Below are 54,755 nucleotides of genomic sequence, written 5' to 3'. Positions count from 1 at the left end.
TCAACTCTTACTATTATACAGGCTTTTTAAACTTTGTCAACACCTTTTTTAAACTTTTTTTATTTTTTTGCATGAATTCCTAATGAGTACGGATGTCAAACTCTTTAAACACAATGCGTAAGTCCTTTAGCACTCTTTGACGCCCTCGGAAGCGTTCATCTCTTAAGACGCGTTCTAGTTCTTCTTGTTTCTCTTTACTTTGTTTGTTTCTATAATCTCTTAGTGTTTCATGAAAGAGATAATAATCATCTAGCCACAGACCGCCCTCACTTATACGATGACTTATATCACCCACTTCTTCATAAAGTTCTTTATTATATCTTCGTTTGTAGCTTTCTTGTTTACGGATATAGTCTAAAATTCGATTTCGAAACTTGGTTTTGAAATATTTCCTTAAACGTGGAATATCGTCTACTAGTCCTTCTTCTCTACTAATCAATTCATGTAAGCAAATCATACCCTCTTGGTTCCAATCCGATAGCTCCCACAAATGAAGGTAATATTCATTTCTACACTTGTATACAATTCCTTGGACTTCTTCATACATTTTTTTAAGCATAATCTTCCCCTTTCTAGATACAGTCTAACAGATTCAGAAACACTTTTGGCACATTTCATCCATTCTGCACCCTTTAGCTCCTCAACTGCACAAAAAGAGAGGTCTTGCCTCTCTTTGGGTCATAATTCTGCGATTTGGTTTAGGTTTACTTCTGCAACTGTGTCATTACCAAACATAGAGATAATCATTTTTACTTTGTTATTATCAATTTCTGTAATCTTACCAGTGTAGTCTGCAAAAGCACCATCAATAATACGTACAGTTTGACCAACCTCAACATCGAAATCAAATTCTTGAACAGTTTGTCCCATAGATATCAAAATGTCACGAATTTCTTGTTCCAATAATGGAGTTGGTTTTGATCTGTTCCCGTGTGATCCGACAAATCCTGTAACATTTGGTGTGTTTCGAACAACAAACCAAGCTTCATCTGTCATGACCATTTCTACAAGAACATAACCTGGAAAGCGATTTTCTTCTACTTCTTTTCTCTTTCCATTTTTTTCAACTTGCACTGTTTGTGTTGGAATTTCAACACGTAGAATATTATCCAACATATTGTAGGTTTGTGCACGTTGTAATAGATTTTCTTTTACCTTATTTTCATAACCAGAATAAGTTTGTAAAACAAACCATCCTTTATCAAAACTATCCATGATATTTCCTTTCATAAATAGAAGATTTCTAGTGTAAATAACTCCACTAGCCTTCTAAAAAATGTTAATAAATCGAATCAAACCTGAAACAATCAACTGGTCAAAAATGTAAATAATTACTACAAAGAAAGCTGTGTATTCCATGATAGAACGAAAATCTCTCCAGCTTTCCTTGCGAGTTGGCCATGTTGTGTCTTTAAGAAGTCTAAAAATATCTCCAATAAAACGCATCGCTCTCTCCTATCTCGTTTCTCTGTGTGTAGTGTACTTACCACAATGCTTACAAAATTTATTTACTTCTAGTCGTGTAGGCTTGGGGTTTCCACTAATCTTGATTGAATAGTTTCTCGAACCACAAACCGCACAAGCTAGGCTTGCTTTTTTTAGTGCCATAACGCCTCCATCCTATCTATTATAACAAGAAAGCTAGGCTTTGACAAGCATCTTAGCGAAATAGATTGACTACCGAATCCCATATCGTTTGAGCCTTTTCCTTAATCTTAGCATCCGAGATAGCCCGACTAGCCTCATCTACTAGACTTTGCGCACGTCCTCGAATATCAGACAAATTATCATCTGTCTGGCTATTATCATTGGTTTGTACTTGTCTTTTTGTGTTAGCTGGTGCAATTCCATTTTTCTTATATGCATTTTCAACTGTAAAGGTACTTCCTGGGGTATAAGGTAAAATGGTATTTGCAATATTTCTGAAGACATGGGCTGCACCGTTTGAAGTAGATCCTGCTAGATAGTGATTTTCATCAGTGGTCGGAAAACCAAGCCAGTGACTAATCACCACATCCGGAGTATAACCAATTACCCACTGGTCACTTGTGTATTCTGGATTAAAAACTGCTTCGGTTGTACCAGTTTTCCCTGCCATGACATAATCTGCAGGCGATGAACTAATACCAGTACCGTTGGTGAAAGTCCCCAACATCATACTGGTCATCTTATCAGCTACAGACTTATCAATCACCCGTTTTTGTGAATTTTTATGGCTCGCAATAACCTGACCACTAGCATTTTCAATTCTACTAATAAAATGAGCTTCCGGCATTAAACCTTCATTTGCAAAGGCAGCATATGCTTGAGCCATTTGAAGAGGATTGGTTTCGACACCACTTCCCAAGGCGACACCAAGAACACGGTCTACCTTTTCCATGTTGAGTCCAAATTTTTCGCCTGCCTCAAAAGCCTTATCAACACCCAAATCATTAACAGTAGCAACAGCAGGTAGATTAAGCGATTCTGCCAAGGCTTGATACATAGGAACTTCTCGACTCGTTTTGATTCCTGCATAGTTATCTACCTTATAGCTGTTATACTGCATGGTATGGTTATCCAAGAGCTTATTCAAAGCCCAACCTGCCTCAACTGCTGGCGTATAAACAACTAAAGGCTTAATTGTAGAACCAGGGCTACGTTTTGATTGGGTTGCATAGTTGAAATTCCGGAATCCAGTTTTATCATTGTCAGCAACTTGACCGACAACTCCACGAACTCCCCCTGTTTTCGGTTCGAGAGCGACACTTCCTGATTGAGCAAATGTTCCATCCTCTGCCCTCGGAAATAGCACTTTATTTTCATAGACAACCTGCATATTTGCTTGGTAGTTTTGGTCCAGCTCTGTGTAAATGCGGTAGCCATTATTGACAATTTCTTCCTCTGTTAGATTATACTTGGAAACGGCTTCGTTAACCACCGCATCAAAGTAAGAAGGATAGCGGTAATCAGAGATTTTTCCTTCATACTTATCGTGCAATTGCGAAGTCATATCAACTTCTGCAGCTTCGGTTTCTTGGTTTTTATCAATATATCCTGCTGCAACCATATTTTGTAAGACAGTGTCGCGACGATTAGTCGAATCTTGTACGGAATTCAAAGGATTATACAATTCCGGTCCTTTGAGCATCCCTGCCAGAGTCGCAGCTTGATCCAGACTCACCTCTGATGCAGAAACTCCAAAGTATTTCTTACTCGCATCTTCTACACCCCACACACCATTTCCAAAATAAGCGTTGTTAAGGTACATGGTTAGAATTTGATCCTTACTATATTTTTTGGTTAATTCTAAAGCAAGGAAAAATTCTTTCGCTTTTCTCTCAACGGTTTGATCCTGTGACAAATAGGCGTTTTTAGCTAGCTGCTGGGTAATAGTAGATCCACCACCTGAACGTCCAGCAGTGACAATCGCCAAGAAGAAACGACCATAGTTAATCCCGTCATTTTTATAGAAAGAGCGGTCTTCTGTCGCAATAACGGCATTCTGCAAATTTTTACTGATATCAGTCAATTCAACGTAGGTTCCCTTTTGACCAGACAAGGCACCAGCCTCTTTTTCTTCACGGTCAAAAATGATAGTCCGAGTTTTCAAGGCGTTTTGCAAATCGTTAACATTGGTTGACTTAGCTACAGCAAACAAATAGGTTCCAACTAGCAAGCCTGCACTCAAACCTAGTATAAGGACAATCTTTGTTAGATGATAGCGACGCCAGAATTTTCGAATTGGACCTACTTGGGCTAATTTTTTTCGATCACTACGAGAGCGACGTAAGCTAGTAGAATCAGAGTCCTCTGATTCACTTGTTTCTTTTTTAAAAAGAGAAAGAAACTTCTCAAATAATTTATCTAATTTCATGCGTTTATTTTATCATCTTCATCATAGGAAGACAAGAATTTAGCTATTTCCTATCCAAATAAGGCTTTTTTTGTTACAATATCTGTATGAAATTCACTTTTACTTTACCAGACTCTCTACCTCAAATGACGGTAAAGCAATTACTTGAGGAACAACTCCTCATCCCTAGAAAAATCCGTCATTTTTTGAGAATCAAGAAACACATTTTGATTAATCAGCGAGAAGTTCATTGGAACGAGACGGTGAAGCCTGGAGATGTTTGCCAATTGACTTTTGACGAAGAAGATTATCCCGAAAAAGAAATTCCTTGGGGCAACCCAAACCTCATTCAGGAAGTTTATCAAGATCAACACTTAATTATTGTCAACAAACCAGAGGGGATGAAAACGCATGGTAATCAGCCAAGCGAAATCGCCCTTCTTAACCATGTCAGTGCCTATGTTGGCCAAACCTGCTATGTCGTTCATCGTCTGGACATGGAAACCAGTGGTTTGGTTCTCTTTGCCAAAAATCCTTTTATCCTGCCTATTCTCAATCGCTTACTGGAGAAAAAAGAGATTTCTAGGGAATACTGGGCACTAGTTGATGGAAATATCAGCAGCAAAGAGCTTGTTTTCAGGGACAAAATCGGACGTGATCGCCATGACCGCAGAAAACGAGTAGTTGATACAAAAAATGGGCAATATGCTGAAACAAATGTAAGCAGATTAAAGCAATTCCCAAACAAAACTTCCTTGGTTCGTTGCAAACTAAAGACCGGGCGAACCCATCAGATTCGTGTGCACCTTTCGCATCATAACTTCCCTATTTTAGGCGACCCTCTCTATAATAGTAAAGGAAAATCAAATCGACTTATGCTTCATGCCTTTCGACTTTCCTTTACCCATCCACTTACATTAGAAAAATTAAGCTTCACTGCCCTTTCAGATACTTTCGAAAGAGAAATAAAAAAGAATGGATGATTGTGTCATCCATTTTTAAATATTTAAAAAGCAAGACCAGAGGCCTTGCTTTTCTATCGACTCAAGAATTATTTAGCGATTTTTGCGAAGTATTCAAGAGTACGAACAAGTTGTGCAGTGTATGACATTTCGTTGTCGTACCATGATACAACTTTAACCAATTGTTTACCGTCAACGTCAAGAACTTTAGTTTGAGTTGCGTCAAACAATGAACCGTAAGACATACCTAGGATATCTGAAGATACGATTGGATCTTCAGTGTATCCGTATGATTCGTTTGAAGCTGCTTTCATAGCTGCGTTCACTTCGTCAACAGTAACGTTCTTTTCAAGAACTGCTACCAACTCAGTTACAGAACCTGCTGGAACAGGAACACGTTGAGCAGCTCCGTCCAATTTACCGTTCAATTCTGGGATTACAAGACCGATAGCTTTTGCAGCACCAGTTGAGTTAGGAACAATGTTTACAGCACCAGCGCGAGCACGGCGAAGGTCACCACCACGGTGTGGTCCGTCAAGGATCATTTGGTCACCAGTGTAAGCGTGGATAGTAGTCATCAATCCTTCTACAACACCAAAGTTATCTTGAAGAGCTTTAGCCATAGGAGCCAAGCAGTTTGTAGTACATGAAGCACCTGAGATAACTGTTTCAGTACCGTCAAGAACGTCGTGGTTAGTGTTGAATACAACTGTTTTAACGTCGTTTCCACCAGGAGCAGTGATAACAACTTTTTTAGCTCCACCAGCGTGCAAGTGTTTTTCAGCAGCTGCTTTCTTAGCAAAGAAACCAGTAGCTTCAAGAACGATTTCTACACCGTCGTTAGCCCAGTCGATTTGTTCTGGATCACGTTCAGCAGAAACTTTGATGAATTTACCGTTAACTTCAAATCCGCCTTCTTTAACTTCAACAGTACCGTCGAAACGACCTTGAGTTGTGTCGTATTTCAACAAGTGTGCAAGCATGACTGGATCTGTAAGGTCGTTGATACGAGTAACTTCAACACCTTCTACGTTTTGGATACGACGGAAAGCAAGACGACCGATACGTCCGAAACCGTTAATACCAACTTTAACTACCATTAGTGATTTCCTCCTTATGAAAATCATGAAATTTTTATTGTGAAAAGAGTAACTTGAATCACTACAAATCACCTTTCAACAAACCTATTATATAACTATTTGAGTTGAATTGCAAGTACGGGCATTGTTTTTCTATGTTAGTTTCTTTTTTAAACTGTAAATCAAGGAATCCCTTACTATTCATATCGTAGCGATTCTACAGGATCCATTTTACTAATTTTACGCGCTGGGAAGTAGGCTGAGACATAACCAAGTAATAGAGCGAAAACTAGAGTTCCTAAAACAGATAAAAGATTTAATTCAAAAACCTTAGTGATGGATGGGTAAAAGTGACTTACAATCGCATTCGCCAAACTTCCCACCCCTTGTGCAACCAAAAATGCCAGCAGCAAGGCGATTCCTACAATCCAGATAGCCTCGTAAATAAAAATTCCTTTGACATCACGATTCTGATAACCAACTGCCTTCATGACACCTATTTCCTTAGAACGTTGCATGATATTGATGTAAATGATGATACCAATCATGACCGCTGCTACTACAATAGCTTGTGATGAAAGTACAATCAACAATCCCTGAATGACACGAATAAAAGTAATCACAATATCAAGAACCTTCTGTTGAGAAAGAACAGTATACTTCTTGTTTTTCTGCAATTCTTCTGTTATCGCTTTTGTTTGTGATGGATCTTTGAGTTCCAAGATAAAATAAGATACAGCTTTTGTAAATCCAGCCTCTTTCAAAATCGTTTCCATTTGATGAGACGGCATGAAACTGTTGCTGTCCTCCAAGTCATCTTCATCATTGATTACACGTACAATCTTTGTTTGAAATTGAGCAGTCTTGCTAGCTTCAGCATCATTTTCTACAATGCTGGCTGAGACTGATTTGCCAATAATATCACTAGCTGTCAGATTGTTTCCTGTCTGTTCATTCCAATTTTTTAGTAAACTGCTTGGAATCGTCAATCCCTGTTCATTTGAATCAGTATAGAGGGAACCGGCTAATACTTTGTCCACTTCATTACTACTAACAGAGATACTTGTATCCTCATAGAGACTCACCACTTGAGCATAAGAAGGCATCGTTTGACTCAGATCCATTTCTTGACCATCTATAGTAATATTTGACATGATCATCCCAAAAGGACTCTCCAAATATTTAATAGTTTCTTTGCCAACTGTATCCGTGATATAGTTCTTATCATCTTGGTTCAAAAAGCCTCGTCCAACATTTTTTGTGTTTAAAGCAATCTGAACTTGTGAAGGGATTTGACCTCCATTCGTATTTTCATCAATCATCGAAATCAAAGCATTTCCCAAGCCAAAAGAAATTAAGACTCCTACAAAACCGATTGAGGTTGCTATCGCAATCAATAGGTTACGCCACTTTCTTTCCAGAAAGTTATTTAAAGAAAGTTTGAATTTATTTTTCAATGATAATCCTTTATTTTTTGACTTCTTCAACGACTTCACCATCCTTCATTTTGATAATCACATCTGCATATTCAGCAACCTCTGGATTATGGGTTACAATCAATACTGTTTTCCCTGTTTGGGCTAATTTTTTAAACACTTCCAATACCATTTCTTGGGATTGAGAATCCAGCGAACCCGTTGGCTCATCGGCTACAATCATATCTGGTTGATTTACCAAGGCACGCGCGATTGCTACACGTTGCTTTTGCCCGCCAGAAAGCTGTTTAACATTTTTAGCCATAAAAGGCTCCATGCCCAAGTTACTTAATTGCTCCTTTGCAATCATTGTCATCTCCCTGTCAGATAAATCTTTGACATAGAGAGGTAGCTTGACATTGTCCAAGACAGACTGATGAGGAATAAGGTTAAAGTTTTGAAACACAAATCCAATCTTGTTTTTACGAAATTGAGTTAGTTCAATCTCTGATAAGTCACGGAGGGATTCCCCTTTAAATTCTAAAACTCCTTCATATTGTCTATCTAGACCACTGATGATGTTTAGTAGACTGGTTTTGCCACAGCCTGACGGACCATAAATCGCTGTAATTTTACCTTTTGCAATCTGCAGGTTTATATTTCTTAGAGCCTGCTCTTGATGTTTACCGTCCAAAGTGTAAAACTTTGAAATATTTTTAATGGATAAAATGGACATTCTTTCCCCCTTATTTAAAACTGTTATCGTCATACATCATAATTATAGAAAAGCCTTCAAGCGACATCAGCACTGATTGCCACTATGAACCTACTGCTTAGAATTTTTTCTCTATTGCCTAGTTTGCTTCTGGATGTATATCAAGTAATACTCTTCGAAAATCTCTTCAAACCACGTCAACGTCGCCTTGCCGTACTCAAGTACAGCCTGCGGCTAGTTTCCTAATTTGCTCTTTGATTTTCATTGAGTATAAAATTCATTGTAACAAAAAAGCGACATTTCCCCAATGACAGAAATGTCACTCCTATAAATCATTTAATAATACCTTTCTAAGTCTTCGCTCCATTCCTTATCTAAACTAACGAGTAACTTCTCATTACCAAACATCCTCGCCATCATTTTTGCTTCTTCATACTTTTGTTTGGCTGTATCATAATCGGTATGAATATAATATTTCCACTCCACCATCAAGACAATCGGTTGCTTTTGGAAATCTCGTGTTTTTTGCCCTATTTTATTTAAGGTCTCGACTGCCCTCTTAAAATAATGAAGCAACCCCATAATCTCTATACAAGTTAAAGAAGCTAACAAGGAGTCTCTAAGTAAGTCCAAACAATCGAACTCTATCTTATCAACCTGAGAACTTAATTTGTCATGAAAATAAAGAATTGTTTCATGCTCAGACTTTTTTATCTCACCCTCGTTTAAACCATCCATTAACTGACAAAGAAAATACAGTCTCAGTTTCAACAAGTCCTCGGCTTTATATACATCTCTGGATAGTAAATCTTGAAGACCGTCTTCAATCACACCACTTCCGTATAAGGAATTACTAGTCGCTCTCACTGCATCTATAGCTTGAAGACAATCCACTAGCACTTTCTCATCACGGGGCAGGTCATCATAAAAACACTCAAAAATCTCATCAAAATATTCTTCCTTTTGTTCCTGCAACTCCTCGTCTCCATAGTCAGGATGATGTAAAAGAAAGTACTTTAATTCTTGGTAACGCTTGGGTAATTCCTTATAATCTGGCATCAAGACGTAGGACGGAATTTCTAATCGTTCTGCAATATATTCTAGTGTTTTTATCGTCGGGCGAAATTCTCCTTTTTCAATCCGCACCAACTGACGCACTGATAATTCAGACTCATCCCCGCAAAAAACTGGACGACTAAGTCCTTTCTCCTCTCTTAAAAGTCGCACTTTATCCCCTAACTCATTTATCTTGTTCATTTGCCCCTCGCATGATTATTAAAGATTTGATTTTCAAATAAATATATGCGATGATTATACCATTTTTCAAATAGAATTACAAAAAAAGAGACAGGATTTCTCCCGCCTCTAGGCTGATAACAATTATTTACGGCGTCCTGGTCTTTCTTTGTAGCCATAGTAAGAATCTTCGATGATTTCTTGCATATGGTCAACCATTGGAAGACGTGGGTTAGCTGGCGAACATTGATCTTCATAAGCAAGGAAGGCCAATTCACGAGAATGTTCTTTCCATTCTTTTTCATCAATTCCTTGTGCTTTGAAGTTCATTTGGATACCTACGCGCTCACCAAGTTCGTAAACAGCTTTTGCATAAGATTCCACACCTTCTTCTGGAGTAGAAGCTGGAAGGCCAAGCATGCGTGCGATATCTTGGTATTTTTCATCTGCACGGTAGTAGTTATACTTAGGCCATGTTGCTGTCTTAGCTGGACGTGTACCGTTATAGCGGATGACGTATGGAAGCAAGATTGCATTTGTACGACCGTGGATTGTGTGGAATTGCGCACCAATCTTATGGGCCATTGAGTGAGAAATACCTAGGAAGGCATTGGCAAAGGCCATACCAGCGATTGTTGAAGCGTTATGCATTTTCTCGCGTGAATGGAAGTCTGCATTCTTAACTGAGCTTTCAAGGTTTTCAAATACAAGCTTGATGGCTTGAAGTGCAAGACCGTCAGTGTAGTCGCTAGCCATTTGTGATACATAAGCTTCAGTCGCGTGAGTCAATACGTCCATACCAGTGTCCGCAGCAACAAATCCAGGCACTGTCAATACCAAAGCAGGGTCTACAATTGCCACAGTTGGTGTCAATGAGTAGTCCGCGATTGGGTATTTACGGTTGTTTGCTTTATCAGAGATAACGGCAAATGGTGTTACTTCAGATCCTGTACCAGATGTAGTTGGGATTGCGATGAATTTAGTCTTCTTACCAAGCAATGGGAACTTGAAGGCACGTTTACGGATATCCATGAATTTTTGAACAAGGTCACGGAAGTCCACTTCTGGTTGTTCGTAGAAGAGCCACATTACTTTAGCAGCATCCATTGGAGATCCACCACCGAGAGCGATGATTGTATCTGGTTTGAAGGCACGCATAATCTCAGTACCACGGTTTACAGTTGTGATATCTGGATCTGGTTCTACATCAGCAAAGATTTGGTAAACAACCTTATTGCGACGAAGGTCAAGTTGTTCGATGATACGATCAAGGAAACCAAGCTCTACCATGGCATGGTCAGTAACGATCATGACACGTTCAACGTCACGACATTTTTGAAGGTATTGAATTGAATCACGTTCAAAGTATGTTTTTGAAGGAAGTTTCATCCATTGCATGTTATTTCTCCGTCTTCCGACTTTTTTGATATTCAAGAGGTTAATGGCACTAACGTTATCCCCAACTGAGTTGCGTCCGTAAGAACCACATCCGAGTGTCAATGATGGCAAGAAGGCATTGTAAACGTCCCCGATACCACCGAAAGTAGAAGGTGAGTTACAGATAACACGAATAGCTTTAACAGCTTTACCAAATTCTTTAGTTAATTCCTCGTCAGCTGTGTGGATAGCTGCTGAGTGTCCAAGACCGTTAAATTCAACCATTTGACGAGCTTTGGTAATACCATCTTCACGGCTTTCAGATTTCAAAACTGCGATAACTGGTGACAATTTTTCACGAGTCAATGGCTCATTTTCACCAACTTCTTTACATTCTGCAGCAAGAATGTTTGTTCCTTCTGGAACTGTAAATCCTGCTTGTTCTGCAATCCAAGTTGCTGGTTTACCAACGATGTCAGCGTTCAATTTCGCACCAGCACAGTTTTTGCTGTTTGCTTTCACGCCGAAGCAGAACTCTTCAAGAAGAGCCTTTTCTTTCTTGTTTACAAAGTAAGTGTGATAAGATTTGAACTCTGCTACAAATTCATCGTAAATTTCTTTATCAATGATAACCGCTTGCTCTGAGGCACAGACCATACCGTTATCAAATGATTTAGACATGACGATATCGTGTGCAGCTTGGCGGATGTTAGCTGATTTTTCAACATAAGCTGGAACGTTACCGGCACCTACCCCAAGAGCTGGTTTACCACATGAGTAAGCCGCCTTAACCATGGCATTACCACCAGTTGCAAGGATTGTCGCAACACCTTCGTGGTTCATAAGAGCACTAGTTGCTTCCATAGATGGTTCAGTGATCCACTGTACGCAGTTTTCAGGAGCTCCTGCTTTAATCGCAGCATCACGAACGATTTGAGCTGCATGAGCTGATGATTCTTGTGCTGATGGGTGGAAGGCAAAGACGATTGGGTTACGTGTCTTCAATGAAATCAATGATTTGAATATTGCTGTTGATGTTGGGTTTGTTGTAGGAGTGATACCACAAACAACACCAACTGGTTCAGCGATAAGGGTCAAACCTGTTACATCGTCTTCTTCGATAACGCCAACTGTCTTAGTGTGACGCATGTTGTTTACTACGTGTTCACAAGCAAACAAGTTCTTAGTTGCTTTATCTTCAAATACACCACGTCCTGTTTCTTCAAAGGCATGTAAAGCCAATTCTCCGTGGGCATCCAAAGCCGCTACTGAAGCTTTAGCTACGATGTAGTCAACTTGCTCTTGATTCAATTTACGCATTTCTTCAAGGGCAACTAGAGCTTTTTGCACCAATCCATCGACATGCTTTTCAGCAGCGAGTTTCTTTTCCTCTGGTGTCACAGTTTTTTTATCAGCCATATTTTCCTCCATAGCTTTCAAGGATTTAACCCTTTGTTAATTTTTTCACAAGTTTATTATAACGTATTATTTCAACTTTGTAAACAGTTTCATAAACATTTCACAAAGAATTTTTAGTTCCTTGTGAAATTTTTCTCATTTTCTTTTCTTATCAGGTTTTTTCTTCAAAGTTTGTGAAACTTATTTCAAATATTTTTTTATTTCACAAACTTATTTGGAAGAGGGACTTGGAAAGAAAGGGATTTACAGGTAAGCGCTTACTTTGCATTCCTAATAATACCTCCTTTGATAAGGAGGCTTTATTTTTGTTGAAAAACGCCTTGTTTAAAAGTCCCTTCATAAACGACTTCTTGTTCTGTTGTTAGTTTTCCTTTTCCTTCAGCTTGACCATTTACAAAATCCCCTTCGTAGGTCCAGCCTTCTTTGGATTGAAAGGTACCTTTTCCGTTGAAGGCTCCATTGCTGAAACCACCTGTATATTGGTCTCCATTTTGGAAGGTAATGGTTCCTTGACCATTCATTTTACCTCGGACAAGACTGCCGTCATAAACAATCGTTCCATTATCGAGTTTTAAGATGCCTTTTCCGGGAATATTTAGAAAAAAGACGAGTACAGCACAGAAAACAATGGTAACTACTGCTATAATCTCTAAACGTGGACGAGTCAGATAGACACGATACTTGTCGTAAAAATTCTTAAGATTTTCCACCTTCACTCTCCTTTTCTAAACGTTCTAACCAAGCTCGACAACCCTCTTGAACACGTCGATAAGTTTCCTCAAAATCTCCTGTATACCAAGGGTCTGGAACACTTTCAGATGCAAATGAGTAAATCTTATCTTGACAGTCTGCCGGACACATCTGACGTAAGTCCGAAACATTTGAAGCGTCCATTCCGATAATGTAATCAAAGGCTTCAAAATCTTCTTTAGTAATCTGAAGAGATGTCTTGCTCTTGTCATAAGGAATCTCATACTGTTGAAAAATTCCCTGAGTGCCCTTATGAATCGGATTGCCATGTTCCCAAGAGGACGTCGCTCGACTTTGGATTTCGTAACTATCTGTCATTGATTTCATAACAAACTCTGCCATAGGGCTGCGGCAAATATTTCCCAAACAGACAAAGACTAGTTTTTTCATCCCATTTCCTTTCTTTTATAGAAAAACGGGAGTTAGTGATCCCGTCTTATTTTTCAATTGCACCTTCGAGTGAAGCAGTTTCTTTCAGTGGTAATACGGTCTTGATTGCAGCTAGCTCAAAAGTCAAGTAAACTCCATCTACATCAAGAACAATCGTTTTCTTCTCCGTATCTACTTCATCGACCGTTCCGTAAAGTCCGCCGATTGTAATAACTTCATAGCCTTTTTGTAGTTTATTCAAGCTTTCCATACGTTTTTGTGCTTGTTTCTTTTGAGAGCGTTGCGTAAAGAACATCAAGCCCACCATAGCCACAAGAATGATTAAAAATGTATATTGTGATTCCATTATATTCTCCTTTGTCTTTTACATAGGACTACTATATCAAATTTCAGCTACTTTTACAAGATTGTACCTTGCTTTTCTAGTAAGAAAAACCAGAGCTTGCGCCCTGATTTTTAGGATTATTTCAAGTTTTGAACAACTTTTACAAGGTTTTCTACAGTAAAGCCATATTCTGCCAATACTTTTGGTGCTGGGGCAGAGGCTCCGAAGGTATCAATACCTAGAACGGCACCATCAAGACCAACATATTTGTACCAGTTTTGAGTTGCACCCATTTCGACTGCAACACGACGGCGGACTGCATTTGGAAGAATTTCTTCCTTGTATGCTGCATCTTGTTTATCAAAGACATCTGTAGATGGCATGCTGACTACGCGGACTTTTGCACCTTGACTAGCCAATTCTTTGGCAGCTGAGACAGCTAGATTAACCTCTGAACCTGTCGCAATCAAGATGGTATCAAAGTCTGCTGCAGTTTCATAAACAACATAGGCACCTTTTGCAACCTTGTCAAAGTCTGTTCCTTCTTCGACAGTCAAGTTTTGACGTGTCAAGACAAGGGCAGTTGGGGTTTTCTCACTTGTCACGGCAAGGTACCAAGCTGCTTGAGTTTCACGCGCATCTGCTGGACGGAAAACATTTAGATTTGGCATGGCACGAAGACCTGCTAAGTGCTCAACGGGTTCGTGCGTTGGGCCATCTTCCCCTACCGCAATAGAATCGTGGGTAAAGACATAAGTCACAGGAAGACCTTGCAAGGCTGACAAACGGACAGCTGCCTTCACATAGTCAGAGAAGACGAAGAAAGTACCACCGTATACACGAAGTCCACCGTGAAGAGCCATCCCGTTCAAGATCGTTCCCATTGCAAATTCACGAACACCAAACTGAATATTACGGTTCAAGCGATTAGCATCGTCTTGAAGTCCATCAGTCTTGATATAAGTCATGTTTGAGTGAGCAAGGTCAGCTGATCCACCCAAGAAAGTTGGCAACTTAGCAGCTACAACATTCAAGGCATCTTGGCTCGAGTTACGAGTTGCTTGAGAGAAGCCATTTTCTAAGGCTGGGAAGTCTGCTGGAGTCACGTCAACTGGATCATGTCCATCGATGATAGCTTCTACTTCTGCAGCCAATTCTGGATGAGCTTCTTTATAGTCAGCAACTAGTTTTGTCCAAGCTTGATAAGCTGATGCGCCACGGTCTGAAACATGTTCTTTGAAATCAGCATATACTTGATCTGGAATTTCAAATGGTTCGTAGTCCCAACCAAGGGCTTGACGAGTTGCTGCAGTTTCATCTGCTCCAAGAGGGGCACCGTGTACAGCATTAGTTCCTTGTTTGTTTGGAGAACCGTATCCAATAACCGTCTTCACTTCAATCAAAGATGGTTTACCTGAAGCTTTAGCTGTTTCGATAGCAGCATGGATTGCTTCCAAGTCTGTTCCATCTTCAACCAAGGCTGTATGCCAACCGTAGGCATTATAACGGTCACGAACACTTTCTGTAAAGGAATCCTTTGTCTCACCATCTAAGTTGATGTCATTTGAATCATAAAGAACAACCAATTTATCAAGTTTTTGCAAACCTGCGTATGAAGCCGCCTCGCTTGAGACACCTTCCATCAAGTCTCCGTCTCCACAGATAACATAAGTATAGTGGTCAAAGATATTGTAGCCTTCGCGATTGTATTTGGCTGCCAAGAAACGTTCTGCTTGGGCAAAACCAGTAGCAGTTGAGATTCCTTGTCCTAGAGGTCCAGTAGTAGCATCAATCCCTGCTGTATGGCCAAATTCTGGGTGACCTGGTGTTTTAGAACCCCATTGGCGGAAGCTCTTGATTTCATCCATGCTGACATCTTCAAAACCAGAAAGGTGCAGAAGAGCATAAAGGAGCATTGAACCATGGCCTGCTGAAAGAATAAAGCGGTCGCGGTTAATCCAGTTTGGTTGGGATGGATTGATACGAAGTTGTTTTGTAAAGAGGCTATAAGCCATTGGAGCCGCTCCCATAACAACACCTGGGTGACCTGAGTTGGCTTTGTTGATGGCGTCAATACCTAGGAAACGAATTGCATTAACAGATAGATTTGACATAGAATTTCCTTTCTATTTGAGGTGATTATTGGATCACACATTCTATTTTACTATTATATGAAAATTATCCGTATCATGCAACATACGGATAACCTCCAAAGAATATTTTTATATTATAGCAAAGCTTTAAATTGAATGTTAGAGTCTTGTTCAAAACAATCATCAAAACCACGTGGATGATGGTATTCTACTAAGTGTTGATCTTGAGGATAAGTGTACTTACCGCCGACTTCCCAGATAAATGGATGGAAATCGTATTGCAAGCGATCTTTTCTCATTTTCCAAAGTTCTAGAATCTCATTAGTAGAAGCCATGAAGTTAGACCAGATATCATAGTGAACTGGGATAATGACTTTGGTACGCAGATTTTCTGCCATACGAAGAAGGTCGATAGATGTCATTTTATCTTGGATACCTACCGGATTTTCACCATAGTTATTCAAAGCAACATCAATTTTAAAGTCTTTACCATGTTTTGCAAAATAGTTTGAGAAGTGAGAATCTGCACCATGATAGATGGTTCCACCTGGTGTTTCAAAGATATAGTTAACAGCCTTTTGAGCCATTTCTTCATCTGTAACAGCTAAGCCAGCAAGTTCACCGCCTGTCTCATCAGCACCGTTCACTGGAAGAGTTACCAAGCAAGTACGGTCAAATGATTCTACTGCATGAATCTTCATATCTTTTAATTCGATAGTGTCACCTGGTTTAACAACGATGATACGTTCTTTTGGAACACCCCATCCTTCCCAGATTCGTCCACAGTGGTAAGGACCGATAAACTTAACATGCTCTAACTTAGGATTGTTGAGAATTGCTGCAGCTGTGTATGGGTCGATATGATCACTATGGAAGTGTGAAACTAAGTAATAGTCTAGTTCGTTGATAGCAAATGGATCGATAACCATTGGCTGAACACGCAAGTTTGGTTGCAACTTACGAACACCTGCCATATTTGCCATTTGGTGCCCACGAACCATATCTTTCACTTTTTTGGTTGATTTTCCACGGTTTGACCAAAGGTCCATGACAACGTTAGCACCACCTGGTGTCTTAATCCAAGTACCACAGTTGCCTAGCCACCACATGGCAAAGTTGCCTTCAGGTACGACTTCTTCTTCGATTTCTTCGTTCAACCATGTTCCCCACTCTGGGAAAGTAGCTAAAATCCATGACTCTCTTGTAATTTCTTTGACGTTTGGCATATGTTGCCTCCTTTGGATATAATTGTTATCTTTGAGATTAGTATACCACCCTTCAAAATACTAAAAAAGACCAAGAAAAACACAGGTTTGTGTTCATCATTGGACTGTCCTTCAAATATCTTCCAAAAAAGCTTGAACTACTATTTCTTGATTTATAAGTGTTTGAACCTCTTCTTGGAACTTACTAGCCAACTTGCTGTCTACAATATAAGACGAAATAAGACTGGAAAGATTTTCACTGAAACTTTTGCTCTCATTACGAAATATATTGTGTTTAAGATAGTCTAGCATTTTCAAAATATCTTCTGCTTCAAGGATAGGATTAACTCTTAAAATTGGAAATCTGCTATCCAAATCATCATTAGTAGTAATCACTACATCAACTTGTGCAATATCTTCCACACTCTTAAATTGTTCTGTTGTAAATACAGTGCCAATTTGCTCATTTGGAAAATAAAGTTTGCATTGTTTCAGCAAAAGTCTCGAAACCGCAACACCTTCATCACAAACGAGATAAACTTTTTTCATATTTTTTTGAGACGATGGTGTATACTTTAAAAATCCTCCAATATGAATCGTCAAATAGGCAATATCATCGTCTGTTAGCCGAATAAACCATGCTCCTTCTAAAATTTCCGCAGATTTTCTAGTGACTAAAAATAATTCTCCATACTTGGATCGAATTTGTTTTGTTAGAGGATTTTTAGAAAAAATACCGTAAGTCTTTCTAAATAACAAGGCTTTACAGTGGATCATCAAATTTCTTAACAAATCATCCTTGTTCTCAATCTCCATTCGGATTTGTGATTCAAAATACCAGATGAATTCTTCTAAAGCAAGTTTTAACTGCCGAAAATCATCACTTTCTGCATGAATATCCAAATCTTTACGATAGGAGAGGAGAAGAACAGCTACAAGAGAAACTTCAAGTTCTGACAAAGAAATTTCAAACTTTTGAAACAACCGTTCTCCTAATTTCTTAGACACCTGATACTCTATTCTTTTTCTTATCAAAGAAAATTCTTTCTCTATATCCTGATGTCTTTCTTGATACTGTTCAACATTATGACAGCTTAACAGCAAATAAGGTAGAACCTGCAACATAAAAGTTACTTCATGATGATTTATTTTCTTCCCTAAATCTTGTTCAACTAAAGGAACCTGTTCCTTAAAAAATTGGTTCATTTCAACAGAAAGCAAACACTCACCATCTAACCTCTCTTTCATCTTATCTTCTAAAATAGATACAAAAGTGGCATTTTCTTCCATAAAAATATGATATAGAAGCGATTGAAGATACTGAATTTTATTAAGAGGGTGGGCATGAAGATGGTATCCCTGTGACTTGCTCACTTGCAAGGTCACCTGATATTGTTCCAAAGTTAGTTGATAACGAATACTATTCAAATCATTGAGAACAGTATTCCTAGACACCTCTGTTAACTCCATCAATTTTTCAATCGTAATACGTTCTTTAGAAATACCTATCCATAGTAACATTATCATCATACGTTCATGCGCACTCATGATATAATCGTACGAATCTACTTCCGATAATAGTTCACAACAAGCATCTCTCTGCTCTTCCGTTAAGTGAATACCAATTCGTGGAATACTAATGATGTGAAGCGCCTCGTCACCAAGAGTAGCATTGATTTTGTCAATGTGATAATAAATTTTCCTTCTTGACTCTTTCAAATCTTTCGAAATCGCCATAATCGTTTTGGGCGTTTCTTGATCCATCAAATATTGAAGCAAATCACAACTTGCCTTATCCAGTACCATATTTCATACTCCTCTATCAATCAACTGCCTTGAAAACAACTTTATAATAGTATCACATTCACTAACGCATTTCAATTATCAACAGTAGTCTCTTAATAACGAATACTTACAATTACAAAAGCGAGGCTTGGATCGAAAGGTCCTAGCCTCTTTTCAATTCAATTTCTTATTTCTTTTGACCGTAATAAGCATTTGGTCCATGCTTACGTTGGTAGTGTTTTTCTAGAATGTACTGGGGAGCAGGTTCAACTCTTGGATTGATTTGTTCTGTAAAGCGATTCATCTTTGATACTTCCTCTAATACGACAGAGTGATAAACAGCATTCTCTGGATTTTTGCCCCAGGTGAATGGACCGTGATTGCGTACAACAATACCTGGTACTTCAACAGGATTGAGACCACGACGCTCAAATTCTTCTACGATAACCAAGCCAGTATCTTTTTCATAGGCCACTTCTACTTCGTCCTTGGTCAAACTACGGGCGCAAGGGATTGAACCGTAGAAATAATCTGCATGGGTTGTTCCGTAGAAAGGAATATCGCGTCCAGCTTGAGCCCAACCAACTGCTTCTGTCGAATGGGTGTGGACCACACTACCAATTTCTGACCAAGCCTTATATAACTGCACATGAGTTGGAAGATCAGAAGATGGTCTTAAATCCCCTTCTAGGACCTTACCATCTAGATCAGTCACCACCATGTTTTCAGGTGTCAATTCGTCATAGTCTACGCCTGATGGTTTGATAACAATGACACCTAGTTCGCGATTAACTTCAGATACATTACCCCAGGTAAATTTGACAAGTCCATGTTTCGGTAATGATTGATTGGCATCACAGACTCGTTTACGCATAGCATTGATTACTTGATTCATCTTACATCAAACCTGCTTTCTTAATTAGTGGATAGAGAAAAGCTTGGGCCTCTTGAATGGCTGCGCGTGTTTCTTCTACAGTTTCACAATTTTCAGACCACATTTCGATTAGGAAAGGACCATTATAATTGGTTTGCTTTAAAATATCGAAAGCTTCTTCCCATTTGACACAACCTTGCCCAAAAGGTACATCTCGGAACTGCCCCTTTGAACTTTCTGTCACTGCATAAGTATCCTTGAGATGGAGAGCTGCGATAGCATGGTGACCTAGATAGAACTCACTATAGACATCATTATGCCATGCAGACACATTCCCAATATCTGGATATACAAAAAGGTAGGGAGAGTCAACATCCTTTTCTACAGCCAAGTATTTTTCGATACTATTGATAAAAGGATCATCCATAATTTCAATAGCAAGTACCACCTGAGCTTCTTCAGCCCAGTCACAGGCTTTTCTCAAATTTTTGATAAAACGTTGGCGTGTCTGGGGTGACTTTTCCTCATAGTAAACGTCGTAACCAGCTAATTGAATCGTACGAACTCCCAAATCCTGAGCTAATTCGATACATTTTTTCATGAGTTCCAGAGATTTTTCCTCTAGAACTGGATCATTTGATCCCAATGGGTAACGACGATGTCCTGAAAAACAGATAGAAGGAATACGAACACCAGTTTCATAAATCGCTTTGACAACTTCCAAGCGCTCTTCCTTGCTCCAGTCCAGTCTTGCTAAACGCTCGTCACGTTCATCAATAGACATCTCGACAAAATCAAAGCCTAACTCCTTGGCAAAATTTAAACGTTCTAGCCAAGTAAAGTGTGTCGGGGTTGCCTTTTCATAAATTCCAATTGGACGTGCCATGGTTTACCCCCAAATTCGTCTGATTTCATCCTTGAAGGCACGCGCTGCTCCTGCTGGATCCGCAGCTTCTGTAATTCCACGACCTGCGATAAAGGTAAAGACATCAACGCCTTCAAAGAGTTTGAGAGTATCTACATCTAGACCACCTGTTACAGAAACTCGGAAGCCCATGTCAATGAGTTTTTTAACCTTATTAAGGTCTTTTTCACCCCAAGTTTCACCAGCAAGAAGGGCATCACGAGATTGGTGATAGATAGCTTGTGAGATACCTGCATCTAGCCAAAGCTGAGCTTGTTCAAAAGTCCAATCGCCATAAAGCTCGATCTGGATTTCGCCTCGTTCTCCTCGTTCAGTCTTGATAGCCTTTAGAGCTGCTTCCATAGTAGGGATGGTTGCACAACAGATACAAGTCATCCAGTCTGCTCCACGAACTGCATTATTTTTAGCAACTGTTCCACCAGCATCAGCACATTTTGTGTCTGCCACAATAATCTTATCTGGGAAAAGGCTACGCAAGACTTCAACCAGTTCACTTCCAACTTGAAGCAAGCAAACAGTTCCAGCTTCGATAATATCTACTTCCTGACCAACAGAAACAGCTGCTTTAATCGCTCCTTGCAAGTCTGAATGATCTAATGCAACTTGTAAATTAGGTATTCTTTTTGTCATTTCTTTATTCCTCTTTCTAACTTTCCAAATCCAATCCTTCGAGATAAGGGCTATCCTTAGATTCTTCAATCATAGCCAAGACATCTTCTTTAGTCTGGCAAGCCTGTAAACGTGCAATAGAATCTTCTAATTCAAACAGGGCAATGATTTGTGGAATGGCTACACTTGTGTGAATTTTTGAGCTTGTTGCTGCTAGTGCCAACAAAACAGATACCTCTTTCCCATCTGAAAATACAACAGGATTTTGTAAGGTGATCAATGAAAAGGCATCTCTTTGCACTCCAGCTTCAGGTCTAGCATGGGGCATAGCCATACCTGGCATTAAGATATAGTATGGGCCATACTCTTCAGTCGATTCGATAATAGCATCGTAATACTCTGGCAAAATTGCTCCACTTTCAATCAAGGGATCTACTGCTACCTTGACTGCTTCTTTCCAGTCTTTAGCTTCTAAACCTAGTCGGATCGAGTCATTGTCAATTAAAGCTTGTTTTAAATTCATATCTGCCTCCTTTATTTAAAGAGGGAGAAGGACAGAAACGATGACTCTCAGTTTCTATCCAGCCCCCTCCAACCTTTTACTGTAGTGCTTGACTGAGTTTTTCAGTGATTTCTTTATCATCCATCAAGTTGTCAAGCCCAATTAACTTCCCATTAGTTCGCCCTTCCAATTCTTGGATCAAATGAAGAGAAGCGATTACGATGTCATATCCTGCTGCTAAACCTTTAGCTTCACCGACACTGCATGAATTGACTGTAAAATCTGTTTGATTAAGCTTACGGAGAGCATTTTCAACCTTCATCTTGATAACCATTGATGAACCCATTCCATTTCCGCACGCTGCTAATACTTTAACCATTTTATTTCTCCTTTTCTAGATACTAAGCTTCTTCTTGAACTGCACCGTTGTAATATTTCTCTTTATCTTTTGCTTTGGCAAATTGAAGTTGAGGAATAACAAGCAAGAAGAGACATACAAGTACATAACCGACAATACCGAGATATTTGAAAATGTATCCAAATCCAAGCCATGGGAATTCAAAGTCAATATTCCCATGATAACCACCGTAAGATGCTAAGTCGAGAAGGGCTACACATAGAGCTCCTAGAGCAACTTGGAGGACGCCTGAGATGAAGGATAGGATAACAGCTGCTTTCCATCCGCCACGCTTATCAGCGTAGACTGCAATTGCTGCATTATCAAAGAATACTGGTACAAATCCTGTAATAATAAGGATAGGGTTTTTAAAGACGATGAGCAAGACAATTGTAATCAATTGACCAATCAAACCAAAGGCAAATCCAGACAAGACAGCGTTTGGAGATCCAAATCCATAAGAAGCTGCAACGTCGACCGCTGGGAATGAACCTGGCAATAATTTGTTTGAAATACCTTGGAAGGCATTTGTCAACTCAGATACGAACATGCGGACACCTTGCATCAAAACGAACAAGTAAACTGAGAAGGTAAAGGCTGTTTGGATAATGTACATAAAGAAATCTTGTTTAGCAGGATTGAATAGAGTTCCTGAAGTGATGACTTCTTTATTAGACATAATGTCTGGACCCAAGATTAAAAGAATGGCTCCGAAGAATACGAGCATCAAGGTAGCAGATGCAACAACTGTATCGTGGAAGATTGAGAGGAACTTAGGTAATTTAAGATTGTCTAAACTTTCTTCTTTCTTACCAAAGCGTCCTGCTACTTTATCTACAAACCAGATTGCAAATTGCTGTTGGTGACCAATCGCAAATCCGCCACCACCAGTCAAGCGTTGAGTTGCCTCAACAGTCATATTTGAACTAACTGCCCAGTAAAGTCCACAGATGATACCAATCGCTGCTGTACCGTAAGCATTGCGCAATTGTGGTACTAAGAATAGAACCATAAGAGATACTGTTGCAGCTTGTTGTACCATGATGTGACCAGTAATAAAGAGGGTTCTTACCTTCGTAATCTTTCGAAGAGCTACGAGCAAGATATTTATTCCGAAACCAATCAATAGAGCTGTAGTTGCAGTTCCAACAAAATCTGGAAACTCTGCTGCAATTTTGTTGTTTGCTGCAGCAAGTCCAAAGTAAGGGTCGATAACCGCTGCACCAATTTGGAATTTGTAGTTAAGGGCTGCTAAGATCGGACGGAAGGTTGTAACCAAACCACCCGCACCCACATTGAGCAACATATACCCTACTGTTGCTTTAACAAACCCTGAGAAAACGTCGTGGGCAGGTTTTTTCAAAAGTGCGTATCCTATCAACACCAATAAACCTACGAAAAATGCGGGATTCTGCAAAATATTGCTAGAAAACCAATTTAGAACACTTGAAATGACTTCCATAATTGTTCTCCTTTTGAATTGTTTTTGTAGGTTTATTATATAATTTGAAAGCGCAAACAAAAAGACCAAGAATTACACAGCGGACTGTTCACTCTTGGACTGTATGATTTATGATATTTTAATGATTAGCTTAGTTTCTCGTAGCTAGATAAAATGGAAGAATTTTATCATAAGATTTCAGTAGGGCTTCTACGATTTCTTCTTCAGATGAATTCTCTGTTATAGGGACATCTATTTTAACTAACACTTTTCGGACTTCCTGATTGGATAGTTTATTTCTTAAAATTTGACGATTTTCTTCGTTCGCATCCCACCGTTGACTTTGACCATCAGAGTAGGCTAGATAATAAATCCCTTCTACCACTGGAACTTCTAGGACCTTGGCCTGCTTGCCTAAAGTTTGCTCATCTTTTTTGCGCTCGATAAAACTAACTTCTAGTGAGACACCAAAATCAGAGGGTACTCCATACAAACGAAGAGCCAACATAGGTTCTGTCACTTTCCCCTCACGCTGTATATAAGCCCAGAAGTGTGGTCGCAAGCGCTGCGCTTGGTTCATCCACTGGCTAGTCTGTTGGAGTTGCCATTCTGGATGACTGGTTTGAAATGCTTTAGTCAGTTCTGTAAAAGCCTTTCGAGCCTCTTGGCCTTTATGACGGAATTCCAGCATTTTCTCTCGTTCTTCCCCAGCTTTATCTGGATTACGGTACTGCAAACCTGCAAAGTCTAGATAGTCTCTTATCTTATTAAACATACGCTTAACCTCTTCTAACTAGCAAAAAATCAGGAGGACCCTGATTTTACTTATTCTGTATCTACAACGACATAGCGATTGGGCTCATCACCTTCAGAGTAACTGGTCACGCCATCCATACGTGAAATAATACGATGAATAATCTTGCGTTCGCTATTCGACATTGGATCTGTCTGATGACTGCGACCTTCTTCTAAAACACGAGTCGCCAATTTTTGCGCATAGGTCTGCAAGACTTCTGCACGGTGTTCGACATAATCATTGACATTGATTGTAATGTAGAAGGTTCTTGAATAGCGATTATAAAGATAATTTTGAGCCAACAGTTGCAAAGCCTTCAAAACTTTACCATGGTAGCCAATAATACGACCTGGTTCGTTGGTGTCAATTTGCAAATTGATACTACGACGGTTATAATCATTTGAAAGTGTAGCTTCAACATCCATGTCATCAATAATTGTTTGAACATAAGTCGTTACTTCCGTAGCTACTTGTTCAATATCAAAGCTCGGTTCAACCTTCAAGCCCAAGTCTTCTAGTTCTTGACTTTCAGTTTGCTCGGCTTGGTTTTCAATAATAGGAGTTTCTACTTCTTCGAGAGCAGTTTCTTCAAGTTGTAATTCATTTAAAATCTCAATGTGACCAGTTTCTTCTAAGATAGTGCTGGCATGTCTTTCATGTTTTAAGATTTCAGCCTTGACTTCATCAGAAATACCTTGGCCTCCCTCTTCAATCTTTTTAATTGCTTCTACAACATGCCCCAAATCAACCGTTGCTTCACTGACTGTTTTAACAGGCTCATTCAAATCATTAATTTGCTTCGGAACTCCCTTTACAGCTTGTTGGTTTGCTTTTACAACTGTCGTTTCACTAATAGTATCGATATCCACTTGGGCTGGTTTTTTACCAAATAAACCAAGAAATCCTTTTTTCTCACGAGAAATGACTTTGATATGAGCCTTCATTCTTGGAATATCTAATTCTTTCAATCCTTTCTGGATTGCTTCTTCAACAGTTGAACCTGTAAATACTACCATTACCAGATTCCTCCTTATTATTTCGTTTTCTGAGCCTTTTTCTTGGCTTTTCTTTTTCTATTTTCCAAATCTTTCTGTGCCTGTACTACGGCCTCGCGCTCTGCGATAATCTTGAATGGATTGTTCAAGAAATAGGTTTGCAAGACTTGATAAGCATTGGACACTGCCCAGTAGAGAGCAACTCCGCTCGGAGCATAAACCCCAAAGATAAAAATCAAGACTGGAATCCCGTACATCATCGCAGTCGTAGCTCCATTACGCTCAGACAAGGCTTTATTAGATAACCAAGTACTTAAAAAGGTGAATACTGCTGCTAAAATCGGAAGAACAAGGGTTGTATCCACATCACCAAGGTTAATCCATAAGAAATGACCTGTCTTCAAAAAGTCAACTCTTGATAGGGCTTGGAACAAGGCCAAAATAACCGGCATCTGAATCAAAATCGGCCAAAGAGAATCTGACTGTCTGACACCCATTTCTTTAAAGACTTTACGCATTTCTTGCTCTAGCTTGGTTCTGCTTTCCATATCTCGACCCGGATATTGTTCTCGAAGCGCCTTAATGTGTGGCTGAGCTTCCTGCATTTTTCTAGAAGCCACCATTTGCACTTGGAAGACTGGCAAGAGAACTGTACGAATCAAGATCGTAAAGAGAATAATCCCCACTCCGATACTGATATCAAACGATAAAAAGCGAATAATTTCCGCAAAGAAGTAAACAAATTTACTCCAAAAATCAGCCGAATTGGCTGTAATATCGCTAGTTGTCCCATTTGTTGCACAGGCTGTCATGATCAATAGAGACAGTCCTAGCAAACTAGTCAACTGTAATTTCTTTTTCACTCCCATTTCCTTCCTGGTAAATCTTTGATAATTTTAATACGTGGAGTAGATTTTTCTCCATCTCTGCGTATCCCAAGGTTTCGACCCCTTTTCGAGCAATGACAACAAAATCGACATCTTCTACCAGATTCCCTTTTGCATTCTGGATAATATGTCGAATCCGTCGCTTGATTTGATTTCTAGTGACGGCATTCCCCAGTTTTTTGCTAACTGATAGACCTACTCGAAAATGGTTTTTCTGGTTTTCTAATTGGTAGACAACAAATTTGCGATTAGCAAAACTTGTCCCCTCCTTGAAAATCGCCTTAAAATCTTTCTCTCTTTTTACACGAAAGTTTTTCTTCAAAACTCAACTCCATCTATTAAATTACTACTATTATACCATATTTTTCAAAAAAGCCAATCATAGCAAGGTTTTGGACATTTCCATCAGAAAAAGAAGCTGGAAAAATCTCTTTTCCAACTCCTTGTCCTAAATATTTTTTCTAGTTTTACTTATTTTTTCAAGCGTTCAACGTCACGGGCAATGACCAATTCTTCATCTGTTGGAATAACCAATACACGGATCTTCGCTGCCTCTGTTGAGATGTCTCCTGTCACACCAAAGACGTTCTTTTCTGGGTCAACATCACAGCCAAACCAAGAGATACCTGAGATAACATCTTCACGTACGTTTGCTGCATTTTCACCAATACCTGCTGTGAAGATAATAGCATCTGCTCCATTTAAGACTGCAAGGTATTGACCGATATGTTTTTGGATACGATCAACATACATTTCATAGGCTAAAGTGGCATCATGATCCCCTTCTTCCATAGCAGCAATCACATCACGCATATCACTAGATTTACCTGAAACCCCCATCAGTCCTGATTCACGATTAAGGACGCGACTAATGTCTTCAGGCGTGTTAAAGTCCTCTGTATATTGCATTAAGTAAGGAATGATAGCTGGGTCAATATCTCCTGTACGAGTTCCCATCATCACACCACCAAGTGGAGTGAATCCCATTGAAGTATCGACAGATTGACCACCCTTAACAGCTGTAATAGAAGCACCATTACCGATATGGCAAGTAATCAATTTCAAGTCTTCTAATGGACGTCCCAAGAGTTTTGCAGCTTCTCCTGCTACAAACTGGTGGCTTGTACCGTGAGCACCATATTTACGAACCTTGTTTTCTGTGTAATATTTTGTTGGTAGAGGGTAGCGATAAGCTTTCTCTGGCATAGTTGTGTGGAATGAAGTATCAAAAACAACTACACTGGTAATGTCTGGCAACAATTCCTTGAAGGCACGAACACCTGCTGCATTGGCTGGATTGTGGAGAGGAGCCAACAAGCTCAACTCTTCAACTTTTTCTAAAACATCCCCCTCAACAACTGTTGATTCTTTGAAATATTCTCCACCGGCAACAACACGGTGTCCAACACCTGTAATCTCATCATAAGCCTTGATAATGTCGAAACGAATCAAGTCATCCAATAAGATTTTAACAGCTTGTGTGTGATTTTCGATATCCAAAATTTGTTGTTCAGAACGACCGTCAAATTTTACAGTTGAAATTGAATCTTTCAAACCGATACGTTCAATCAAACCTTTGGCTAACACTTTTTCCTCTGGCATTAAGTATAATTGCCATTTCAAACTTGAACTTCCTGCATTGATTGCAATTGTTTTTGTCATAACAAGACTCCTCTTTTAAGCGTTTTCATCTATTATAACAAAATCTATTTTATATTTCAGTACCTTGAGTCCATTTTTGAAAATTTTCTTTAAATTTCATTAAAACACTTGCATCTTGCAAGCTAGCAAGTGGATAAATAAAAGGCTCTACTGCTATTTCATTTTTCTTCTGTAGGATAAAAATAGTCTTAGATTGTTTAGCACTGGCAAAAAGATTTTCAGGCAAACTAATCATAGCAACCAGACTTGCCTCCTCTTTCAACCATCCTTTCAACAAGTCACTTTGAGGACTGGTCAACAAATCACTCGGAGCTAGAAAAATAGCATATCCGTCTGACTTGAGGTACTTAAGTCCTTGTTCCATGAGCAAGTGATGGGCGTAGGTATGTTCTTGACTAGAAGCAACTTGATGACGCGACGCAACGGCATCATCAGGATAATAGCCGACCGGCAAGTCGCTGATGACCACATCGCTTTCTTTGAGCATTTGTGGACGAACGGCATCTCCTTGGACAAAGCCAGCCTGCAAACCAATTACATCTGCCATGCTAGCTGCCAAATCAATCAGCAAATCATCCACTTCCATTCCCAAGTAATCCACCTTTTTAGTAAGCGAGGTCAAGAAAGTAGCGCCCAGAATTCCCATCCCAGAACCCATTTCGAGGATCGTAATCTCCTTCTCTGTAAACAACTCCTCCACAATAAACACCAAAAGTAAAGCAATAGCATCTGGTGTAAACTGGTGATTGGCCTGCAGGGGCTCTGTCTGCCCAGCCTTCATCAAGAGAAACTGGTAGGTCTTGAGCCATTCTTCTTTGAGAAGCGCTAAGCGTTTAAGAGCCTGATTGTTCTCCTTGACCTGATTTAGCTCAGTCTCGCCATCCAGATAGATGCTATTTTGCTCCACTAAGGCGTCATAAAAGTTGGTCGCCAAATCATTTTGGATGACTTGGACATTCTCTAGTAAATAGGTATAAGCTTGTTCAATTTTTTCAAAATCCATATTCCTATCTTATCAAATTTCCCTTCTTTTTTCCATCCTTATAGAAAAATCACTCCCTGACTAGGTAAGTGATTTTTGGGCTACTGTTAAAAAGAGTTCTGCGTAATTTCCTTGAAACAGGTCTTCAGCGCTATAGAGGATCTGACTATGTACAGATGAAAAACCATGCTCAATTAGCTGTTTTTCCAGTTCAGCTAAATCAAATCCATGATGATTAGCTTCTGTCTTGGTAAAATCAGCAAGTAGGAGTTGTCCATCTTCCTTCAAATGTTGATGAAACAGTGAGAGAGCTTCATCCAAATCAGGCATATGGTGAAGAACTCGACAAACAACAACGAGATCAAACTCTTGCTCCAAGGGTTTTTCCAGTAAATCTTGCTCCAAAAACTGGATATTCTTGATGTCTTGCTGCTCCGCTTTCAAACGAGCTTGCTCCAGCATTTTCTCCGAAATATCCACCAATGTTACAGACTTGGCCTGCTTGGCTAGAGGCAAGGCTAATAGCCCCGTCCCTCCACCGAAATCCAAAATTTCTTTGTCTGATAGAAGATCAATCTGTTTCTCGACTGCTTGACAAACCAAGTTTGCAAGGAAGATATTTTTAGGTGAATCAAAAGTTTCTGCTTTGTGGTTAAAATCATGTTTCATATCTTTAGTTTAGCACAAAGTAGCTTGATTGGCTAGAAATTCTCTTTCTTTTCAGGCTTCTCTTCTGATTTTTTCTTCTCCACTTTTTCGCTTGAATCGGTCGCTACCTCTTCCTTTTTATCTCTTTTCTCTTCTTTAATTTTGACGGAAGGAAAGATAAATTCATATTGGCTCTTAGGCGTACGAACCGTCGTCACCAAGTTTGTTTTCTTATTTTGATAACTCACCTGACCCAGATTAAAGGCCTGTTCCCCACTTTCTTGCTCAACCTTATCTTTGATTCGCTTGGCCATGGCAAAAGCAACCAACTTTTCTTTATTTAAAGCATAGTCTTGATAGTGGGCGACTTGTCGGTTCAAGTAAAATTGTAACAAAAGACTAAAGATGGCTGCCATAGTGACTGCATAGATGAGAACACCTGCCTTAACTTTTTTCTTTTTCCACACGATAGATAAATTCCCTTTCTAAGCCTTTTTGGAACTGGAAACGAAAGCGAACCACTTGATTGTCCTCTGTAATCTGTGCGGATTTGAGGCCATAAACCATCGGCTGATAACCCCGTCCACTGGCATCTGTTTTACGAAAATCGTCTGACTTGGACTTACCGATAGCGATGTCCTTGCCATCTTGCTTCATATAAATGCGATTGCCTTCCACTTTTTCAAACTGCGAACAGTCTAATTCTGCCTCCAACTGGTCCACAAACAAGAGCCACTCTTTTTGCTCGCTTTGTTGCTGGTAGCGAACTTCTGAAATGAGGAGCTGACTCATGGCTTGAAAGAGAAGTAAACTTCCACTGATGACAACCAGGGCAATCAGGGATTCTAACAGGGTAAAAGCCTTGACCTTATGGCTCTTTGATAGCCAACAACTGTTCTGAACCATGATAAACCTCCAATCCCTTTTCACTAGAAAACACCTGAATCTCAACTCCATTTATGTTTACCTGATTTTGACCTGTCTGCAAGGCCATCTTAGCTACCCTCAAGACTTCTTCCTTTTGCAAGATTTTTGCTTCTTCTTGCCTATTCTTTTGAATTTGTCCCAAAAGGAGGGTCGCAATGCTGGCAAAGATAGCTAGAGCGACTACTGCTTCCAGTAAAATCACTGCCCTAATTTTTTGTTTCCTTAATGCGTTTAATTTTTCCATTTCCTAAATATAATTGATAGCGAATCGCTCCTTTACTGGTCTGAAATTCAACCTTAGCCAGGGACGAATTGCCCCCAGCTCGGTCAAATGTGATGCTTTGGCCTGATGGTGCCTGAATTCCTTTAGGAACTATCAACTTTTGACTGCCATTGCTAATGGTCTGCCCATCTAAGTTCAGACTAGTCTTTTGCTGACTGGCTACACTGCGTTTTTGAGTTTCCCGATAGAGTTCTTCAAACTCCATAAAGAAAATCTGTTCCTCTACCGCCGCAAAAGTGGACTGGACAGAGCCTGACAAGCCCAAGGCAAGGATACTCACAAGTCCCAAAACCAAGAGACTTTCAAGCATGGTAAAGGCCTTAATCATTGACTTTACGATTTGCCCCTCCATTTTTTGTATAGTATTCATTATAGGCTTTAGCCTGTTCAGGAGTAATACGCCCATCTGCTTGTAACTTACTTAGGCTAGCATCTTCATTTTTTTCTAAGCTATAAAGCTCTGCCTGGCTTTCCACCACCTTAACAACAGCAGCTTTTCCTTTGTCGTTGACTGCTTCTTTTTGCTTGGTCAGATTAGGTACAAAGAGTAAGAGAAGCACACTGATGATGAGTAAGACCACCAACATTTCCACAAGTGTAAAAGCCTTCACTTTCGCTTTTTTCAAGAATGTCATCATTTTTTTCATGTTAAAAATTTACCTCCATATTTTGATACATGGGCATGAGCATTGCCGCATAAAGTAAAACGATAATCAGAGCCACAAAGATAAAAACCAGTGGCTGCACCAGATTCATGGTGCGGTTGACTCGGGTAAAAAAGGCTTCCCAAGTTTTTTCAGCATAGATTTCCAACTCACTACCCAGCTTGGACTTGACTTCTCCATACTCGATAATGAGACTCAACTCCTTTTTAAAGAAAGGATAGGTTGCTATGGTTTGAGAAAATTCCCAGCCATTTTGTAGGGATTGAGCTAAGTCTTGACCGATTTCTTTAAAGAACTGGGAACCTTGTTCCTGCATGATTTGAAAAATCTGCGTCAGCTCCATCCCCTGTGAAATCATATTACCCCACTCACGCGCATAATAAGCTGTCAGATAGGTCTGAACAAAAATTCCAAAGAAGGGAAGGCGTGCTAAGATAGAAAAAACTCGCATCTTAGAACTTCTTTTATAAAAAGTGAGTGCTAAAAGTGCAAGTAGAGAAACAAATCCTACCATGCCTAGAAAAATTTGTGGCAGATTGCCGATAATTTGGGTGGCAATATTACTACTATCCAGTTGTGGTAGTAGATAGTTCCGTAGCCCCAGCATGATTAAGAGAAGAAATCCCAGTAAAATCAAGGGATAGGTCGCTACTTCAATTAATTTTTTCTTGACCTTGGCTAGATTGTCCAGATACTCTTCTATCTTTCCCAAACTCAGGTGGAGATTTCCATGGACTTCCGCTAGGGATAACTGAGTGACAATGGCACTTGAAAATCCCAAACTAGCCATCATTTCTGAGAATGATTTCCCCTGAGACAAGCCCGTGCGCATCTGGGTCACGCACTGCTTATCCAACAAAGCACTCCTATCTAAAAAGGAGATGGTCTCCACCAGATGAAAACCGCTGGAAAAGAGATTGTTAAACAAGGTGATGATATTTTTTTGCTTAGCTGTAGCTAATTTTTTCCGTTTCAGCTTGAAGGCTTGTGATATGTCCATCTTTAAGAAGCTGGTCAATCTGTTCATTCCAGCTAGTTGGCTGGTGTTCTTGATAGTCTTTGTTTGCAAAGTCAACGATTCCTCCTCCCCCGATTAATCTCTGATAGCAGACTCCCTGCAGAACGACTGCCAATTCCTCCTCACTCACACCCAACTCCAACAGGCGCTCATAAACACCTCGAATACTCTTGGCGTGAATGGTTGAAAAGACTGTCGCACCTGTCAAACTAGCTCTGACCACTGCACGCGCCGTCTCGCTGTCACGAATTTCTCCGATAATCAAGAGATCTGGTCGATGACGCAAGGAAAGTTTGATTAGATTTTCATAGGTTAGGCCGATTGCTTCGTTCAACTGCAACTGAAGCATATCGTCCTGCTTGATTTCGACAGGATCTTCGATGGACATGACTTGCTGTCCTTTAAAGAGGGACTTGGCCAATTCGTGCATCAAGGTCGTCTTGCCACTTCCGACTGGACCAGCAAAAAGATAGAGTCCCCGTTGCCTGTACTGCTTGCCTAATTCTTCAATATCCTGAAACCAAAAATGCAAGTCCTGCTCCTCATCGTGCAACAAACGGATAACCAAACTCTCATGCCCCCGATAATCGCCTACAGTAGATAAACGTAGAGACGCCATCTTCTGGTCATAGGCATAATCACAGGAACCAAGTTGACTACGTCGCTTTTCTCCAACATTCATACCAGCTACAAACTTAAAGTGACTGATGACGGCCGCAAACTTTTCAAAATCATAACAACCAATTTTACAGCGCTCGTCTCCTACCCTCATATGAAGCTCATAGGCGTCTAACTTGGGGACAAAATAAATGTCTTGCGCTCCTTTTTTCCGGGCTGAACGAATGATTTCTTGTGCAATTTCTTGAACCATACTTACCTCCTCACCTATACTATTCGCAAAGATTTGGAAAAATAAAAAAAGCAACTCCAAAAAAGTTACTTTTTCTCTATTTTAATTTTATACGGCAAGAACGGTGCCTTTCCTTACCTGTTTGTTTTTCATAGCCTGGGCGTAGTTTTTCATCTGGGATAACCTGCTCATCCTGTAAAAGAGCCAAAGAATGGTATTGTTGTAAATACTCGTCACATTCATCGCACCAGCGTTGGTCTTCTGGATCCCAAAAAATGGTCATCAAGTCACTTCTGCTTTTATAAAGAGGGGATTCTTGTTCTAATTTAAACCAGCAAGTTTTGTAGTATTTGAGAGCATCATAATACTGGTCAAATTTCTTACTAGCTACAATATCTTCTTCCCAACCTTCTAAGAACCACCAGGGTTCGAAATCTCCGTACATTTCTATAACACGATACATATTCATTCATTCCTTTGTACCGTATATTATAACCAATTCCGCTAAACAAGGAAAGAAATATGCTCATTTCTTAATTTCTTGATAAAAAATCCAGCCATCTGATGGATGACTGAATTTCTATTTGCTTGTGTTCCAAAATCTTTTTACTACCTAGGCTTCAGAAATATCGTTTTCGATGATGACCTTAATTGCATGGTGGTCTGCTGCCTTACTGAAGACTTCATAGGCTTTTTCAATTTCACTGAGTTTGAAATAATGAGTTACCAATTTTTCTGGTTCAATCTTATGACTTTCAAGTGCTTTCAACAATTGTGGAGTTGTATTTGTAGATACCAAACCAGTTGTTACATTGATGTTGCGAATCCAAAGTTTATCCAAATCGAATTCGACTGGTTTACCATGTACACCACAGTTGGCAACTGTTCCGTCTATACCGATAATCTTTTGACAGAAATCAAATGTTGCAGGAATACCAACAGCTTCGATAGCGACATCTACACCACGGCCATCTGTCAAATCATAAATTTCTTTAATCGCTTTTTCAGGGTCTGAAGAATTAACCTTGTGAGTCGCACCAAATGATAAAGCAGTTTCCAAGCGGTTATCGTCTAAGTCCACCATAATCAATTTGGCTGGTGAGTAGAACTGAGCTGTCAAGAGAGCAGCCAATCCAACTGGACCTGAACCAATAATGGCTACGCTACAACCAGGTTCTACTTTTCCTTTCAAGACACCAATTTCATACCCAGTAGGCAGAATGTCTGATAGCATAACCAAGGCTTCATCTGACAAGTCTTCTGGAGTGTGGTAAAGAGTGTTATCTGCATGAGGGACACGTAGATACTCAGCCTGCATACCATCAATCAAGTGACCAAAAATCCAGCCCCCTTCGTCTTCACAGTGGGCATAAATTCCTTTTTTACAGTAGTAGCATTTACCACAGGCACAGACACAAGAAATCAAGACCTTATCGCCTTTTTTGAAGTTAGAAACTCCTTCCCCAACTTCTTCCACAATCCCAATCCCTTCGTGACCAAGAATGGTACCACTTTGGCAAGCAGGGACATCCCCTTTGATAATATGGAGGTCTGTTCCACAAATAGTGGTTTTTACGATACGCACAATAGCGTCTGTTGGCTTGCGAATAACTGGTTTGTCTACATCAACAAAAGAAGCAAGTCCTGGTTTAACATAAGTATAGGCTTTCATAAAGCAATCCTCCGTTTTTTATTTGTACTATTTATAATATAATTGTAAGCCTTTTCATTTGTTTATTCAAGTTTTTTTGTGATTTTTTTAGTTTTTTTATTTACCAGTAAAGCAATATAGATAAAAAAGCAGAAGCTAATCTCTAACTTCTGCTTTCTCTCTTATGCTTGATAACGTTTCACACCATCTAGGTAAGTTGCTACCAATTCCAAATCTTTATCTAATACGATAAAGTCCGCATCATAACCTTCACGGATTTGACCACAGACATCATCAATGTGAACAGATTTAGCTGGGTTAAGGCTGGCCATCATGACCGCTTCATGCGGATTCGCAATACCCCATTCGACTACATTTCTCATACCATCTTTAAGTTTGAGGATAGAACCTGCCAAATTACCAGTAGATTTGAGACGTGCAGTTCCATTTGCTACTACAACTGGGAATTCTCCCAACATGTAGTCTCCATCTTCCAAACCACCTGCTGTCATACAGTCTGTGATAAGGGCAATATTTTCAGTTCCCTTTTGCTTAAGTAAAATCTCACAAGCTTTTGGATCTACGTGATAACCATCACAAATCAATTCTGCGTAAGTATGTGGGAGCTCATACATAGCTCCTACCATACCTAGTTCGCGGTGTGTTAAACCACGCATCCCATTATAGGCATGTACCCATACACTAGCTCCAGCATCAACTGCCTTCTTAGCTTGTTCAAATGTCGCATCTGAGTGTCCAAGTGCAACTGTCACACCTTCACCTGTAATAGTACGTACAAAATCTTCCACCCCATCACGTTCTGGTGCAATAGCGATCTTATTTAGCATCCCTTTTGCAGCATCCTGCCAAGAATGAAACTCCTCAACACCCGGGTCTCTCATATAAGTTGGATTTTGTGCCCCCTTAAAAGTTTCTGTGAAATATGGACCTTCATAATAAATCCCACGAATCTTAGCACCACTTGCTTCTTTATAATGGTTTCCAAGATTTTCAGTGACTGCAAGCAATTGCTCATAAGTGGCTGTTAAAGTTGTGGGCAAGAAACTGGTAACACCGGTACTAAGAAGTCCTTCACTCATAGTATGCAATGTACCTTCAATGTTGTTGTCCATCACATCTACACCTGCATATCCATGAATATGAGTATCCACAAGACCTGGTGCAATGCTATAACCAGTATAGTCAAGAACCTCTGCTCCTTCAGGAATTTGATCCACATGTTTCCCAAATTTGCCATCAACAAGTTCTAAGTACCCACCGCGACGAATGCCAAATGGATAGAAAAACTGATCCGCTTTAACGTAATTAGGCATAATAATGACCTCCTTAAAAGATTGATTCTACAATTTATTATGTCAATTACATTATAAACCTTTCTTTTTTATTTGTAAATGGTATAGACCTATTTTCCGGAGATATTTTAAAAGAGCTGGATTTCTCCAACTCTTTTCTCTGTAATACAGGTTATTTTGATTTGACTGGCTTGTCTTGAGCCGTCTGCAAAGCTGTGGCAATCGTATCTGCATACAATTTAGCTCCTGCTTCAATAGTGCTAGTGTCACTTCCGAAATGGACTTGGTCTGTTCCTGCCCAGATTTCTGGATGTTCTTTCGCAACTTGATTCCAATCAGCAACTGTGATATAAGGTGTCTTCTCTGCCAATTCTCTCATATAGGCAGCCGCCTTCTCAACGATTGCATAGGTCTCTTTTGTCTTATCCCCCTCATAAGGAGTCACCAAAACCATATGGTGGCCCTTAGGAAGATTTTTCACGATACTATCCCAATCTTCCTTGTAATTTTCAGGATTATTTACCCCTGTTGCAATGACCACCATCTTAGGTAAAAATTTATTCTGGCTATTATTTAGCATGATTTCATTGGCGGTCTTGGTTGTTCTGCTGACTTGTGCGTTAATCTGTGCTCCAGGAAGGGCTGTCTGCAGGGCTGTATTTGCCCTTAAGGCCACCGAGTCACCAATTAACATAGTGCCATCAGCAATCCCCAAACTATTTGCATCTGCCCGTTCTGTCATCATCTTGGTCTGGCTAATATTTGTTGCAGCTTGCTTCAAACCATTGACAGTTAAGTCTGTCTCAAACGCTCCCACTTGTGGTGCCAACAAAGTCACTAAGAGGACAATGAAAGCCAAGATTCCTGTACTTGTCGCAAGAATTGCGTGAATATAAGGCAGGGGACGAAGAGTTTGTAAAACAGGTGTGTTCTTGCCTGCAATCCACGGCTCCAACACATAAAATGATAGGCTGGCGAATCCATAAGAAAAAATCAAAGTCAGTAACACAGCAAAAAGATTTGAGGTCAACTGTGAGAAAATAATGTAGAAAGGCCAATGGAAGAGATAAACTGCATAGCTAGTATCTGCTAAAAAGCTAATAATCTTTGGCTCCTGTATATGAGGAGTCTTTTCATGTAAGACACGCGCCGCCAGAATCATAGCAAGAGCTGCAAGACTGGCAAGCAAGAAGCCAATAAGATAGGCAAAGAAATAGGTAAATTTGACAAAGAAGGTCAAAATGAGTAAGAAGCCAACCCCCCCTGCAAAAATCAACAGAGTCTTTCGTAAATCCCAGATTTTATCCAACAGCTTGACGAGGGAGGTCGTCTGACGAACGCCTACAATCGTTGCTAGGATACTTCCCAAAAAGAATGGATAGACATGAGTTAAACTGGAGAAGTAAACAGAGGAATAAGAGGTCACTAGAAAACTACCAATAAACATGGAGAAGAAGCTGATCAAGAAGGCAGCAGCAGATAAGAGAAAGACCATCCCCTTCAACTGACCATTTGATTTAGCTTGTTTGGATAAGAACCAAACTGCCAATCCCCAAAGAATATAGTAGTGAACCTCAACTGCCAAACTCCAATTATGAACAAACAAATGAGGAATGAACTGAGATTCATAACTCCCACCTGTTAGCAGTTCATAGAAGTTGGTCATGAAGCCTAAGACACCTGCAATCTGACCCCCAATTCCAGCCACATAATCTTGCCGAACCAAGAAAGTAAAAGGCATGGTCACCAAGATCATCAAAACCACAGGTGGCACAATCCGATAAAAGCGTCTTCTAAAAAATCCTATCAAATCAATCTCATTGTTCTTAGAAAATTCTTCAATGAGTAGAGCTGTAATCAGGAAACCTGAAAATGTGAAAAAGACATCTACCCCGAAAAATCCTCCAGGAAAGATCGTCTGAAAGAAGTGATACAAGAGTACCAAAAGTAAACCTATAATCCTAATCAAGGAAAACCATTTAATGCGCATACGAGTCTATTCTTCCTTTCATTGTACACTTTATTCTATCAAAAAAGAAGAAAAATCCCAAGAGAAAACTTAGGATTTTTAGCTTATATCAATTCCATTTTAGAAATTGCGTCCTGACTTATTATAGCCATATTTTTCCACAAAATACTCACGAAATTCCAAGAGATTGTCAGCCATGATGGCTTGTCGCACTTGCTTCATCAGGTTGAGTAAGAAGTAAAGATTGTGGTAGCTAGTCAAGCGGATACCAAAGGTTTCATCGGCCTTGAGCAGGTGACGAAGGTAGGCGCGTGTATAGTTCTTACATGTGTAGCAATCACACTCAGGATCCAGTGGCGTAAAGTCCTCAGCAAACTGGGCATTCTTGACAACCAAACGCCCCTGACTGGTCATACAAGTTCCGTTACGAGCAATACGAGTCGGCAGGACGCAGTCAAACATATCCACCCCACGAATCACACCATCAATCAAGCTATCTGGTGCTCCGACCCCCATCAAATAGCGAGGTTTATTTTCAGGTAGCAATTGAGTTGTAAAGTCCAAGACTGCATTCATCTCTTCATGGGTTTCTCCCACTGCCAAACCACCGATAGAGTAGCCTGGAAAATCCATGCTGACAAGGTCATGAGCCGATTGGCGGCGAAGATCTTCAAATCCTGCCCCCTGCACAATCCCAAACAATCCTTGGTCATGCGGACGACGATGAGCCTTCAAACCACGCTCAGCCCAACGACTGGTACGCTCGATTGATTTCTTAACGTAGTCATAAGGCTGATAAAACTGAGGACATTCGTCAAAGGACATCATGATGTCTGAACCCAAATTATTCTGAATAGAGATGGCTTTTTCTGGCGATAGGAACATCTTAGAACCATTGAGATGGTTTTTAAAGGTTACTCCTTCTTCTGTGATATTGCGACTATCTGCTAGAGAATAAACCTGAAAACCACCACTATCTGTCAAGATAGGCTGGTCCCAATTCATGAACTTGTGGAGACCACCTGCGCGAGCAATGAGTTCATCTCCAGGGCGAAGCCAGAGATGATAGGTGTTTGATAGGATAATCCCTGAACCCATCTCCTTCAATTCTTCAGGTGACTGAGTTTTGACAGTGGCTTGAGTCCCAACTGGCATAAACATAGGCGTCGGGAAGGTGCCGTGAGGAGTGATGATTTCTCCCAGACGAGCTCCTGTGTGTTTTTCTTTCTTAATCAAACGATATTTGATTGGTGAATCTGACATTTTTTACCTCCGAAGCTGGGAAAAACAGTCCCAGTTCATACTTTGTGCCCAAGGGCATACTGTATGATTTTATCAAAAAAAGCCGGAACTGTCACGAACTATGGTATAATGAGAGAATGAAATACCCAAAAATTGATTTAAAAACCATTCGTCTGCAAGCCAGACAATTTCAGGCTGAAAATCCCCGCCTCTTTCTCGTCTATCTCTTACCTAGCATGCTGGTCATCTTGTCTGGCTTTCTTAATCCCTTAGAGCGCATCAACAAGAGTGTTTTAGAACAACCCTTTTTAAGCGTGTTTGGTCATATATTCCAAGCTTACCTTTTTCCACTATTAGTCTCCTTTATCGGAACAATACTTCTAACCAGTTCAGTTTATACAACGCTGAAACTCATCAAGAATCCAGATACAGAACTATCCGTCAAAAATAGTCTGGCTCTATTTGACGAAGAGCACTTTTCACAAACCTTTTTGACTCTTCTTCTCAAACGTTTCTATCTCTTTTTATGGGGCATTCCTAGTTTGCTTGGAATTTACTTCCTTTTTTACAGTAGCTTTTTAGCCAAGAAATTCGTTGCCCTTCACCCTGAGTTTCCCAATCTGGATCTCACGTCAGTTGAAACGGAACGCTTCCTCATGACCTTTGGTCTTTACTTTCTAGCAAGTATCCTCTTGATGGTTGTAGGAAATAGTCTCTATATTCCACAATACTATGCCTATTCGCAGGTAGAATTTCTCCTCTGTGACACCCTAGACTTAGGACAAGCCAAACCAGGACAAATCCTAAAAACCAGCCGTTTCTTAATGAAAGGCTACAAGTTTCAACGCTTTGTCCTAGACTTACAACTCCTTCCTTGGTATTTCCTCAATTGGATTACCTTTGGAATTGCTAGTTTCTCACTCCTACCCTACATTCAAATCAATAAAATGATTTTTTACCGAGCAGTACTGGCTCGAAAACGTCCAAAAGCTTGAAGGTAACCCCTCAAGCCGCTTTTTTCTATCAATGAGTTTCTCCGCCTACCAACTTGAGGTCCTGATCTCCATGTTCTATCATGGCGCCGATTGCCGCTTCTATCCCTCGCCTAATATCCACTAAACTCATAGCTGGAGTAGTCGGTCGATTCACCACCTGTTCCATCATATAAGGAATATGCATAAAACCTGCCTTAACATGTGGAAATTTCTTTTCTACCAAATAGAGGGCCTGATACATCAAATGATTGCAGACAAAAGTACCTGCCGTATTGGAAACAGAGGCCGGCAATCCCTCTTTTTTTATAGCTTGAACCATCGCTTTAATCGGCAAACTACTAAAGTAGGCCGAAGCACCATCTGGGCGAATGGGAAGGTCAATCGGTTGATTGCCATCATTATCAGGAATGCGTGCATCGTCTTGGTTAATGGCCACTCGTTCAGGCGTCAAGCTAGTTCTTCCACCCGCTTGCCCGATACAAAGGACAAAATCAGGTTGATAACGACTCATCTCTTCTTCCAACACTTGGGCCGATTTGTGAAAGACTGTTGGCACTCCTAGCCAACGGACCTCAGCGCCATGGATTTCAGCTGGTAAACCTTTAACGGCCTCTAAAGCTGGATTAACCTTTTCCCCTCCAAAGGGCTCAAAACCTGTCACCAATACTTTCATTTCTAACTCCTTACAACCAATTCCATGAAACTCTTTTTCCGACAATAAAACAAGTATAACATATTTCCCTTATTCTGGAGTAAAAAGGACTAGAGAGACTAAGATTGATCTTTAAACTTATTTAAAGAGAAAAATACTAATCAAGGCCAAAATAGCTGGCCCTCCTTGATTTAAAATAATTTTTTTATCTGCTGTGAGAGAGCCATAAGCCGCCGCCCCAATCACAAATAAAACAAAAATAGTCACAATTTCTAAATTCTGTGAGAAATAAATCCCATACAGGAGAAAGACTCCTAGCAGAACATTATAAATCCCTTGATTTTTAAACAATGAACTTACTGACCGACGAGCCAGTTCTTCCTTTTCCATGTTAAAGACACGACTAGTCGCATCTGATTGCGTTGCAATACTTTCCAAATAAAAAATGTAAAAATGCTCCAAAGCAACAACCGTTGCTAAAATGATTGTCATAATTGACATCTATTTCTTCTTAAATTTCTATATTTTCAATACCTAAAACCAATTTATTTAATAAACGGCTGAGATCTGTTCTCTCAGAATCTGTTAAGATACTTTCCATCGCTTCCTTAACCTTGATATGCTGCAGAGGCGGATTCATCACTAACTGCTCCTTGGCATACTTCGTAGCCTCTACCAACACTTCTCGCTGATTGTCAGGATTGCGATGACGCTCCACCAAACCTTCCTTTTCCAAAATCTTGAAATGTCGTGTCAAGGCAGCCTGATCAATCTGCAAACGCTCCTGAACTGCCATTTGATTACAGGGAGAATTCTCCAGTAAAAACAGTAAAATCTGATACCGTGTCAAACTAATACCAAGTCTTTTTTCAAACAATTGCGTACTCGCTTGCTCAGACAAGCGGAGTTGATACAGTAAATCTTGAATCTCTAACATTTCTTTCCTCTTTTTCTTGATTTATCAATAGTTGACTAATCAATTATAATACGAAGTAAAATAAATTGCAAGAATGTTGCTTCAATCATTACAAAATGGTAACTTTCATTCAAATTGACAAAGAAAAAACGAACGAGACTTGCTCCCTATCACGAAAGCTAGATCTCATTCGTCAAAATGATATTACCAAGTCTGGTTTATCCATTCATTGAAACGTGAACATGGTCATAGTGGTTTTCTGTCACACTACCACGGTCTGGCATTGGATTCCAAGTATTAGCTGGTCCATATTTGCTATCGAATGGAGCATAGAAACGTTGTTTCCAGATGATGTAACTAATTCCACGGCTAGCCATATTTTGAATAGCGTATTCTGCAATCTTATCCCCTAGTTCTGAGCTTTCTGGTACCATAAAGTCGATAGCCAAACCTTTTCCGTGATCTCCGCTGTCTCCTGGACGGTAACCACTAAAGGATGTGATGCCAAACAAGTTGGCGATTTCTTCTTTAAAGGCAGCTGTTTGTGGTTGGAGGCCTGCATTTTCAGATTTCGCTACCGCAAGTCCAGCATAATCGGGCGCAGCTGGAGCTGCGTAAGTTGTTGAAACTGTTTTCTTCTCTTCTGGTTGATAAGTAGAAACTGCTGGTGTAGCTTCACTTGATGCTACTTCTTTTACTTCTTCTAAACTTGTTGCAGTTGTTTCTATTGCTTTTTCTTCTACTGGAGTTGTAGTTGTTTCCACTGTTGACTCAGCCTGAGGGCTTGCTTGAGTTTCATCTTTCTCAGCTGGAGTCGTTGCCTGAGGAGTTGCTTCTTCAACTGGACTGCTTGTTTTGACTGTTTGCTCCGTTGACGTAGAAGTGTTTGTAGATGATGCCACTTCTTCTGCAGTAGTCACTGTCTCTGTAACTTCTGAACTGGATGCTACTTCTTTTGTACTTGTAGTTTCTACCGCTTTTGGAGCTTCTGCAATTGGTTGAGAAAGATCTGCAACTTGAACAGTTTGATCATCAACGGTTACTTGATTGGTTGTCAAATCTGCTGTCGCAGTTGTCACTTCCTCACTAGAGTCTGCTTGAGGAGTTTGAATTTCAACTTCCGTTACTTCTTCTGCTTCATTGACAGTCGTTGTCAAAACAGTTTCTGGGAAAATCAAGTCCATATTGGTGATTTTATTCAAATTCGCAAGAACTGTGACATCTACACCCAAGGCTTCTGCAATGGTGCTCAAAGTATCACCATATTGAACGGTATAACTTGTTTTGTTATCCGTTTTAGTCAAATCATTTTGGATTTGCTCAACACTACGTGCAGTCCAAAGAACTTCTTCTGCTTGGGTTGCCAATACTGGAGCAAATGACAAGGCTACTGTTGAGGCTAATAATATTCTTTTCTTCATTCTTTCAAATTCCTTTCAAATGAGTACCTGACTATGATAACACAAAAAATGCAGAAAAAAAGCCCTCTCGGGCCTATTTAACAGAACTGTCCATTCCTTGTAACAAACTCGGTTACTTGAAATAGTTTGTTAGGTCTCTGTCACAAAACTGACACAATCTTATCGTTACTTACTCTCAAAAATATGAGGCATGTCTGTTAGTACTTGAATCCTATGATTGCCTCCATAAGACGACTCTAAAAAGTTGAGACTTTGAATCCCACTATTCTGGGCAAATTCCACATCCAGAGCCCGATCCCCTATATAATAGGTCTTCTCAGAATCCAACTGATACTTGTCTAACAGATAGGTAGCCGCTTCTGAACTAGGTTTACGCGCAAAGCCACTCTGATTGGTTAAAATCTCCGTAAAATAGGACTCCAAACCCAAATCTCTGAGAATGGTAAAAGCATTATCTCCTTTATGAGTGTAAACAAACTGCTGAATTCCTGATTCATCTGCCCAAGCTAGCACCTCACGCGCACCTGGCATCAAAACTACCTGAGCATTCTTCTCAGCCAGACTCTGGGCACGCACCTGATTTAGCACTTCCACATCTAGCTTTCGCTCTTCTGCCACCTGCACAAGCAAATCCTGCACCGAATACTTGAGGATAAACTCTCTCACCTTCTCCCTATCATAAGGAATAACAAACTGACCAAAAGTCTCCTCAATCCCTGATAAAATTGCTTCGTAAGAGTCCAATAAAGTCCCGTCTAAATCCCAAATAAAAGCTGTTTTTTGCATTTCCTATCCTTTCAAGCTCATATAACGCTGGTAACGGTAACGTAGAAATAACCAACGAAAACCATTATCCAAAAGGGTTCCGGCCCAAATACCGGGCAAGCCCCAACCAAGCACAATCCCCATCAGATATCCTGTTCCAATGCGGATACACCACATTCCTATACTTGTCGCATAAAAGGGAAGTCGAGCATTGCCCAAACCCTGCCAGACTGCTGTATAGATGACTGTTCCTATCGTCATAGGAGTACCAAGTAATGAAAAAAGTGTCACTAAAACACTAGCCTCCACCGCTAGAGGATCAGTCGTATAGAGATGAGTTAATGGTACACCCAAGGCATAGATACTAAAGGTCAAAGGCAACATGAGAATCAGAGAAAGCCAAAAGGTTTGCTTGCTCAAACTAGCGACTCTTTTCCAATCATCTTCTCCAACCGCTCGAGCCACTTGCATGACTGTTGCTGTAGCCACACCAAAGGCAGGCATATAGTTAAACTGGGTCAAGACTTCTCCGATTGCATTTCCAGCCACCGCCTCCGTTCCAAAAGAAACAACCAAGGCAATGATCACGACATCTCCAGCCCGCATCATGAGACGTTCTCCAGCTGCTGGTAAAGCCAAGGTCAACAATTCCTTATCTAAACCAAAAGTTGGCTTCGCATAAGGCAGTTTTAATTGTGACCACAAAATCACAAGACCTACCAAACGAGACAGAATAGTCCCCAAAGCAACACCAGCTATCCCCATATCCAGGATAAAAATAGCTAGACTGGAAAAGAGAATATTCAAGGCATTGGATAAAAAACTAACATAGAGAGGCAAACGTGGATTATGCGTTGCACGAATCAAAGTTCCCAGACTAGTCATTAAACCTAAGAGAACAATCGATCCGCCTACCAAAGATAGATAGAGTCCGCCACTCTCAGCTACATCCCTCTCCGTTCCCAAAAGTCCAATCATCTCTTGCCCAGCGAAGATGGACAAAGCTCCTAAAAGGAAACTTAATAATAAGGTAATCTTCAACGCCTCAGTCACATGGTAGGCTAGCTTAGACTGATTCTTCTCCCCTAAACTCTTTGAAATAACACTGGAAATAGCAGCTCCCAGAGCTATGAAAATCGCCTGATAAATCGTGATAATATTGCCAGCTACTGATACACCCGAAATAGCTATCAAACCCAAGTGAGCAACCAGATAACTGTCCACCATACCCATGAGCATCTGCAAAAAGTTTTCGCCCATAGCTGGCAAGGCAATATTAAGAATGTCTTTATTTTTCTTAAACAATCCTTCCTCCTGATGAAAAGAAACTCAGTTGGTTTCCCAACCGAGTTTACTCTCTCTGTCTTAAAGTCCTAGATAAGCCTCAACCGCTACTTGCATGTCTGTTGCTGCAACAGTTGTCTTATGACGAACAGGAGCTGTCTCAAGCCCATCAACTGCTGGTGGCACTGCAACGCCTGAGATTTCATGTAATTGAGCCAAGGCTTCAAAGTCAGTCAAGCCAACTTTCCCTGTTACAGCTTCTACTGCAACTACTGGGAACTTGTATGGACTAGCTGTTGAAGCAATCACTGTCTTAGTCGCATCGCCAGTAGCAGCTTGGTATTTTCTATAAACTGCTGAGGCAACCGCCGTATGGGGATCCTCGATATAAGAATCTGACTCATAAACACGCTTGATTTCTGCTGCTGTTTCTTCCTCAGTCGCATATTCAGCTGCAAAGAGGTCAAGAATCTCTGCATCAAAGTCTGTCAACTCATATTGTCCTTGCGTGTTCAAGGCATTCATAAGTTCAGCTGTCTTAACCGCATCATTTCCTAAAAGATGGAAAATCAAGCGCTCCAAGTTTGAAGATACCAAAATATCCATAGATGGACTAGTTGTTACTTTAAACTCACGTTTCTTATCATAGACACGAGTTTTAAAGAAGTCTGTCAAAACATTGTTGTCATTTGAAGCACAGATCAATTTACCAACTGGGAGACCGATTTGTTTGGCATAAAAGGCAGCCAAAATATTTCCAAAGTTTCCTGTTGGTACTGTGAAATTGACCTTATCACCAGCCACAATCTCACCAGTCTTGACCAACTGAGCGTAAGCATACACATAGTAGACAATCTGTGGCACCAAACGACCAATGTTCATAGAGTTAGCAGATGAAAATTGCAACTTGTTGGCCGCTAATCTTTCACGAAGAGCCACGTCGTTAAACATGTGCTTCACATTTGTTTGCGCATCGTCAAAGTTACCATCAATAGCAATAACATGAGTATTGTCGCCAGTCTGAGTGGTCATTTGCAACTCTTGTACCTTACTGACACCATCCTTTGGATAAAAGACGATAATCTCAGTACCAGGTACATCCGCAAATCCCGCCATAGCAGCTTTTCCAGTATCACCAGATGTCGCTGTCAAGATAACAATCTTGTTCTCCAAACCATGTTTCTTAGCAGCAGTCGTCATAAAGTATGGCAAAATAGACAAGGCCATATCCTTAAAGGCAATCGTTGAACCATGGAACAGTTCCAAGTTGTATTGGCCGTCTAATTTCACCAAAGGCGCGATAGCTGGAGTATCAAACTTGCTATCGTAGGCATTGTTGATACAGTAGTCCAACTCCTCAGCTGTAAAGTCATCTAAAAATGCTGACAAAACTATCTTAGCAACTTCCTGGTAAGAAGCATCTTTCAATTTGTCAAAGTCCAAATCTATCTTTGGATAAGTAAGCGGTGTAAACAAACCGCCGTCCGTCGCCAAACCTTGCAAAATAGCTTGGCTAGCAGTTACTGTATTATTGGCATCACGCGTTGATTGATAAACTAATGTCATTACTCTCTATCCTTTATCTATAGTCTCATCCATTATATCATGATTTTTCAGAAAATTCTCCCTTTATAAGAAAAATTATAGGCTCAATTCTTCTTTCAAAGGCTGTAAATAAGTCGTTTCTTGCTTATTTCTCATCACTAGCCCTTCCTCAGCTAGCAGGAGTAAGTCTTTGGAAAATTCAATAATCGCAGTTTTCTCCTCATATGTTAGCTTTTTCTTAGAAAATTGTCGCCTTAAAGACTTATAATTTCTTCCAAATGCTTTAAAGAAAGGTGCGATTTCTAAGTAAGATTCAAGTTTCTCTAAATTAACTAATAATCCCAAGTGAAAAGCTGCAGAAGCAAAAGTTCTATCAAAAGGCTGAGTACACACACTACGAAACTCAACTGTTCCGCGAGTCGTTAAGTCTTGGTACTGATAACTACGATGGGTTTCAAAATCCTTCTCTTGAGGATAAATCAGAACCACATCCCCATTAAGTGCATATGCTTGGATTTCAGGTGTAGCCAAATAGGCCCTTGCCTGAATCGGATAAAAATAAAAGGTTTGTTCATCACGTTCCGCAGTAAAAATTGCAGAATGATCTAGATAATCAAAAAAATCATCCTCATCTTTAAAGAGGCTAGCATTGACACCAACATTCTCTGGATAGATACCATGCATCGATTCTTCCCAGAAAATATCCCTTGAAATTTTGGTATCCCAATCCGCACCTGAAAACTCAGAATTGGCAAATAAATAAGCCTTAACTGCTTCAATTTGGGTAAAAGCATTCATCACACGTAAGTAATTGGATTTTGAAACATCCAGCTGAACCTGACTCCCGCAGATAAAAGCACCATATTCAGGGAAATGATGCAAGTCTGATTTAGTCACATTTCTACTCAAATTCAAATAGTCCATCAGCATGCGATACCGTGGATAAGCCACTGGACAATTCTCATTTTTATCCCAGTTAGGATGAATACCGCAGCCAACGATAGCATGATTTGATTCAGCTAACTTTTTCTGGATCACTACCATATAATTGTTAAAACGATTTTCGACCTCTTGAATTGTTTCAGCCTTACCAAATGCAAACTCAATCGTTGTATAGGAAACTTCAAATAAAATAGCATCCTGACTTATCGGATCCACTAACTGGATCGGATTGCCAAAATCATCTACCTTTTCTACAGTGAAATCCAGAGCGGAAAGTAAATAATGAAATAAATCTTTTATAACTTCAACATCTGTAGCATCCCCTTCCAAGTTTACAACAGGATATTCCAGCTCAATCCCAACAAACAATTCAGGGTTTTCTTTAATATTTTTCAAATACCGATGTTTTAATAAATCGATAGAACGAGACATACTTCCCTACACTTTCATAATCTAAATAAAATTTGAATAACTATTATTATAGCAAAAATAATATAAAAAAGGAACGAAGATTAACTACGTTCCTTAGCTCTTTACTATACCGGCGGCCGGGGTCGAACCGGCACGTCCTTGCGGACACTGGATTTTGAGTTCCATAACTACATTTTTTAAATCTTATAACCTTGATTTAATAGGGTTTTAAGAATTTTGAATCTTGCAAAATAGGCTTATTTTTCAAATTTTAGTAACTTTTTGGTAACACTTCATACCTTATCGTCCTAAGAGCATCATCAGAGAATAGAGGATATGTCCCAACCGGTCATATTCATACAAAGGTATTCAAAACAAAAGATAACGATCAATTAAACCAGCACACAAAACTTGATTGAGAACCTGTGAAATAATCTCAGAAATGAGCTCTTTATCTTGAAAACGACGGCTGTAATTCTTTCCGTATGTAGTAAAATGAGGAACCTTGTCGTCTAAGGTTAGTCCAAAAAACCAGCGATAAGCCACATTTACTTCAATGTCTTTAATGGTTTGGCGCATGGAGCGAATGCCATAGAAGCATTGAATCAAAGGGGTTTTGACTAACATGACAGGATCTAGACTAGGACGACCATTATCTGGACTATAGGTATCTTCTACCAAATCATAGATAAAGTCAAAATCAACCTCTGAGTCCACTTGTCGAAGAAAGTGATCCTTTGGGACTAATTCGTCTATCATATAGAAACCATATTGGCGTCGATTATAATCTGGTTTTTCTTTGTGAAACATAGGAAATACCTCACAACTCTTCTTAGCTCTATTATACGATTTTGCACAAAGAAAAGCCCTTGGAAACTTGTGTTCCAAGGACTTTGTCTTCAATCTGAGACAAGGATAAAACACCTTGTCTTTTTAAAATACTAGCAACTTAGACTAACATAGTTTCAAAGCAAAAACAAACTAATGTCAAAATCTAAATGCCAAATCATTCATTAATAAATTCCTCAATTTCCTTTATCCCTTCAAACTCTTCAACACTTTCGAAAAGTTCTATAGCTCGTTTGAAATGTCTATTGGATAATTCCGTATCTTCCAAGGCTAAATAGATTTCACCTAACCCTCTATAGCTACAAGCTTGAGAAATCACATCATCAGTCTCTAAAGATTGTTCCAATGACAGATTCATGAATGTAAGTGCTTCATTAAACAAAATTATTCAACAAGAATATACTAATCTCTACTTATTGAGACTTAATCTTATAAACCATCAATCTGCATTAATATAATCATAAACCTCTTTAAAGAGAGTTTGTAATATTTCTTGCTCCTCTTCATCTAAATTATTTTCAGATACTAGATCATCCAAATACTTAGGTAAAGTAGAATAGTTTTTAATTCCATTCATGACAATTGCAAATTTTAGATCATCTAGTTCAGTTTTATTAAACTCTTTTAACTTCTTCAAATCAATTCTAGTGATTGGATGTGGGACAACATCTAGAGTACTATAAATCGTTTTTCCTAATAAATAATCTGTCGTGGTATCAAATAATTTTGCTAATTTGACAACCGCTTCTAAATTAGGCTCTAAAGTTCCGTTTTCCCAACGAGAATAAGTACCTTGTTGTACATCAATCATCTCAGAAACTTGTACCTGTGTTAACTTCTTACTCTTTCTCAGTTCTTTAAGACGATCTCCAAAAGAATTATTATTAAACATTGTATCCTCTTTAATATTCGATTCTGCATATTTTAGCTTGACAAAATATTCTAAACAGTATAAAATAGAATTATTCCATAAGGAATATTTATTTTAAGATTAAATATTCCATTGAGAATATTATAGCATAAAAGGAGGTAAAAGCGTATGTAAATAATAGTCTATTTAAAAATTTTTAATAAAGGAGGTAAGATTCAACAAAATAAAAAAATCTTGAAACAAATGTGCCGTTCGTTCCAAGATCAAAATATAGTATGTAACAATTATACCACAGAAAACTCTTCAGTTGCAGAATAAAATTTCGGAGGGTTCATAAAAAGATGACTAATAAAGAGTTAGTCAATCAAATTTCTGGCCTAAACTCTACCTCTACTCTTAAAAATTGGATTCAACTGATTAAAGAGATAAGTGGCAAGGAATTTAAGAAAATTAAAATTCCTATCAGTAGAAACCAAAGAACTCATCAATTAAGTTATACTGTTGCCTATGACTTTACAGACGAAGACCTTATACAATTTCAAAAGTTAGCTAAACTAAAACTTGAAATAGGTCTAAAAGAGCTATACAAGTCGTATTTGGGAGTATAGCAGATAATGATCATGAATCCCTAAACCAAGTAATAGATGCGCTCTACGATGAACTGAGCGCCTTAAAACAGGAATTTAAGCGAGAAATGCGACTGATAAAAATTGAGAATACCAACCTAAAAAAGAAAATCCAAGATATTGAAGAGTCGATGCAAACCGGCTTACTAGGGTTTGTTCAGAAGAGGTCAAAAAATAGGTCCGGCTAATAGCGAGTTTTCGGCTGAGCCATGAGGCAGAAAGCCGAAAATGAGCGTAGATGCGGACGGACCATTTTTGACCGATAGGGTGTGTAGTAACACCACCCTCTGCAAGTTAGGTGTACCATCGAAAGAATTCAGTATTTCCAAGGGTTTCGGAGATTTTAAGGGTGGCAAAATTAGGCAAAAAGTTGAATCAAAATCTATGGCAAAAAATGAACATTTACGTTCTGTATTTGACTGGATTCAAATTCAGTTTGATAAGACTGAATTTTCGCCAAGAGAAATAATCGAAGACATCCTATTTCTTGACTTTGACCTATTTGTTGAGAATAAGGGGAGCCTTAAATACTATAACTATGATAGCCAGCTTCATTATGGGAATATCCGTATCTACTATGGAGCGAAAGAGTCGTCCTACATGCTTGTCATGTCAGGACAGGCACTCGAGTTCTATAGAGATATGGTATTAGATCCAAATAGTCTGTCCGAAAGACAGTTTCTGAACAACCTCTACTACAATTACAATTACAATCAATTTTCAGTAAGACGAATTGATATTGCAATAGATGATTTTAATGAAACGCCCTATTTCACTCCTAATCAGCTTCTAAAGATTTGTCAGAAGAAACGCTTTCTATATGGAAAAAGCACCTACTACAATACCTACGGAGATGAAACAATCGGCCAGACCTTATATTTAAGAAAACCCAATGATGATGAAAGACTTAGAATTTACGATAAGCGCTTAGAACGAGCTGAGAAGCTCGGCATCAGCAAGCGGTATATAGAAAATTGGATAAGAACTGAGTTAGAACTTAGGAAAGAAAAAGCTCACTACTTCATTCAAGAATGGTTGCATTCAGAAATAGACCTTCTCAACTTTACCAAGGGATATCTCAAGGAAAAAGTGAGGTTCTATAGTGATAGTCACTTCTCAAAACCTTTGAGAACTTGGGAGAAGTTTTTAGGTCACTCAAAACCTGTCTCTATCATTATTTCAAAATCAAAAACAGAACTAGAACAAAAATTAGAATGGTTTACTTATAAAGGTTCAGGGGCTATTCTAAAAGCGTATAAATTTCTATACGACAATAATTTACTGCATGAGTATGAGAAATCTAACTATCTTGCACTCAACAATATGGAATATCCACCAGATTTAGCAAGTGGATTAATAGAAAGGGCAATACTCTTTAAAAGAGAGGATTTGATCCCTACAATCAAAGAAAATATCAAAAGGAGAAATTAACTATGGCAAAAATGCTTTCACAAAATGACTGGAATTTTAATAACATTGGAACAAAATTTGAATTGGATGAAGTCATTCCAAAATTTGAAACGGAAGTCCGAGCTGATGCAAACGGAGAAATTATCAAAAACCGAGATGGTAGCGAAAGACGTTTTAATACCGATAAAATCATTGGTTGGAAATACAATGTAACAATCAAGGATGGACAATTCAAAAAGAAATCAACCCAAGTCTCAGTAGACAATCCAGATGCTTTAGTCGATAATGACTATACCCAAGCAATGGATCAAGTACCAGTTACATTTGACAATTTACAAGCTACTATGATTAGCACGACAATGTATTACAAGGCGGATGCTATCCATTTAGTAGATGTAAAACAAAAATAAGTATAAGACAAGGGGAGTTAATCCTCCCCTTACTTAATCTAATTAGAAAAGGAGATCACATGATTAAAACTGTAACAAAAGATGACCTTATCGAACTTGGATTTGCTCCAGGAACTGCAAGAAAGATTATCCATACTGGCAAATTACTATTAGTGAATCGTGGTTTTAATATCTACGATAACAAACGGATTGGTACAATTCCAGCCAGTGTCGCTGAAGAACTACTAGGAATTGAACTCCAGAAAGAAGCATAATGAATGACTATTCGTAAAACTAAAAGTGGTAAATGGACTGTTGATGTTTCTAATGGTTTCCACCCCATCACACAAAAAAGAATACGTATCATTCGAAAAGGATTAAAATCTAAAAAGGAAGCCCTAGAACTAGAACAACATATTCGAGTTGTAGAATTAAAAGAAAAACAATTTGACTTTGTAGTGACAACGGATATGTTATTCGACTTACTTGAAGAAGATGATTTGAAAAATGGCAGAAAAGTAAGCTACACAAGTACACAAAGAAACAATTATGAGCGTCATATTAAGCCTTATTTTAAAGATACAAATTTAAATAAATTAACGTATGACCATATATTCGAATTTCGTGAATACCTAAAAACAAAACCTAAAAAACAAAATGAAAAGGAAACATTAAGTTATAATACAATTAATAAAATTCTAATTCTACTTAAAAAAATTTTTGATACTGGTATAAGAAAATCCCTCATTGATAAAAATCCTGTTGAGAATCTGAGAAAATTACCAATTAGGAAGCCTAATATCAAATTTTGAGTATAGAAGAATTCACGAGATTTAGAGAACTTATTCGAGATGATGAAATAAGCTATGACCTGTTTTTCGTAATTGCTTTCTTTACTGGGATGAGAATGGGAGAAATCCTCGCATTAAACTGGAATGATATAAATCTTTTAACAAATACGATTTACGTTACCAAAACGGTATACTTTGTCAATAATACAAGCTACATTAATACAACAAAAACACGTTCAGGAACTAGAAATATTACAATAAATCAGAAATTAGTAGAAATGCTAAAAGATTGGAAAGTAAAACAAAAAGAAAAACTTGAGGAATTTACGAAAAATACAGACGAACTACAAATAATACAGAGTACACCAATAACAATTACAAAAAATATGATTGATAAAAAGTTTAAGCAAATACTAGAAAGGGATAAAGATTTAAAGAAAATAAGAATTCATGATTTGAGACACTCTCATGCATCATTACTAATAAATCAAGGAGAAGATTACCTTATTGTCAAAGAAAGATTAGGACACGCATCTATTACAACAACAATTGATACTTATTCTCATTTGTACCCTAGCAAACAGAAAACATTGGCTAATAAACTTGACGATTTATTTTAAAATGGAAAAAATTGGTAACTCAAAAAACAGAGAAAAAAAAGACAAGGTCCGAAAACCTTGTCTTTATTACTATACCGGCGGCCGGGGTCGAACCGGCACGTCCTTGCGGACACTGGATTTTGAGTCCAGCGCGTCTGCCAATTCCGCCACGCCGGCAAATAGTAACTGGGGTAGCTGGATTCGAACCAACGCATGAGGGAGTCAAAGTCCCTTGCCTTACCGCTTGGCTATACCCCAATAATATAAAATAGGCGAGTGATGGGGATCGAACCCACGCATGCCAGAGCCACAATCTGGTGTGTTAACCACTTCACCACACCCGCCATAATTCTATTAACACGGGCAGTAGGAATTGAACCCACACTGAAGGTTTTGGAGACCTTAGTTCTACCTTTAAACTATGCCCGTAAAATGGAAGGGGAGGGATTCGAACCCCCGAACCCGAAGGAGCGGATTTACAGTCCGCCGCGTTTAGCCTCTTCGCTACCCTTCCAAAATATATAAATGGCGCGAGACGGAATCGAACCGCCGACACATGGAGCTTCAATCCATTGCTCTACCAACTGAGCTACCGAGCCTTATTGCGGGAGCAGGATTTGAACCTACGACCTTCGGGTTATGAGCCCGACGAGCTACCGAACTGCTCCATCCCGCGTTAATAAAAAAGGAGGATGTGGGATTCGAACCCACGCACGCTTTTACACGCCTGACGGTTTTCAAGACCGTTCCCTTCAGCCGGACTTGGGTAATCCTCCAAAATAGTTTATACGGGAACAAACCCGTGTCCTCTTAGTGAAGTGAAAAGACAATATTTCAATTCTCTAGTAATGGACTAAACACTATGGGCACGAGTGGACTCGAACCACCGACCTCACGCTTATCAGGCGTGCGCTCTAACCACCTGAGCTACGCGCCCAAGTTAAAAAACTTGGTAATTTAAACAAAGTTCAAAGCGGGTGACGAGAATCGAACTCGCGACAACAGCTTGGAAGGCTGTAGTTTTACCACTAAACTACACCCGCTAAAATGGGAGTTAACGGGATCGA

55 protein-coding genes, 10 tRNA genes and 4 pseudogenes are annotated in these 54,755 nt (G+C 39.4%); 7 read left to right on the top strand and 62 right to left on the bottom strand.

Annotated features, from left to right (window positions below):
• Nucleotides 1-79: 79 nt before the first annotated feature.
• From HT711_RS08630 to pbp2a, 5 genes are all read right to left on the bottom strand, one after another.
• Nucleotides 80-559, bottom strand: coding sequence for a sigma-70 family RNA polymerase sigma factor (locus HT711_RS08630; RefSeq protein WP_112445386.1), 480 nt, complete (start codon nucleotides 557-559; stop codon nucleotides 80-82).
• Between the two features lie 119 nt (nucleotides 560-678).
• The gene (gene nusG, locus HT711_RS08625; RefSeq protein WP_000376734.1) at nucleotides 679-1,215 is read right to left on the bottom strand and encodes a transcription termination/antitermination protein NusG; all 537 of its coding nucleotides are present in this window, start codon (nucleotides 1,213-1,215) and stop codon (nucleotides 679-681) included.
• A gap of 54 nt (nucleotides 1,216-1,269) precedes the next feature.
• Nucleotides 1,270-1,446, bottom strand: a complete 177-nt coding sequence (gene secE, locus HT711_RS08620; RefSeq protein WP_001210991.1) for a preprotein translocase subunit SecE — start codon at nucleotides 1,444-1,446, stop codon at nucleotides 1,270-1,272.
• Between the two features lie 9 nt (nucleotides 1,447-1,455).
• A complete protein-coding gene (gene rpmG / locus HT711_RS08615; protein WP_001809375.1) occupies nucleotides 1,456-1,608 on the bottom strand; it encodes a 50S ribosomal protein L33 in 153 nt (50 codons plus the stop codon).
• Nucleotides 1,609-1,660: 52 nt separating this feature from the next.
• Nucleotides 1,661-3,856 (bottom strand): penicillin-binding protein PBP2A, encoded by a 2,196-nt coding sequence (gene pbp2a / locus HT711_RS08610; RefSeq protein WP_112445384.1) that lies wholly within the window; start codon nucleotides 3,854-3,856, stop codon nucleotides 1,661-1,663.
• 86 nt (nucleotides 3,857-3,942) lie between these two features.
• On the opposite strand from pbp2a, the gene HT711_RS08605 reads away from it, so the two are divergent.
• A complete protein-coding gene (locus HT711_RS08605) occupies nucleotides 3,943-4,818 on the top strand; it encodes an RluA family pseudouridine synthase (RefSeq protein ID WP_112445382.1) in 876 nt (291 codons plus the stop codon).
• Between the two features lie 68 nt (nucleotides 4,819-4,886).
• Here HT711_RS08605 and gap read toward each other — a convergent pair whose 3' ends face one another.
• From gap to tgt, 36 genes are all read right to left on the bottom strand, one after another.
• Nucleotides 4,887-5,897, bottom strand: coding sequence for a type I glyceraldehyde-3-phosphate dehydrogenase (gene gap / locus HT711_RS08600; protein WP_000260662.1), 1,011 nt, complete (start codon nucleotides 5,895-5,897; stop codon nucleotides 4,887-4,889).
• A 176-nt stretch (nucleotides 5,898-6,073) separates the two neighbouring features.
• Entirely contained in the window at nucleotides 6,074-7,375 is a 1,302-nt protein-coding gene (locus HT711_RS08595) for an ABC transporter permease (protein WP_173214475.1), read from the bottom strand.
• Entirely contained in the window at nucleotides 7,344-8,027 is a 684-nt protein-coding gene (locus HT711_RS08590; protein ID WP_138701941.1) for an ABC transporter ATP-binding protein, read from the bottom strand. The genes HT711_RS08595 and HT711_RS08590 overlap by 32 nt, the downstream gene beginning before the upstream one ends.
• A gap of 315 nt (nucleotides 8,028-8,342) precedes the next feature.
• Entirely contained in the window at nucleotides 8,343-9,263 is a 921-nt protein-coding gene (locus HT711_RS08585) for an XRE family transcriptional regulator (protein WP_173214474.1), read from the bottom strand.
• A gap of 123 nt (nucleotides 9,264-9,386) precedes the next feature.
• Nucleotides 9,387-12,038 (bottom strand): bifunctional acetaldehyde-CoA/alcohol dehydrogenase, encoded by a 2,652-nt coding sequence (gene adhE, locus HT711_RS08580; RefSeq protein WP_173250025.1) that lies wholly within the window; start codon nucleotides 12,036-12,038, stop codon nucleotides 9,387-9,389.
• Nucleotides 12,039-12,337: 299 nt separating this feature from the next.
• Nucleotides 12,338-12,748, bottom strand: coding sequence for an MORN repeat-containing protein (locus HT711_RS08575; protein ID WP_049523959.1), 411 nt, complete (start codon nucleotides 12,746-12,748; stop codon nucleotides 12,338-12,340).
• Nucleotides 12,735-13,178 (bottom strand): low molecular weight protein-tyrosine-phosphatase, encoded by a 444-nt coding sequence (locus HT711_RS08570; RefSeq protein ID WP_049523960.1) that lies wholly within the window; start codon nucleotides 13,176-13,178, stop codon nucleotides 12,735-12,737. The genes HT711_RS08575 and HT711_RS08570 overlap by 14 nt, the downstream gene beginning before the upstream one ends.
• Nucleotides 13,179-13,224: 46 nt before the next feature.
• Nucleotides 13,225-13,524 (bottom strand): preprotein translocase subunit YajC, encoded by a 300-nt coding sequence (yajC, locus tag HT711_RS08565; protein ID WP_000445810.1) that lies wholly within the window; start codon nucleotides 13,522-13,524, stop codon nucleotides 13,225-13,227.
• A 116-nt stretch (nucleotides 13,525-13,640) separates the two neighbouring features.
• Nucleotides 13,641-15,617, bottom strand: coding sequence for a transketolase (tkt, locus tag HT711_RS08560; RefSeq protein WP_173250023.1), 1,977 nt, complete (start codon nucleotides 15,615-15,617; stop codon nucleotides 13,641-13,643).
• 113 nt (nucleotides 15,618-15,730) lie between these two features.
• Nucleotides 15,731-16,822 (bottom strand): L-ascorbate 6-phosphate lactonase, encoded by a 1,092-nt coding sequence (gene ulaG, locus HT711_RS08555; RefSeq protein ID WP_001134226.1) that lies wholly within the window; start codon nucleotides 16,820-16,822, stop codon nucleotides 15,731-15,733.
• A gap of 111 nt (nucleotides 16,823-16,933) precedes the next feature.
• Nucleotides 16,934-18,607 (bottom strand): transcription antiterminator, encoded by a 1,674-nt coding sequence (locus HT711_RS08550; protein ID WP_049523962.1) that lies wholly within the window; start codon nucleotides 18,605-18,607, stop codon nucleotides 16,934-16,936.
• A 166-nt stretch (nucleotides 18,608-18,773) separates the two neighbouring features.
• The gene (locus HT711_RS08545; RefSeq protein ID WP_049523963.1) at nucleotides 18,774-19,481 is read right to left on the bottom strand and encodes an L-ribulose-5-phosphate 4-epimerase; all 708 of its coding nucleotides are present in this window, start codon (nucleotides 19,479-19,481) and stop codon (nucleotides 18,774-18,776) included.
• Between the two features lies 1 nt (nucleotide 19,482).
• Entirely contained in the window at nucleotides 19,483-20,346 is an 864-nt protein-coding gene (locus HT711_RS08540) for an L-ribulose-5-phosphate 3-epimerase (RefSeq protein ID WP_049523964.1), read from the bottom strand.
• Nucleotides 20,347-20,349: 3 nt separating this feature from the next.
• Entirely contained in the window at nucleotides 20,350-21,015 is a 666-nt protein-coding gene (locus HT711_RS08535; RefSeq protein WP_000166737.1) for a 3-keto-L-gulonate-6-phosphate decarboxylase UlaD, read from the bottom strand.
• A 16-nt stretch (nucleotides 21,016-21,031) separates the two neighbouring features.
• A complete protein-coding gene (locus HT711_RS08530; protein ID WP_001049925.1) occupies nucleotides 21,032-21,517 on the bottom strand; it encodes a PTS sugar transporter subunit IIA in 486 nt (161 codons plus the stop codon).
• A gap of 76 nt (nucleotides 21,518-21,593) precedes the next feature.
• The gene (locus HT711_RS08525; protein ID WP_000241466.1) at nucleotides 21,594-21,875 is read right to left on the bottom strand and encodes a PTS sugar transporter subunit IIB; all 282 of its coding nucleotides are present in this window, start codon (nucleotides 21,873-21,875) and stop codon (nucleotides 21,594-21,596) included.
• Nucleotides 21,876-21,897: 22 nt separating this feature from the next.
• Entirely contained in the window at nucleotides 21,898-23,355 is a 1,458-nt protein-coding gene (locus HT711_RS08520) for a PTS ascorbate transporter subunit IIC (protein WP_000452074.1), read from the bottom strand.
• A 130-nt stretch (nucleotides 23,356-23,485) separates the two neighbouring features.
• Nucleotides 23,486-24,109 (bottom strand): ribonuclease P, encoded by a 624-nt coding sequence (locus HT711_RS08515; RefSeq protein WP_173250021.1) that lies wholly within the window; start codon nucleotides 24,107-24,109, stop codon nucleotides 23,486-23,488.
• A 50-nt stretch (nucleotides 24,110-24,159) separates the two neighbouring features.
• Nucleotides 24,160-25,146 carry an RNA-binding cell elongation regulator Jag/EloR gene (gene jag, locus HT711_RS08510; RefSeq protein ID WP_173250019.1) on the bottom strand — a complete coding sequence of 329 codons (987 nt, stop codon included), beginning with the start codon at nucleotides 25,144-25,146 and terminating at the stop codon, nucleotides 24,160-24,162.
• A gap of 17 nt (nucleotides 25,147-25,163) precedes the next feature.
• A complete protein-coding gene (locus HT711_RS08505; protein WP_230529163.1) occupies nucleotides 25,164-25,988 on the bottom strand; it encodes a membrane protein insertase YidC in 825 nt (274 codons plus the stop codon).
• Nucleotides 25,963-26,334: a ribonuclease P protein component gene (gene rnpA, locus HT711_RS08500; RefSeq protein WP_173250017.1), complete on the bottom strand. Its 372-nt coding sequence runs from the start codon at nucleotides 26,332-26,334 to the stop codon at nucleotides 25,963-25,965. The genes HT711_RS08505 and rnpA overlap by 26 nt, the downstream gene beginning before the upstream one ends.
• A 149-nt stretch (nucleotides 26,335-26,483) precedes the next feature.
• On the bottom strand, nucleotides 26,484-27,674 hold the full coding sequence (locus HT711_RS08495; protein WP_084886490.1) for an acetate kinase: 1,191 nt from the start codon (nucleotides 27,672-27,674) through the stop codon (nucleotides 26,484-26,486).
• A gap of 49 nt (nucleotides 27,675-27,723) precedes the next feature.
• Nucleotides 27,724-28,677 carry a class I SAM-dependent methyltransferase gene (locus tag HT711_RS08490; RefSeq protein WP_173250015.1) on the bottom strand — a complete coding sequence of 318 codons (954 nt, stop codon included), beginning with the start codon at nucleotides 28,675-28,677 and terminating at the stop codon, nucleotides 27,724-27,726.
• Nucleotides 28,678-28,737: 60 nt separating this feature from the next.
• Nucleotides 28,738-29,325 carry a class I SAM-dependent methyltransferase gene (locus tag HT711_RS08485; RefSeq protein WP_173250013.1) on the bottom strand — a complete coding sequence of 196 codons (588 nt, stop codon included), beginning with the start codon at nucleotides 29,323-29,325 and terminating at the stop codon, nucleotides 28,738-28,740.
• Between the two features lie 32 nt (nucleotides 29,326-29,357).
• Nucleotides 29,358-29,771: a competence type IV pilus minor pilin ComGG gene (gene comGG / locus HT711_RS08480; RefSeq protein WP_173250011.1), complete on the bottom strand. Its 414-nt coding sequence runs from the start codon at nucleotides 29,769-29,771 to the stop codon at nucleotides 29,358-29,360.
• Complete coding sequence (comGF, locus tag HT711_RS08475) at nucleotides 29,749-30,210, bottom strand: competence type IV pilus minor pilin ComGF (protein WP_173227095.1); 462 nt, start codon at nucleotides 30,208-30,210, stop codon at nucleotides 29,749-29,751. Before comGF ends, comGG begins: the two co-directional genes overlap by 23 nt.
• Entirely contained in the window at nucleotides 30,173-30,475 is a 303-nt protein-coding gene (comGE, locus tag HT711_RS08470) for a competence type IV pilus minor pilin ComGE (RefSeq protein ID WP_000413380.1), read from the bottom strand. Before comGE ends, comGF begins: the two co-directional genes overlap by 38 nt.
• Complete coding sequence (gene comGD / locus HT711_RS08465) at nucleotides 30,438-30,842, bottom strand: competence type IV pilus minor pilin ComGD (RefSeq protein WP_275690475.1); 405 nt, start codon at nucleotides 30,840-30,842, stop codon at nucleotides 30,438-30,440. The genes comGE and comGD overlap by 38 nt, the downstream gene beginning before the upstream one ends.
• Nucleotides 30,835-31,161, bottom strand: a complete 327-nt coding sequence (comGC, locus tag HT711_RS08460) for a comG operon protein ComGC (protein ID WP_083989313.1) — start codon at nucleotides 31,159-31,161, stop codon at nucleotides 30,835-30,837. The genes comGD and comGC overlap by 8 nt, the downstream gene beginning before the upstream one ends.
• Nucleotide 31,162: 1 nt before the next feature.
• Entirely contained in the window at nucleotides 31,163-32,179 is a 1,017-nt protein-coding gene (gene comGB / locus HT711_RS08455; RefSeq protein WP_173250027.1) for a competence type IV pilus assembly protein ComGB, read from the bottom strand.
• The gene (comGA, locus tag HT711_RS08450) at nucleotides 32,127-33,068 is read right to left on the bottom strand and encodes a competence type IV pilus ATPase ComGA (RefSeq protein WP_173250009.1); all 942 of its coding nucleotides are present in this window, start codon (nucleotides 33,066-33,068) and stop codon (nucleotides 32,127-32,129) included. The genes comGB and comGA overlap by 53 nt, the downstream gene beginning before the upstream one ends.
• A 76-nt stretch (nucleotides 33,069-33,144) precedes the next feature.
• The gene (locus tag HT711_RS08445) at nucleotides 33,145-33,510 is read right to left on the bottom strand and encodes a DUF1033 family protein (RefSeq protein WP_173250007.1); all 366 of its coding nucleotides are present in this window, start codon (nucleotides 33,508-33,510) and stop codon (nucleotides 33,145-33,147) included.
• Between the two features lie 150 nt (nucleotides 33,511-33,660).
• Entirely contained in the window at nucleotides 33,661-34,719 is a 1,059-nt protein-coding gene (locus tag HT711_RS08440; protein WP_000649457.1) for a zinc-dependent alcohol dehydrogenase family protein, read from the bottom strand.
• 161 nt (nucleotides 34,720-34,880) lie between these two features.
• On the bottom strand, nucleotides 34,881-36,032 hold the full coding sequence (nagA, locus tag HT711_RS08435) for an N-acetylglucosamine-6-phosphate deacetylase (protein ID WP_173250005.1): 1,152 nt from the start codon (nucleotides 36,030-36,032) through the stop codon (nucleotides 34,881-34,883).
• A 151-nt stretch (nucleotides 36,033-36,183) separates the two neighbouring features.
• Entirely contained in the window at nucleotides 36,184-38,001 is a 1,818-nt protein-coding gene (locus tag HT711_RS08430; RefSeq protein ID WP_173250003.1) for an acyltransferase family protein, read from the bottom strand.
• Between the two features lie 99 nt (nucleotides 38,002-38,100).
• Nucleotides 38,101-39,243, bottom strand: a complete 1,143-nt coding sequence (tgt, locus tag HT711_RS08425) for a tRNA guanosine(34) transglycosylase Tgt (RefSeq protein ID WP_173250001.1) — start codon at nucleotides 39,241-39,243, stop codon at nucleotides 38,101-38,103.
• A 116-nt stretch (nucleotides 39,244-39,359) separates the two neighbouring features.
• Here tgt and HT711_RS08420 point away from each other — a divergent pair, with 116 nt between their 5' ends.
• Entirely contained in the window at nucleotides 39,360-40,217 is an 858-nt protein-coding gene (locus tag HT711_RS08420; RefSeq protein ID WP_173249999.1) for a DUF975 family protein, read from the top strand.
• Nucleotides 40,218-40,245: 28 nt separating this feature from the next.
• On the opposite strand, the gene pcp is transcribed toward HT711_RS08420, so the two are convergent.
• From pcp to HT711_RS08365, 11 genes and pseudogenes are all read right to left on the bottom strand, one after another.
• The gene (gene pcp, locus HT711_RS08415) at nucleotides 40,246-40,890 is read right to left on the bottom strand and encodes a pyroglutamyl-peptidase I (protein WP_173234898.1); all 645 of its coding nucleotides are present in this window, start codon (nucleotides 40,888-40,890) and stop codon (nucleotides 40,246-40,248) included.
• Nucleotides 40,891-41,007: 117 nt separating this feature from the next.
• On the bottom strand, nucleotides 41,008-41,370 hold the full coding sequence (locus tag HT711_RS08410) for a DUF1304 domain-containing protein (protein WP_173234900.1): 363 nt from the start codon (nucleotides 41,368-41,370) through the stop codon (nucleotides 41,008-41,010).
• Between the two features lie 10 nt (nucleotides 41,371-41,380).
• Entirely contained in the window at nucleotides 41,381-41,806 is a 426-nt protein-coding gene (locus tag HT711_RS08405; protein ID WP_173234902.1) for a MarR family winged helix-turn-helix transcriptional regulator, read from the bottom strand.
• Between the two features lie 197 nt (nucleotides 41,807-42,003).
• Nucleotides 42,004-43,206 (bottom strand): LysM domain-containing protein, encoded by a 1,203-nt coding sequence (locus HT711_RS08400; RefSeq protein WP_173249996.1) that lies wholly within the window; start codon nucleotides 43,204-43,206, stop codon nucleotides 42,004-42,006.
• 165 nt (nucleotides 43,207-43,371) lie between these two features.
• Nucleotides 43,372-43,992: an HAD family hydrolase gene (locus HT711_RS08395; RefSeq protein WP_173249994.1), complete on the bottom strand. Its 621-nt coding sequence runs from the start codon at nucleotides 43,990-43,992 to the stop codon at nucleotides 43,372-43,374.
• 3 nt (nucleotides 43,993-43,995) lie between these two features.
• Complete coding sequence (locus HT711_RS08390) at nucleotides 43,996-45,276, bottom strand: MATE family efflux transporter (protein WP_173249992.1); 1,281 nt, start codon at nucleotides 45,274-45,276, stop codon at nucleotides 43,996-43,998.
• A gap of 60 nt (nucleotides 45,277-45,336) precedes the next feature.
• Nucleotides 45,337-46,821 (bottom strand): threonine synthase, encoded by a 1,485-nt coding sequence (thrC, locus tag HT711_RS08385; RefSeq protein ID WP_173249990.1) that lies wholly within the window; start codon nucleotides 46,819-46,821, stop codon nucleotides 45,337-45,339.
• 75 nt (nucleotides 46,822-46,896) lie between these two features.
• Nucleotides 46,897-48,174: a gamma-glutamylcysteine synthetase gene (locus HT711_RS08380; RefSeq protein WP_173249988.1), complete on the bottom strand. Its 1,278-nt coding sequence runs from the start codon at nucleotides 48,172-48,174 to the stop codon at nucleotides 46,897-46,899.
• A 366-nt stretch (nucleotides 48,175-48,540) separates the two neighbouring features.
• Nucleotides 48,541-48,963 (bottom strand): annotated as a pseudogene (locus tag HT711_RS08375) (transposase); the annotation flags it as partial.
• 196 nt (nucleotides 48,964-49,159) lie between these two features.
• Nucleotides 49,160-49,378: pseudogene (locus tag HT711_RS08370) on the bottom strand (tetratricopeptide repeat protein); the annotation flags it as partial.
• Nucleotides 49,379-49,441: 63 nt separating this feature from the next.
• Nucleotides 49,442-49,894, bottom strand: a complete 453-nt coding sequence (locus HT711_RS08365) for a helix-turn-helix domain-containing protein (protein ID WP_164226430.1) — start codon at nucleotides 49,892-49,894, stop codon at nucleotides 49,442-49,444.
• Between the two features lie 320 nt (nucleotides 49,895-50,214).
• Between HT711_RS08365 and HT711_RS08360 the strand changes: the two are divergent.
• The 5 genes and pseudogenes from HT711_RS08360 (at nucleotide 50,215) to HT711_RS08340 (ending at nucleotide 53,709) form a co-directional block, all read left to right on the top strand.
• Nucleotides 50,215-50,687, top strand: a pseudogene (locus tag HT711_RS08360) (hypothetical protein).
• Between the two features lie 40 nt (nucleotides 50,688-50,727).
• Nucleotides 50,728-51,930 (top strand): replication initiation factor domain-containing protein, encoded by a 1,203-nt coding sequence (locus HT711_RS08355; RefSeq protein WP_164226431.1) that lies wholly within the window; start codon nucleotides 50,728-50,730, stop codon nucleotides 51,928-51,930.
• A 2-nt stretch (nucleotides 51,931-51,932) separates the two neighbouring features.
• Nucleotides 51,933-52,319, top strand: coding sequence for a hypothetical protein (locus tag HT711_RS08350; RefSeq protein ID WP_164226432.1), 387 nt, complete (start codon nucleotides 51,933-51,935; stop codon nucleotides 52,317-52,319).
• A 59-nt stretch (nucleotides 52,320-52,378) separates the two neighbouring features.
• A complete protein-coding gene (locus HT711_RS08345) occupies nucleotides 52,379-52,573 on the top strand; it encodes a DUF3173 domain-containing protein (RefSeq protein WP_000598356.1) in 195 nt (64 codons plus the stop codon).
• Between the two features lie 3 nt (nucleotides 52,574-52,576).
• Nucleotides 52,577-53,709, top strand: a pseudogene (locus tag HT711_RS08340) (tyrosine-type recombinase/integrase).
• Nucleotides 53,710-53,781: 72 nt separating this feature from the next.
• Here the strand turns inward: HT711_RS08340 and HT711_RS08335 are convergent.
• The 10 genes from HT711_RS08335 to HT711_RS08290 form a co-directional block, all read right to left on the bottom strand.
• A tRNA-Leu gene (locus HT711_RS08335) sits at nucleotides 53,782-53,865 on the bottom strand.
• A 9-nt stretch (nucleotides 53,866-53,874) separates the two neighbouring features.
• Nucleotides 53,875-53,946: transfer RNA gene (locus tag HT711_RS08330), tRNA-Gln, on the bottom strand.
• Nucleotides 53,947-53,959: 13 nt separating this feature from the next.
• Nucleotides 53,960-54,032, bottom strand: a tRNA-His gene (locus tag HT711_RS08325).
• 14 nt (nucleotides 54,033-54,046) lie between these two features.
• Nucleotides 54,047-54,117, bottom strand: a tRNA-Trp gene (locus HT711_RS08320).
• A gap of 4 nt (nucleotides 54,118-54,121) precedes the next feature.
• Nucleotides 54,122-54,202 (bottom strand) — tRNA-Tyr (locus HT711_RS08315).
• A gap of 12 nt (nucleotides 54,203-54,214) precedes the next feature.
• Nucleotides 54,215-54,287, bottom strand: a tRNA-Phe gene (locus HT711_RS08310).
• A gap of 3 nt (nucleotides 54,288-54,290) precedes the next feature.
• Nucleotides 54,291-54,364 (bottom strand) — tRNA-Met (locus HT711_RS08305).
• A 10-nt stretch (nucleotides 54,365-54,374) separates the two neighbouring features.
• A tRNA-Ser gene (locus HT711_RS08300) sits at nucleotides 54,375-54,464 on the bottom strand.
• A gap of 87 nt (nucleotides 54,465-54,551) precedes the next feature.
• Nucleotides 54,552-54,625: transfer RNA gene (locus HT711_RS08295), tRNA-Ile, on the bottom strand.
• Between the two features lie 35 nt (nucleotides 54,626-54,660).
• Nucleotides 54,661-54,731 (bottom strand) — tRNA-Gly (locus HT711_RS08290).
• Nucleotides 54,732-54,755 lie beyond the last annotated feature (24 nt).

It is taken from the genome of Streptococcus sp. 1032, assembly GCF_013277015.1.
Lineage (GTDB): Bacteria > Bacillota > Bacilli > Lactobacillales > Streptococcaceae > Streptococcus.
Note: the sequence above shows the minus strand (reverse complement) of the source record. Positions and strands in the feature narration are given on the sequence as shown.

Excerpts from the sequence above, each read along its gene's own strand:
- jag (WP_173250019.1), bottom strand. The coding sequence starts at position 25,146 with ATGGTAGTATTTACAGGTTCAACTGTTGAAGAAGCAATCCAGAAAGGA.
- HT711_RS08345 (WP_000598356.1), top strand. The coding sequence starts at position 52,379 with ATGATTAAAACTGTAACAAAAGATGACCTTATCGAACTTGGATTTGCT.
- HT711_RS08570 (WP_049523960.1), bottom strand. The coding sequence starts at position 13,178 with ATGAAAAAACTAGTCTTTGTCTGTTTGGGAAATATTTGCCGCAGCCCT.
- comGE (WP_000413380.1), bottom strand. The coding sequence starts at position 30,475 with ATGGAAAAATTAAACGCATTAAGGAAACAAAAAATTAGGGCAGTGATT.
- thrC (WP_173249990.1), bottom strand. The coding sequence starts at position 46,821 with ATGACATTAGTTTATCAATCAACGCGTGATGCCAATAATACAGTAACT.
- HT711_RS08585 (WP_173214474.1), bottom strand. The coding sequence starts at position 9,263 with ATGAACAAGATAAATGAGTTAGGGGATAAAGTGCGACTTTTAAGAGAG.
- comGF (WP_173227095.1), bottom strand. The coding sequence starts at position 30,210 with ATGGTTCAGAACAGTTGTTGGCTATCAAAGAGCCATAAGGTCAAGGCT.
- HT711_RS08350 (WP_164226432.1), top strand. The coding sequence starts at position 51,933 with ATGGCAAAAATGCTTTCACAAAATGACTGGAATTTTAATAACATTGGA.
- nagA (WP_173250005.1), bottom strand. The coding sequence starts at position 36,032 with ATGCCTAATTACGTTAAAGCGGATCAGTTTTTCTATCCATTTGGCATT.
- HT711_RS08530 (WP_001049925.1), bottom strand. The coding sequence starts at position 21,517 with ATGAATTTAAAACAAGCTTTAATTGACAATGACTCGATCCGACTAGGT.
- HT711_RS08445 (WP_173250007.1), bottom strand. The coding sequence starts at position 33,510 with ATGTATCGTGTTATAGAAATGTACGGAGATTTCGAACCCTGGTGGTTC.
- HT711_RS08520 (WP_000452074.1), bottom strand. The coding sequence starts at position 23,355 with ATGGAAGTCATTTCAAGTGTTCTAAATTGGTTTTCTAGCAATATTTTG.
- HT711_RS08605 (WP_112445382.1), top strand. The coding sequence starts at position 3,943 with ATGAAATTCACTTTTACTTTACCAGACTCTCTACCTCAAATGACGGTA.
- HT711_RS08495 (WP_084886490.1), bottom strand. The coding sequence starts at position 27,674 with ATGACAAAAACAATTGCAATCAATGCAGGAAGTTCAAGTTTGAAATGG.
- HT711_RS08400 (WP_173249996.1), bottom strand. The coding sequence starts at position 43,206 with ATGAAGAAAAGAATATTATTAGCCTCAACAGTAGCCTTGTCATTTGCT.
- HT711_RS08490 (WP_173250015.1), bottom strand. The coding sequence starts at position 28,677 with ATGGATTTTGAAAAAATTGAACAAGCTTATACCTATTTACTAGAGAAT.
- tgt (WP_173250001.1), bottom strand. The coding sequence starts at position 39,243 with ATGTCAGATTCACCAATCAAATATCGTTTGATTAAGAAAGAAAAACAC.
- comGC (WP_083989313.1), bottom strand. The coding sequence starts at position 31,161 with ATGAAAAAAATGATGACATTCTTGAAAAAAGCGAAAGTGAAGGCTTTT.
- HT711_RS08440 (WP_000649457.1), bottom strand. The coding sequence starts at position 34,719 with ATGAAAGCCTATACTTATGTTAAACCAGGACTTGCTTCTTTTGTTGAT.
- HT711_RS08410 (WP_173234900.1), bottom strand. The coding sequence starts at position 41,370 with ATGTCAATTATGACAATCATTTTAGCAACGGTTGTTGCTTTGGAGCAT.
- HT711_RS08355 (WP_164226431.1), top strand. The coding sequence starts at position 50,728 with ATGAGCGTAGATGCGGACGGACCATTTTTGACCGATAGGGTGTGTAGT.
- HT711_RS08380 (WP_173249988.1), bottom strand. The coding sequence starts at position 48,174 with ATGTCTCGTTCTATCGATTTATTAAAACATCGGTATTTGAAAAATATT.
- HT711_RS08405 (WP_173234902.1), bottom strand. The coding sequence starts at position 41,806 with ATGTTAGAGATTCAAGATTTACTGTATCAACTCCGCTTGTCTGAGCAA.
- comGB (WP_173250027.1), bottom strand. The coding sequence starts at position 32,179 with ATGGACATATCACAAGCCTTCAAGCTGAAACGGAAAAAATTAGCTACA.
- tkt (WP_173250023.1), bottom strand. The coding sequence starts at position 15,617 with ATGTCAAATCTATCTGTTAATGCAATTCGTTTCCTAGGTATTGACGCC.
- HT711_RS08525 (WP_000241466.1), bottom strand. The coding sequence starts at position 21,875 with ATGGTTAAAGTATTAGCAGCGTGCGGAAATGGAATGGGTTCATCAATG.
- HT711_RS08630 (WP_112445386.1), bottom strand. The coding sequence starts at position 559 with ATGCTTAAAAAAATGTATGAAGAAGTCCAAGGAATTGTATACAAGTGT.
- yajC (WP_000445810.1), bottom strand. The coding sequence starts at position 13,524 with ATGGAATCACAATATACATTTTTAATCATTCTTGTGGCTATGGTGGGC.
- adhE (WP_173250025.1), bottom strand. The coding sequence starts at position 12,038 with ATGGCTGATAAAAAAACTGTGACACCAGAGGAAAAGAAACTCGCTGCT.
- HT711_RS08430 (WP_173250003.1), bottom strand. The coding sequence starts at position 38,001 with ATGCGCATTAAATGGTTTTCCTTGATTAGGATTATAGGTTTACTTTTG.
- comGA (WP_173250009.1), bottom strand. The coding sequence starts at position 33,068 with ATGGTTCAAGAAATTGCACAAGAAATCATTCGTTCAGCCCGGAAAAAA.
- pbp2a (WP_112445384.1), bottom strand. The coding sequence starts at position 3,856 with ATGAAATTAGATAAATTATTTGAGAAGTTTCTTTCTCTTTTTAAAAAA.
- HT711_RS08420 (WP_173249999.1), top strand. The coding sequence starts at position 39,360 with ATGAAATACCCAAAAATTGATTTAAAAACCATTCGTCTGCAAGCCAGA.
- pcp (WP_173234898.1), bottom strand. The coding sequence starts at position 40,890 with ATGAAAGTATTGGTGACAGGTTTTGAGCCCTTTGGAGGGGAAAAGGTT.
- rpmG (WP_001809375.1), bottom strand. The coding sequence starts at position 1,608 with ATGGCACTAAAAAAAGCAAGCCTAGCTTGTGCGGTTTGTGGTTCGAGA.
- HT711_RS08395 (WP_173249994.1), bottom strand. The coding sequence starts at position 43,992 with ATGCAAAAAACAGCTTTTATTTGGGATTTAGACGGGACTTTATTGGAC.
- HT711_RS08515 (WP_173250021.1), bottom strand. The coding sequence starts at position 24,109 with ATGTTTAATAAGATAAGAGACTATCTAGACTTTGCAGGTTTGCAGTAC.
- HT711_RS08595 (WP_173214475.1), bottom strand. The coding sequence starts at position 7,375 with ATGGTGAAGTCGTTGAAGAAGTCAAAAAATAAAGGATTATCATTGAAA.
- ulaG (WP_001134226.1), bottom strand. The coding sequence starts at position 16,822 with ATGCCAAACGTCAAAGAAATTACAAGAGAGTCATGGATTTTAGCTACT.
- HT711_RS08590 (WP_138701941.1), bottom strand. The coding sequence starts at position 8,027 with ATGTCCATTTTATCCATTAAAAATATTTCAAAGTTTTACACTTTGGAC.
- HT711_RS08535 (WP_000166737.1), bottom strand. The coding sequence starts at position 21,015 with ATGACAAAAAGAATACCTAATTTACAAGTTGCATTAGATCATTCAGAC.
- comGD (WP_275690475.1), bottom strand. The coding sequence starts at position 30,842 with ATGATTAAGGCCTTTACCATGCTTGAAAGTCTCTTGGTTTTGGGACTT.
- HT711_RS08485 (WP_173250013.1), bottom strand. The coding sequence starts at position 29,325 with ATGAAACATGATTTTAACCACAAAGCAGAAACTTTTGATTCACCTAAA.
- HT711_RS08365 (WP_164226430.1), bottom strand. The coding sequence starts at position 49,894 with ATGTTTAATAATAATTCTTTTGGAGATCGTCTTAAAGAACTGAGAAAG.
- gap (WP_000260662.1), bottom strand. The coding sequence starts at position 5,897 with ATGGTAGTTAAAGTTGGTATTAACGGTTTCGGACGTATCGGTCGTCTT.
- HT711_RS08540 (WP_049523964.1), bottom strand. The coding sequence starts at position 20,346 with ATGGCACGTCCAATTGGAATTTATGAAAAGGCAACCCCGACACACTTT.
- HT711_RS08550 (WP_049523962.1), bottom strand. The coding sequence starts at position 18,607 with ATGGTACTGGATAAGGCAAGTTGTGATTTGCTTCAATATTTGATGGAT.
- nusG (WP_000376734.1), bottom strand. The coding sequence starts at position 1,215 with ATGGATAGTTTTGATAAAGGATGGTTTGTTTTACAAACTTATTCTGGT.
- secE (WP_001210991.1), bottom strand. The coding sequence starts at position 1,446 with ATGCGTTTTATTGGAGATATTTTTAGACTTCTTAAAGACACAACATGG.
- HT711_RS08545 (WP_049523963.1), bottom strand. The coding sequence starts at position 19,481 with ATGAATCAAGTAATCAATGCTATGCGTAAACGAGTCTGTGATGCCAAT.